The following is a 56724-nucleotide window of genomic DNA, read 5'->3' on the forward strand; positions in this document are numbered from 1 at the left end:
GCGGTAGGTGTCTGAGTGGTGAGTTTTATCGCGCCCGGCCGGGCGCGCGATTTTGTTGCGTTCACCGAAGCGTGCATCGTTTATATCCAGATGCACCGCGTGCATCAGGCTGCTAGGGAACAGCGGCTGCAAAAGATGAAAACCGGCGTCGTCCGCCGGGTCGCCGGAGACACTCCAGTACACCTGCTTGGCCATCTCATGGGTGCTGATGCGCTCGCCGGGCCGGATCAGATTTTTGAAGGCGTCGGCCCACTCGTTGGCGGTCTCGGCATTCTCGTGCAGGGCCGTAAGCAGGTCGGGGTCGTTTTCGCGGAACCACTCCAGCAATTGCCGGCCTTCCACTTCGACCTTGAGAAACTTGTAGACGTCCAGCGCGGCGGCGTTGCCGACGATGTCGGTCGCGTAGTGGTTGCCCAGTTCGTGGCTGCCGACCTCTGCATGCTGAACCAGCGATGAGGGTTCGACATGCAAACTGGTGCCGCGGGCGTCGGGGTGAGTGGCCTTGAGGACATGAGTGACCGCCTGGATCTGCGAAACCCGCCGCGCGGCATCCGCGAGCCAGGTGACGTAGTCATATTTGGCGGCGACGGGGGTGTCGTCGTCGGTTTCCGCACCCTTGAGCTTGGCTTCCTTACGTTCCGTGATGAAGCTGGCGATGGTGGTGCGGAAGAGGGTAGTGCGGGGTATTGATTCGGGTCCTTCTTTCATCTCATCAGTCCATTTAAGTAGCCGCGAAGCGTCGTATTAACGACGTGCTTTCAGTGATGACATTTACTCAGGCAGTGTTTCCTTTCTTTGCGAATCCCAGTGCCGGGTGATACCGCCATCCGAGCGCGTTCTCGTAAACCCGCACCGAAGTAAACCGCTCAGCACAGGTATCCAGCGGCAACTCCAATTCGTCGGCCAGTTCTTCCAGCAACCCCATCATGTTCTGCTGTTTTCCCCATGGTGCGATTCGTGGTCCCAGGTTCCTTTCCAGATCAACCTCATCGAGTTTTTCCGGACACGCCAGGTAGGCCTTGTCCCGATGGTGCCGATTGGGCTCATGAATGCGGTGCAGCACGAGCCGGTCTTGGTCTTCATCCGGAAGAAACAGCAAATCCTCTTCCGGCGCGCCGCTCTCACGAAAAGGCTGCTGTTGGGGCAACGCCCAGGTCAGAGCGGCCTGAGGAAATTGCCAGGCGCAGGCGGCATCGAGATCGAGGCGCGGCGGTGATCGGCGCGACAGCGGTGCGCAGGGGACACGGTCCTTCGGCAGCATCAGGTCGGCCAGCCGCGCGTGTTCCAGATCCGCCAGGCGTTCCTTGGGTTTCCACTCCGTTCGAGAGGGCGCCTGGATACGTGCGCGAGCACTGATGACGTCAATGTCATCGTCTTCCAGCAGTTTGTTGAGGAAATGGGTGGTCAGCCGAAACGGATGCCCTTTGTCCGAACTCGGATGCTCGAACCCCGGTTTGATAAAGGCCGGATTGCCCTGTCGGCCATTCTCGAGCCGGTTGCTGAAATGCCGCAGGTTGGTATCAAAGACCAGAACATTGGGCGTTTCGCAGGGCTCGTCACGATGCCGCCGCACCCGACCTGCGAGCTGGATGAGCGAGCGCATGGAAGACGGTTCGACAACGGCCCAGTCGTAATCATGATCGCGGCCTACCTCGGTGACCGGTGAACCAAGCACTACAAACAGGTGGTCTTGCTCGGGATGAGCTGCCAGTGCGTCACGGACTTCCGGTTGGGCAAAGATCGCGTTTTCGCGTCGGCGGTTGAGGGTGCGGTCGAGCCGTGCCTCGATGGCCGAACGCAGCAGTTGTGGAAAACGCGAGTGATAAACGCACAGGTGGATCCGCTGGTTCTCCGCCGCACCCAACTGGAACAGGGCAAGTGCAACGTCGAACAAGGGCTCGATATTGGCCATGCGCACCAAGCCGAAACTGACGCGCTTGCCGCTATACGGACACCGGCTCGCATGCCTGGCGTGGGCCCGTTGCATCGCTTCGCGAACCTGTGCGGCGAACTCGCCGGGAAGCTGGTCTTTGCGCTTGGACGACAGGCTCAGCGGGAGGATCTCACCGCGTCGCCGTGGTGGAGTGGCTTTCAGCGCAGTCACGCGCTTGTCGACGAAGCGGTTGTGCTGCTCGATGAGATCCGTAGCGTCAGCGCAATCGACTTGATGCGTGCCGAACTCGTCCAACCACAGGCAGGGAATGGGCTCCGCGACGGCGTCGGTGCCGAACGGTTTGCCTCGATTGCGCCGGTAGTGTTGTCGTCCGGCGCGATACGCCTGGAACATGCCATCCAGAAGCGCTGGCGGGAGGGTCGCCGACGAGATCAGCACGCGGGTTCCCAGCAGGCCGCTCCAGTGCACCAGCCGGGTGAGCGCGGGTAAGTCCGGCAGGTCGAAATCATCCAGTTCATCCAGCACCAGGTCGCTGCTCATCAGCCGCAGCATCGGCGCAATCTGGCGCCCGGCGCGCTGTGCCTCAGTGGCGGGCATCAGGTGATCGAGGGTGCACACCAGCAGGGGAGCGCTCAGCAGTCGGCGAATCTCCGGGTTATCCATCGCTTTGCCCAGCAATCCGTGCTGGCTGGTGTTGCCTTCGTACAGCACATGACCGTCTTCCTCCAGCAGGGCTTGGGTAGAGGCTGAGCCGGTGGCTTCCGCCTGGGCCTGATAAAAGTTGAATAGCTCCTGACTGGCGGAGCCGCCGACCTGAAGTGCCAGATCGTCCTCATTCAGGTGCAGGTCCTTGCGGTAGCTTTCCCCGGTCTGTCGGGTCAGGGTGCGCAGACCGAGTGCGAAGGTGCAACGCAGTCCCAGTTCCGGCTCGGCCAAGGCGTTCATGATGCGGGCGTTGGCGAGTGTTTTGCCGCAACCGGTCGAAGCCATGTTGATGATGAAGGCGCCCTGTTCGGCGGAGTTTCCGCGCAAGCTGGCTGCTGCATCCGCGGCTTTGTCCTGCCAGCGAAAGCGCGTGTCCTCGCTACGTTTACGCAGGCCCCGATGACCCACGAGGCGGGGCAGGTGGCGTTCGAACCCTGGCAGGCCGTGGACAATGCTGGCGCTCATTCGCGCCACGCCCAGCAGGTGCTCATCCAGCGGCTGTTTGAGGGCACCGTCGGAATGAGTGTTGGCAAAGACCGAGTACCCCTGGTCGCCTTTTATCCGACGACCATCGCCCGGGCCGAGGCTCGAATAGTGATGGTCTGCGAGCATCAGGCTGAGCCGCGACAGATGCATGACATAAGGATTGGCCAGCCACTCGCCTTTTCCCGGTTTGCGCTGAAGCTCTAGCAGGCGCTCAGCAACTTTGGCCGCTTGGGTGCGCCACTTGGGCAGTACCACCGGCAGTGGCTGATCGAATTGCCAGTAAGGCGTGATCTCCGCACTCGTCGCGGTGTTGTCGAGTTCGTTCCACTGGTGGGTGATGCCTTCCAGAATATTGACCAGCATGCCCGGATTGAAGGTCTTCAAGCGCTGCCCGAACCTGAGTTTGCCGCCTGACCGGCCCCCGTCTTCGGCGGGGAGCGTTGGTAAGCGGTGATGGCTGACCACCAGCCAGGCGATGGCCGCTGCCAGTGGCGGAAGTTGTTTGAAGGGGGGCGGAACATCGCTATCCAGACCGTCTCGCTTGAAGCGTTCGGCCGCCAGCCAGAGCGCGTCGTGTTGCGCGTTTGCCGCGGCCAGGCGATGTAGCCAGCCCGCATCATCGTCCTGCCCGACGAACGCCAGGAATAAACGCAGCGACACCCATTCGTGGCGGTAGAGATTTCGTTCAACCGGGCCCGGTTTCAGCCGGGCTTGAAAAGCCACGCTGGCTTTGCCCAGGTCATGGAGCAGTGCAGCCATTTGTGTCAGCAGGCGAATGTCTTCAGCGGTATGCCAGTCGTTTTCATCGTTTTTTCGCAAGACGTCGCGTCGGCTACTGTTGGTCGGCACTGCGCCTTGTTGATTGAAGCGGCTGGCATCGCCAACGATCCACAGCAGCTCACTGTGGTCCAGGCCCCTGATCCAATGACAAGCGACGGCGGTGTTGCGTCGCGCGGTCTTTTTCAGCAGACGGCGCAGAGTGTCCAGGCCTGCCTGGGTGATTGGCGTTTGCCAGGTGCGTTCACCGCGTCGTTCGGCGAACTGGTCGAGGATACGACGGGTTTCCACCAGTGCGCGTTTGTCGCACTGGCAAATCAAGAGGATGTTCAAGCGATCGAAGTCCCCAGTTGCTCCGCGATGTCCTTGAGGCTGTCGATCATGAAATCCAGTGCTTCGCTTCGCGTCAGGTTCTCGATGCAGGCCTGACGAAACGCTTGCTCGTCATCGCCGCGCATGGCCGAGATAAAGGCTTGCGGCAAGATAAGTCCATCCTTGACCAGATCAGCGACATCGAACACCAGCCCGCCACGGCGGGCCTTGCCGTGGAGGACCGCCAGCCCGTGAGGCAAGCCGAGCACCCAGGTTGCCGTGGCCGCGAGACCGTAGGCGAGGTAATTACCGTGGTCGAGAAAGCGGTTGGCTGGATCGCCGCCGCTGCCGCGCTTTGCCCTGCCGAAATCTCCGTAACCGGTTGCGGTGGCGGCCAGTTTGAACAAGCGCTTGGTGAGGCGGGCTTCTTCGGTCAGCAGATGCTCATGATTGGGGGCATGTTCCAGGTTGGAAAGCGATTGCTCAAGGACATCGTTCAGGGTCGAACTGTCGATCTGGAACTTGCCTTTCTCAAGCGATGCCCTTTTCAGCCATTGTTGGCGTATATGCGCCAGGCGCAATCGCTGGACGGCTTTGGCGGCCGCGAGGCGTTGTCCTTCGTCGAACCAGAAAGACACCCAGCGTTGTAGATATTCGGTAGGGCGGTATTCGCTTTGCGGGGAGAACCAGGCGATATCGATATCCACTTCATTGGCACTGAACAACGGCGTCCCGCCACCACCGCAAAACCCTACCAGCACTCCGGCCCTCGCCAGTTCACGCATGGCCGCCTGGGTCACCGAGGTTCCGGTACCAAGCAGGATGGTGGTGGTGTTGGCGATGGGAATATTCCAGTACAGCGACTGCTTGCCTGCGTCGGTGACGTACTCGACCCGACCGCCGTTGACCAGCACGCGGCAGTGCTGGAGGTAATAGAGGTTGGCTCGCTTGGAGTGCAGGATGGTCTTGAGGTCGGATGAATTGATGCCTTCCATGGTGAAACCGGTTTCCTCATCGGCTCATTGGCAAAGCGCAGTTATAGCCCAGTGGATGGCTAAATGCCGGTATTTTTGTTGCGGTATGTTTGGGTGGCTGTGGGGGCGGGGAAGGAGCAAACTTCGGCTGCCTTGAGAGGCTGAAGGCGACCCTTTTTTTGACGTTGGTTTGAGGTGCTTGTAAATCAAGGTGTTACAAAAGGCGTGGGAAATAGGGTCAGAAGGGGTTTTTTGAGTCTTTTGTGTTTTGGATCATAAGGCTGGGTGGTTTTCTTTCTAGTTCACTGCCGTGTAGGCAGCTCAGAAATGGATGTGCTGACGCCGGCCGCCACAACGTCGGTTCACTGCCGTGTAGGCAGCTCAGAAAGGTACCAGGCGATGGAAGCGTGGCCAGCGAACGTTCACTGCCGTGTAGGCAGCTCAGAAACGAAGGCCGAGTGATCGGTGAAGCCGACAAGCGTTCACTGCCGTGTAGGCAGCTCAGAAAGGCGGCGTGCTCAACGTCACGAACCTGGGTAGGTTCACTGCCGTGTAGGCAGCTCAGAAAACCTGGAATTGCTGGCCGCTGGGTCGGCGGGTGTTCACTGCCGTGTAGGCAGCTCAGAAAAGGACCGGCACTTGCTGACTGACCTCTCCTACGTTCACTGCCGTGTAGGCAGCTCAGAAAAGATCCGCAGCGGCGCCGGTGATATCACTGATGTTCACTGCCGTGTAGGCAGCTCAGAAAATAAGGAGTCCGCGCTGGAAGAACAGGATTTGGTTCACTGCCGTGTAGGCAGCTCAGAAACTTTTGTTTTTGGAGGTGACGCATGGGCGGATGTTCACTGCCGTGTAGGCAGCTCAGAAAGTTACCGTAACGGCCGCTCGGGGAGTCAACCGGTTTACTGCCGTGTAGGCAGCTCAGAAAAGAACAGTCAGCAGCCCGCAGATGAACGCGGAGTTCACTGCCGTGTAGGCAGCTCAGAAAATCCAGTCTTTCCACGTCCAGGCTTTGCACATGTTCACTGCCGTGTAGGCAGTTCAGAAACGGCCGACCTGGTCGAGATCGGCACTAAGGTGGTTCACTGCCGTGTAGGCAGCTCAGAAAGGCAAGAAAAAAATGGAGGCCGGCCTGGGCAAGTTCACTACCGTGTAGGCAGCTCAGAAAAACTCCGGTGACGGGGATGGAGAGGGGGGCGAGTTCACTGCCGTGTAGGCAGCTCAGAAAAAGGTGGCTCGCGGGGACGCCTTTGCCCACGGGTTCACTGCCGTGTAGGCAGCTCAGAAATGAGCGGCAAGGTTAGTGACCTAGATCGCCTGGCTCACCGCCGTAGGCAGTTATACATAAAGCATTCGAGTTCAAACGCCGGGACCGCTCCGCGCTCCATCGCAGGCAAGCCAGCTCCTACAGAAAACGCGGCGCGATCCTTTTCTTCCAGGCACAAAAAAACCGACTAAAAAGTCGGTTTTTTCTGGATTTTGGTGCCCCGAGGGAGACTCGAACTCCCACTCCTTTCGAAAACGGATTTTGAATCCGCCGCGTCTACCAATTCCGCCATCAGGGCTTGTGGCGGCGAAGTATAGAGATGGGCCTACCGTTGGTCAATCACGTTTCATGGTCAATTTTTCCGCTTTCGGCTAAACTTCCCGGCCCTGTCGATCCCGTACCCCCACTGCCATGCGCGTTGCCGATTTTTCCTTCGAACTCCCCGATTCCCTGATCGCCCGCCATCCCCTGGCCGAACGGCGCGGTAGCCGGCTGCTGGTCCTCGATGGGCCGAGCGGCGCGCTGGCGCACAAGCAGTTCACCGATCTGCTCGATTATTTGCGCCCCGGCGACCTGATGGTGTTCAACAACACTCGGGTGATCCCGGCGCGGCTGTTCGGGCAGAAGGCGTCCGGCGGCAAGCTGGAGATTCTGGTGGAGCGGGTGCTGGACAGCCACCGCGTGCTGGCCCACGTGCGCTCGAGCAAGTCGCCCAAGCCGGGCACGCGGATTCTGGTAGACGGCGGCGGCGAAGCCGAGATGGTGGCGCGCCACGATACGCTGTTCGAGCTGCGTTTCGCCGAGGAGGTGCTGCCGCTGCTCGACCGGGTCGGGCACATGCCGTTGCCTCCTTATATAGATCGCCCCGACGAGGGCGCCGACCGCGAGCGCTATCAGACGGTCTACGCCGAGCGCGCCGGTGCGGTGGCCGCGCCGACCGCGGGTCTGCATTTCGATGAAGAGCTGCTGGCGAAGATCGCCGAGAAGGGCGTCGACACGGCCTTCGTCACCCTGCACGTCGGCGCTGGCACCTTCCAGCCGGTGCGAGTCGAGCGCATCGAAGACCACCACATGCATAAAGAGTGGCTGGAAGTCGGCCAGGATGTGGTCGATGCCGTGGCCGCCTGCCGCGCACGCGGTGGGCGGGTGGTGGCGGTGGGCACCACCAGCGTGCGGTCGCTGGAAAGCGCGGCGCGCGATGGCGTGCTCAAGCCGTTCAGCGGCGACACCGATATCTTTATCTTCCCGGGCCGGCCGTTCCATGTGGTCGATGCCCTGGTCACCAACTTCCATTTGCCCGAGTCCACGCTGCTGATGCTGGTTTCGGCCTTCGCCGGTTACCCGGAAACCATGGCGGCCTACGCGGCGGCGGTGGAAAACGGCTACCGCTTCTTCAGTTACGGTGATGCGATGTTCATCACCCGCAATCCGGCGCCACGCGGGCCCGAGGATCAAGCATGAGTCGCACCTGTCGTATGTCCTTCGAGTTGCTGGCCACCGACGGCAAGGCCCGTCGCGGCCGCCTGACTTTCCCCCGTGGCACCGTGGAAACCCCGGCGTTCATGCCGGTGGGCACCTATGGCACGGTCAAGGGCATGCTGCCGCGGGACATCGAGGCCATCGGCGCCGAGATGATCCTCGGCAACACCTTCCACCTGTGGTTGCGCCCGGGCACCGAGGTGATCAAGGCCCACGGCGACCTGCACGATTTCATGCAGTGGAAAGGCCCGATCCTCACCGACTCCGGCGGTTTCCAGGTGTTCAGCCTGGGCGCGATGCGCAAGATCAAGGAGGAGGGCGTGACCTTCGCCTCGCCGGTGGACGGCTCCAAGGTGTTCATGGGCCCGGAAGAGTCGATGCAGGTCCAGCGCGACCTGGGCTCTGACGTGGTGATGATTTTCGACGAATGCACTCCGTACCCGGCCGACGAAGACGTGGCGCGGGTGTCGATGGAGCTGTCGCTGCGCTGGGCCCAGCGCTCGAAGAACGCCCACGGCGACAACACCGCGGCACTGTTCGGCATCGTCCAGGGCGGCATGCACCAGAACCTGCGCATGCGCTCGCTGGAAGGCCTGGACAAGATCGGCTTCGACGGCCTGGCCATCGGCGGCCTGTCGGTGGGCGAGCCGAAGCACGAAATGATCAAGGTGCTGGACTATCTGCCAGGCCTGATGCCCGCTGACAAACCTCGTTACCTTATGGGGGTTGGCAAGCCGGAAGATCTTGTTGAGGGTGTGCGCCGCGGTGTCGACATGTTCGATTGCGTGATGCCCACTCGCAATGCGCGAAATGGTCATCTGTTCATCGATACCGGCGTCCTGAAAATCCGCAACGCGTTCCATCGTCATGATGATTCGCCGCTGGACCCGACCTGCGATTGCTATACCTGCCAGAACTTCTCCCGCGCTTATCTGCATCACCTGGATAAATGCGGCGAAATGTTGGGCAGCATGTTGAATACGATCCATAACTTGCGTCATTACCAGCGCCTGATGGCTGGTTTGCGCGAGGCTATTCAACAAGGTACATTGGCCGCCTTTGTCGATGCCTTTTACGCCAAGCGCGGGCTGCCTGTGCCGCCCTTGGACTGATGTTCCGTCGATCCTGACAAATACAATTTTGCAACTTGGAGTGCCTCATGAGCTTTCTGATTCCTGCCGCTTACGCGGACGCCGCAGCCCCTGCTGTCGCCGGCCCGGCCGGTACCGGTTTCGAATGGATTTTCCTGGTGGGTTTCCTGGTCATCTTCTATCTGATGATCTGGCGTCCACAGGCCAAACGTGCAAAAGAGCAGAAGAACCTGCTGGGCAATCTGCAAAAGGGTGATGAAGTTGTCACCAACGGCGGTATCGCCGGCAAGATCGTCAAAGTCAGTGATGACTTCATCGTTCTGGAAGTGTCCGACACGGTTGAACTGAAGTTCCAGAAAGGCGCTGTAGCGGCCACCCTGCCGAAGGGTACGCTCAAAGCGATCTAAGTTAAGTTTTTTACCAATCGACGGGGCGCGCAAGGCGCCCCGCGTCTTGAACGGGCGGCGTGATGCTGAACAAAACTCCTCTATGGAAATGCGCACTGATCCTGGTGGTACTGGTGATCGGTTTTATTTATTCCGCTCCCAATCTCTACCCTGACGATCCGGCTATCCAGGTCAGCGGCGCCAGCACTGCGCTGCAGGTCAATCAGGCCGATCTGGACCGTGTCAGCAAGGCGCTGGTCGATGCCGGGATCGCGGTCAAGGGCGCAAGTTTGGGTGAAAGTGGCCGTGGCGCACTGCTGCGTCTGACCAAACAGGAAGACCAACTTCCCGCCAAGGATGTCGTGCGCAAGGCACTGGGCGATGATTACGTGGTGGCGCTGAACCTGGCCCCGACCACGCCAAAATGGCTGCGCAGCGTCGGTGCTCATCCGATGAAGCTGGGCCTGGACCTTTCCGGTGGTGTGCACTTCCTGCTCGAAGTGGACATGGAAAAGGCCATGCAAGCGCGCCTGAAAGTCTACGAAGGTGAAGTGAAGAGCCTGCTGCGCAAGGAGCGTGTGCGCTACCGCAGCCTGCCGCAACAGGATGGTGGCATCCAGTTGGGCTTCTCCGACGATGCCTCCCGCGAACAGGCTCGCAGCCTGATCCGCAAGAATTTCAACGATTTCGACCTGACCACCAACGAGCGTAACGACCTGTTCGTGCTGCGCCTGGCGATCACGCCGGCGAAGGTCACGGAAATCCGTGAATACTCGATCAAGCAGAACCTGACTACGGTACGTAACCGCGTCAACGAACTGGGCGTCGCCGAGCCGCTGGTTCAGCGCCAGGGTGCCAACCGCATCGTGGTCGAGCTGCCGGGTGTGCAGGACACCGCCGAAGCCAAGCGTATCCTCGGCAAGACCGCCAACCTGGAATTCCGCCTGGGCGCCGAGCCTGGTGCGTCGAAAGCCACGACCGAGGTCTTCGAGTTCCGTGAAGGCGGTCGTTCCGCGCCGGTCGAGCGTGGTCTGATCATCACTGGTGACCAGGTTACCGATGCCCAGGCCAGCTATGACGAGCACGGCCGTCCGCAGGTGAATATCCGTCTCGACGGCCACGGTGGCGAGCTGATGAGCCGCGCGACCCGCAGCAACGTCGGTCGCAGCATGGCGGTGATCTTCATCGAGCAGCGTCCGACGACCCGCTACGAGAAGCAGGTGGTCGACGGCGTCGAGAAAGACGTGGCGATCCAGACCTTCAAGGAAGAGAAGAAGATCATCAGCCTGGCGACCATCCAGTCGCCGCTGGGCAGCCAGTTCCGCATCACCGGCCTGAACGGCCAGGGTGAGTCGTCCGAGCTGGCCCTGCTGCTGCGTGCCGGTGGCCTGGCCGCGCCGATGTACTTCGCTGAAGAGCGCACCATCGGTCCGAGCCTGGGTGCCGACAACATCACCAAGGGTATCGATGCGTCGCTGTGGGGCATGCTGTTCGTCTCGCTGTTCATCATGGCCATCTACCGCTTCTTCGGTCTGATCGCCACTGTCGCCCTGGCGGGCAACATGGTCCTGCTGCTGGCACTGATGTCGGTGCTTGGCGCGACCCTGACGCTGCCTGGTATCGCCGGTATCGTGTTGACCATGGGTATGGCGGTGGACGCCAACGTGCTGATCTTCTCGCGTATCCGCGAGGAGCTGGCCAACGGGATGTCCGTGCAGCGCGCCATCAACGAAGGTTTCGACCGTGCCTACACGGCGATTCTCGACGCCAACCTCACGACCCTGCTGGTCGGCGGCATCCTTTTCGCAATGGGCACCGGCCCGGTCAAGGGCTTCGCGGTCACCATGTCGCTGGGTATCTTCACCTCGATGTTCACTGCCATCATGGTTACCCGTGCGATCGTCAACGGGATCTATGGCGGGCGTGACTTCAAGAAGCTGTGGATTTAAGGGGCTGCCATGCTACGTACGATCAACTTCATGGGCGTGCGCAATGTTGCGTTCGCCGTCACCATGCTCCTTACCGTTCTGGCGTTGTTCAGCTGGTTCCACAAAGGGCTGAACTTCGGCCTGGACTTCACCGGCGGTACGCTCATCGAGCTGACCTACGAGCGTCCGGCTGATCTGACCCAGGTCCGCGAAGAGCTGGTCAAGTCCGGCTTCCACGACGCCGTGGTGCAGAGCTTCGGTGCGACCACCGACCTGCTGGTGCGTATGCCGGGCGATGACCCGCTGCTGGGCAACCGCGTTTCCGAGGCGCTGCAGAAGGCCGGCGGCGACAACCCGGCGACCGTCAAGCGCGTCGAGTTCGTCGGTCCGCAGGTCGGCGAAGAGCTGCGTGACCAGGGCGGCCTCGGCATGCTCCTGGCGCTGGGCGGGATCATGATCTACCTGGCCTTCCGCTTTCAGTGGAAGTTCGCGGTCGGCGCGATCATCTCGCTGATCCACGACGTGGTCGTGACCATGGGTATCCTGTCGTTCTTCCAGATCACCTTCGACCTGACGGTGCTGGCGGCGGTGCTGGCGATCATCGGTTACTCGCTCAACGACACCATCGTCGTGTTCGACCGGGTTCGCGAGAACTTCCGCGTGCTGCGCAAGGCGTCGCTGATCGAGAACATCAACATCTCGACCACCCAGACCCTGCTGCGTACCGTGGCGACTTCGGTGTCGACCTTGCTGGCCATCGCTGCGCTGCTGTTCTTCGGCGGCGACAACCTGTACGGCTTCTCCCTGGCGCTGCTGGTGGGTGTTCTGGCGGGTACCTACTCGTCCATCTACATCGCCAACGTGGTGCTGATCTGGCTGAACCTGAACAGCGAAGACCTGATTCCTCCGGTTAAAACTGAAGGTGTGGACGAGCGTCCATAAGGCTTTTTCCTACGCCTCAGGCGGAAGAGGAAGGCGCGAGTATTGAACTCGCGCCTTTTTTTTTGCTCCAAGGTTGGGAGAAGCGCGGGTCAAACCCGCAGGTAAATCAGGAGGTTCACGTGAATAAGTCGATGCTGGTGGGTGCGGTACTGGGTGCTGTCGGTGTGACTGCCGGAGGTGCTGTCGCGACCTACAGCCTGGTCAACAGCGAGCCGGAATACGCCCAGGTGCTGGGTGTGCAGCCGGTCAAGCAGACTGTGAAGACGCCACGGGAAGTCTGTAAGGATGTGACCGTTACGCGGCAGAAGCCCGTGCAGGATCAGCACCAGATCGCCGGTACCGTGCTCGGTGCGGTAGCGGGTGGGCTGCTCGGCAATCAGATCGGTGGCGGCACCGGCAAGAAGATCGCCACGGTGGCCGGTGCGGTCGGCGGCGGTTATGCCGGCAACAAGGTTCAGGAAAACATGCAGAACAACGACACCTACTCCACGACACAGACCCGTTGCAACACGGTCAATGACGTAAGCGAGAAGGTGATTGGCTATGACGTGAAGTATTCGGTCGGCGAGAAGGTCGGTCAGGTGCGCATGGACCGTGATCCTGGGTCGCAGATTCCGCTGGATAAGCAGGGCAATCTGGTTTTGGGGCAGGCGCAGCCGGCTCAGTAATGAGGCCCTGAAATTCGACCAAAAAAAAGCACCTCGAAAGGTGCTTTTTTCATGCCCGGCTAAAAGCTCAGCGCTTTACCGAAGGCGGCAGGTGCGGCTGGATAGCCGTCAGCACAGCCTTGAAGCACTTGATGTTGCCGGCAACGACGTGGCCTTTCTCAAGGAAGTCGTGACCACCGGTGAAGTCGCTCACCAGGCCGCCCGCTTCCTGGATCAGCAGCGCGCCCGCAGCCATGTCCCATTCGGACAGGCCCGACTCCCAGAAGGCGTCGAAACGACCAGCGGCAACGTAGGCCAGGTCCAGGCTGGCGGAACCGGCGCGGCGGATGCCGGCGGTCTGGCCGACCAGGGCGCGGAACATGCCCAGGTAGTTGTCCAGGTATTCCATCTGGTTGTCGCGGAACGGGAAGCCGGTGCCGAGCAGGGCGCCTTCCAGGCTGGTGCGCGAGCTGACGCGCAGGCGACGGCCGTTCAGCTGGGCGCCACGGCCACGGCTAGCGGTGAATTCTTCTTGGCGAACCGGGTCCAGTACGACGGCGTGCTCGAGGCGGCCGCGGTATTTGCAGGCGATGCTGACAGCAAAGTGAGGAACGCCACGCAGGAAGTTGGTAGTGCCATCCAGCGGATCGATGATCCACAGGTAGTCTTCGCCTTCACCGCTGCCGGCGTGCAGGCCGGTCTCTTCGCCTTGGATGGCGTGGGTCGGGTAGGCTTTGCGCAGCGCGTCGATGATGACTTTCTCGGCGGCGCGATCAACTTCGGACACGTAATCCTTGGCGTCCTTCTCATCAACCTTGATGGTATCCAGGCGCTCGATTGAGCGGAAAATCAGTTCGCTGGCGCTGCGGGCGGCGCGCAGCGCGATATTCAGCATGGGCTGCATGGACGTTTCACCTGAGTGTTAAAGAAAGCCGCACATTCTATCAGAAAACTTTCCGGGCAGAAGGGCAACATTTGCTTACGTAGCTTAATGGCGGTCGCTTCTGTAAGATTTGCTCCCCTCTTTTTAGTGTCTGAGAGCGCCTGCCGTGCTGGAAAATATACGTGTCGTTCTGGTTTGTACCAGCCACCCCGGCAATATCGGAGGCGCTGCGCGTGCCATGAAGAACATGGGTCTGTCGCGGCTGGTGCTGGTGAGTCCTGCGGATTTCCCGTCTCCAGAGGCCAGCGCGCGCGCTTCCGGCGCCGACGATGTGCTGGCGGGTGCCCAGGTGGTTTCCACCCTTGAAGACGCGCTGGTCGGCTGCACTCTGGTGATCGGCACCAGTGCGCGCAGTCGCAGCCTGCCCTGGCCGATGCTCGAGCCGCGCGAGTGCGGCACCGAAGTTACCGGACGAGCGGCGCAGGGCGAGCAGGTCGCCCTGGTCTTTGGTCGTGAGCACGCCGGCCTGACCAATGAAGAGCTGCAGCGCTGCCATTACCACGTGCACATCCCGTCCAATCCGGATTTCAGCTCGCTGAACCTGGCGGCGGCGGTGCAGGTGCTGAGCTACGAGGTCCGCACGGCCTGGCTGGCGCAGGCGTCGCAGCCTGAAAAAACGGAAAAGGATGAGCCGGTCGAAGAACTGGCCACCATGGACGAAATGGAGCGGTTCTACGGGCACCTGGAAGACACGCTGGTGCAGATCGGTTTCCTCGATCCGTCCCGGCCCAAGCACCTGATGCCGCGTTTGCGTCGCCTGTTCGGGCGCAGCGCGGTGAATCGTTCGGAAATGAGTATTTTGCGCGGCATCCTCACCGAAACCCAGAAAGCGGCCCGGGGCGATGCACACAAGCGGAAGGATCAATAATGTTCGAGCGTCTGCGTGAAGATATCCAAAGCGTATTCCACCGTGACCCGGCGGCACGCAATGCCTTTGAGGTGCTGACCTGCTATCCGGGCATGCACGCGATCTGGCTGCACCGCGCGGCGCATTGTCTGTGGAAGAAGGACTGGAAGTGGCTGGCCCGGCTGGTGTCGAACTTCGGCCGCTGGATGACCGGGATCGAAATCCATCCGGGTGCCAAGGTTGGCCGGCGCTTCTTCATCGACCATGGCATGGGCATCGTGATCGGTGAGACGGCGGAGATCGGCGACGATGTCACCCTGTACCAGGGCGTGACCCTCGGCGGCACCAGCTGGAACAAGGGCAAGCGCCATCCGACCCTGGAAGACGGCGTGGTGGTCGGCGCCGGGGCCAAGGTGCTTGGTCCGTTCACGGTGGGTGCCGGTGCCAAGATCGGCTCCAACGCAGTGGTCACCAAGGCCGTGCCGGCCGGCGCCACGGCGGTGGGAATTCCGGGGCGGATCATCGTCAAGTCCGATGTCGAGCAGGAAGCCCGGCGCAAGGCCATGGCCGAGAAGATCGGCTTTGATGCCTACGGCGTCAGCGAAGACATGCCCGACCCGGTGGCCCGCGCCATTGGTCAGTTGCTCGATCACCTGCAAGCGGTGGACGGGCGCTTGGAAGACATGTGCGGTGCGCTGAAAAACCTCGGCAGCGACTACTGCGCCAAGGAGCTTCCGGCCTTGCATGAAGAAGATTTCGCCTGCGTCAAAGGCGAGGTTCGCAGCGACGCGCCGACGCATTGACAGGCCGTTCGTTACAAGGGGCGTGTGCTCACGCCCTGATCTTGCTATCATCGCGCCCGCCGTTCAGGCGCAATCCCGACTAAAGCAGTAGGTCTTATAGTTGACTTAAATGCTCGGGAATCGCATACTCGCACACATCCTGTAACTCCCGTGGTATCAAATAGCCATGCGACTGACTACTAAAGGCCGATACGCCGTGACTGCCATGCTCGACCTGGCACTGCACGCGCAAAATGGGCCGGTGTCCCTGGCCGACATCTCTGAGCGCCAAGGCATTTCCCTCTCTTATCTGGAGCAGTTGTTCGCCAAACTGCGCCGCGCCAACCTGGTATCCAGTGTGCGTGGTCCAGGCGGTGGCTATCAGCTCTCGCGAGTCATGGAAAGCATCCAGGTGGCCCAGGTTATCGATGCGGTCAATGAATCGGTCGACGCAACCCGTTGCCAAGGCCTCGGCGATTGCCATGCCGGTGACACCTGCCTGACCCACCACCTGTGGTGCGACCTCAGTGCACGAATTCACGAATTCCTCAGCGGAATCAGCCTGGCCGACCTAGTGACCCGCCGAGAGGTCCAGGAAGTGGCCCAGCGCCAGGACCTTCGCCGCATTGCCGGCCGAGCCCCGCATCTGGACAAGATTGAAACGTCCGCCGTCGAATAACCGTTTCGAACGAGCGACGCGCCTGCCTGATAGGAGAGATTCAATGAAGTTGCCGATCTACCTCGATTACTCCGCGACCACTCCGGTCGACCCACGTGTCGCCCAGAAGATGAGCGAATGCCTGCTGGTCGACGGGAACTTCGGTAACCCGGCGTCGCGCTCCCACGTCTTCGGCTGGAAAGCTGAAGAGTCGGTCGAAAACGCCCGCCGCCAGGTCGCTGACCTGGTCAATGCCGACCCACGCGAAATCGTCTGGACCAGCGGTGCCACCGAGTCCGACAACCTGGCGTTGAAAGGTGTCGCGCACTTCTACAGCACCAAGGGCAAGCACATCATCACCTCCAAGATCGAGCACAAAGCGGTCCTGGACAGCACTCGCCAACTCGAGCGCGAAGGCTTCGAAGTCACCTACCTCGAGCCTGGCAGCGACGGCCTGATCACTCCGGCCATGATCGAAGCGGCCCTGCGCGACGACACCATCCTCGTGTCGATCATGCATGTGAACAACGAGATCGGCACCATCAACGACATCGCCGCCATCGGTGAACTGACCCGCTCCCGCGGTGTGATGTTCCACGTCGATGCGGCTCAGTCCACTGGCAAGGTCGAGATCGACCTGCAGAAGCTGAAAGTCGACCTGATGTCCTTCTCCGCTCACAAAACCTACGGCCCGAAAGGCATTGGCGCGCTGTATGTCAGCCGCAAGCCGCGGGTTCGCCTGGAAGCTGCCATGCACGGCGGTGGTCATGAACGCGGCATGCGTTCGGGCACCCTGGCGACCCACCAGATCGTCGGCATGGGCGAAGCCTTCGCTGTCGCCAAAGAGCTGATGGCCAGCGAGAACGTACGGATCAAGGCCCTGAGCGATCGCTTCTTCAAACAGGTCGAAGGCCTGGAAGAGCTGTACGTCAACGGCAGCCTGACCGCACGTATTCCGCACAACCTGAACCTGAGCTTCAACTACGTCGAAGGCGAGTCGCTGATCATGGCGCTCAAGGACCTGGCCGTATCGTCCGGTTCTGCATGCACTTCGGCATCCCTCGAGCCGTCCTATGTCCTGCGCGCCCTGGGCCGCAACGACGAACTGGCGCACAGCTCGATCCGCTTCACCTTCGGCCGCTTCACCACCGAAGAAGAAATCGACTACGCCGCGCAGAAGGTCTGCGAGGCCGTTACCAAGCTGCGCGAATTGTCGCCGCTGTGGGATATGTACAAAGACGGCGTCGACATCTCCAAGATCGAGTGGGCTGCGCACTAAGTAGTCGCCGGCAAGAGCGGCTCTCTGATGAGGAAGGAATTGCACCATGGCATACAGTGAAAAGGTCATCGACCACTACGAAAACCCGCGCAACGTCGGCAAGATGAATGCCGAAGACCCGGATGTTGGCACCGGCATGGTCGGCGCTCCGGCGTGCGGCGACGTGATGCGCCTGCAGATCAAGGTCAACGAGCAGGGCGTCATCGAAGACGCCAAGTTCAAGACCTACGGCTGTGGTTCGGCCATCGCTTCCAGCTCCCTCGCCACCGAGTGGATGAAGGGCAAGACCCTGGACGAAGCCGAGACCATCAAGAACACGCAGCTGGCCGAAGAACTGGCCCTGCCGCCGGTCAAGATCCACTGCTCGGTACTCGCCGAAGACGCCATCAAGGCGGCCGTTCGCGACTACAAGCAGAAGAAAGGTCTGATCTGAACCACCTTCAGCAGGTTTAAGGAGTCTCGATGGCTATCAGCATGACAGAAGCCGCCGCCAACCACGTGCGGCGCTCCCTCGAAGGACGCGGCAAGGGTGACGGTGTTCGCCTGGGTGTCCGTACTACCGGCTGCTCCGGTCTGGCCTACGTGCTGGAGTTCGTTGACGAGCCGAACGGCGAAGACGAAGTGTTCGAAAGTCACGGTGTGAAAGTGATCATCGACCCGAAAAGTCTGGTGTACCTCGACGGTACCGAGCTGGACTTCGTTAAGGAAGGGTTGAACGAAGGCTTCAAGTTCAACAACCCCAACGTGCGCGGTGAGTGTGGCTGCGGCGAAAGCTTCAACGTCTGAGGCTGCGCGTGGGTACTCCTTGTCATTTCGCCCTGTTTGAACTGCAGCCGGACTTCCGTCTGGACCTCGAGCAACTGGCCGCCCGCTACCGCGAGCTGGCCCGTGCCGTGCATCCAGACCGGTTCGCCGATGCGTCCGAGCGCGAACAGCGCCTGGCGCTGGAACGGTCCGCTGGTCTCAACGATGCCTATCAGACCCTCAAGAGCGCGCCCCGTCGGGCGCGTTACCTGTTGGCGCTCGGCGGCCATGAAGTGCCGCAGGAAGTCACCGTCCACGATCCCGAGTTTCTCTTCCAGCAGATGCAGTGGCGCGAAGAGCTCGAAGACCTTCAGGACAGTGCCGACCTTGATGGCGTGGCCGCGTTCAAGCGCCGCCTGAAAGCCGCCTCCGAAGCCCTCAACGAGGAGTTCGCCGCTTGCTGGAACGACGCCGCGCAGCGTGAACAGGCCGAGCGCCTGATGCGCCGCATGCAGTTCCTCGACAAGCTCGCCTACGAAGTGCGCCAGCTGGAAGAGCGCCTCGACGATTAACCCGGTGCCGCCCCTGGCGACACCCCTGGTATTCAGATAAGCATGGCCCTACTGCAGATCGCCGAACCCGGTCAGACTCCTCAACCCCACCAGCGCCGACTGGCCGTGGGTATCGACCTGGGTACTACCAATTCGCTGGTCGCTGCCCTGCGCAGTGGTCTTTCCGCTCCGTTGCCCGATGCCGAAGGCCGGGTCATCCTGCCGTCCGCGGTGCGCTACCACGCTGACCACGTCGATGTCGGTCACGTTGCGCGCGAGTCGGCCTCTGCCGATCCGCTGAACACCATCCTCTCGGTCAAGCGCCTGATGGGGCGTGGCCTCGCGGACGTCAAGCAACTGGGGGAGCAACTGCCTTACCGCTTCGTCGGCGGCGAGTCGCACATGCCGTTCATCGAGACGATCCAGGGGCCGAAGAGTCCGGTGGAAGTTTCCGCCGATATCCTCAAGGTGCTGCGCCAGCGCGCTGAAGAAACCCTCGGTGGCGAGCTGGTTGGCGCGGTGATCACCGTGCCGGCCTATTTCGACGATGCTCAGCGCCAGGCCACCAAGGACGCCGCGCGTCTGGCCGGCCTCAACGTGCTGCGCCTGCTCAACGAGCCGACCGCGGCGGCTGTCGCCTACGGCCTGGACCAGAACGCCGAAGGCGTCGTGGCTATCTACGACCTGGGCGGCGGTACCTTCGATATTTCCATCCTGCGCCTGACCGGCGGTGTCTTCGAAGTGCTGGCCACCGGTGGCGATACCGCCCTGGGCGGCGATGATTTCGACCACGCCATTGCCAGTTGGATCGTACAGTCCGCCGGCTTGTCTTCCGACCTCGATCCCGGCGCGCAGCGTCGCCTGCTGGAAACCGCCTGCGCCGCCAAGGAAGCCCTGACCGACGCCGATTCCGTGGCCGTGCGCTACGACGGCTGGCAAGCCGAGCTAACCCGTGACGCCTTCGACGCGCTGATCGAGCCGATGATCGCCCGCAGCCTGAAAGCCTGCCGTCGCGCCGTGCGTGACAGCGGTATCGAGCTGGAAGAAGTCGAGGCGGTGGTCATGGTCGGCGGCTCGACCCGTGTTCCTCGCGTGCGCAGTGCCGTGGGCGAGTTGTTCGGGCGTCAGCCGTTGACCGATATCGACCCGGATCAGGTGGTGGCCATTGGTGCTGCGATCCAGGCCGATACCCTGGCCGGCAACCGCCGCGAAGGTGGCGAATTGCTGCTGCTTGACGTGATTCCGCTGTCCCTGGGGCTGGAGACGATGGGCGGGCTGATGGAAAAGGTGATTCCGCGCAACACTACCATTCCGGTCGCCCGAGCCCAGGAGTTCACCACCTACAAGGATGGCCAGACGGCCATGATGATCCACGTGCTCCAGGGTGAGCGCGAGTTGATCAGCGATTGCCGTTCCCTCGCCCGTTTCGAGCTGCGTGGCATTCCCGCCATGGTGGCCGGTGCCGCGAAGATCCGCGTGACCTTCCAGGTCGATGCTGACGGCCTGCTCAGCGTTTCCGCGCGGGAGCTGGGTTCGGGCGTCGAATCGAGCATTCAGGTCAAGCCGTCCTACGGCCTGACCGACGGCGAAATCGCCCGCATGCTCAAGGACTCCTTCGAGCACGCAGGCAATGACAAGGCGGCGCGCCAGTTGCGCGAACACCAGGTCGACGCCGAGCGCCTGCTAGAAGCAGTGCAGGGCGCGCTGGATGCCGACGGCGAGCGTCTGCTGGACGCCGAAGAGCGCCTGGCGATCGAGCAACAGATGCAAGATTTGCGTGATTTGATGAGCGGCACCGATGGCTCGGCCATCGAGCAGCAGACCAAGCGTCTGTCGCAGGTGACCGATGCCTTTGCTGCCCGACGCCTTGATTCGACGGTCAAAGCCGCACTGGCCGGGCGCAACCTGAATGAGATCGAGGACAACTGATGCCGCAGGTTACATTTCTGCCCCACGAGAAGTTCTGTCCGGACGGCTTGACCGTCGAGGCAGCACCGGGGACTTCCATTCTCGAACTGGCCCATGACCATCACATCGAGATCGAAAGCGCCTGTGGCGGCGTGTGTGCCTGCACCACGTGTCACTGCATCGTCCGCCAGGGTTTCGACTCGGTCGAGGAAGCGGACGAGCTGGAAGAAGACATGCTGGACAAGGCCTGGGGCCTGGAAGCGCAGTCTCGTCTGGCGTGCCAGGTGGTCGTTGGTGAAGAAGACCTGACCATCGAGATTCCGAAGTACTCGCTCAACCACGCCGCCGAAGCGCCGCATTGATCCTGGAGCCGACATGAGCCTGAAATGGGTTGATGTACTTGAAATTGCTATCCAGCTTGCCGAAAGCAAGCCGGAAGTCGATCCTCGCTACGTGAATTTCGTCGATCTGCATCGCTGGGTGCTGGCATTGCCAGACTTCAGTGACGATCCGGCCCGCGGCGGCGAGAAGGTCCTGGAAGCCATTCAGGGCGCCTGGATCGAAGAAGCCGACTGAGCGCACTCGGCAGGTTAGGCAATCCCCCGGAACCCGCGTATAATTCGCGGGTTTAATTTTTCGCATCACTTACTGTTTCTGGAGTTACACCATGGCTGTTCAACGTACTTTCTCCATCATCAAGCCTGACGCCGTTGCCAAGAACGTCATCGGCAAAATCACCACCCGTTTCGAAGACGCCGGCCTGAAAATCGTTGCGTCGAAAATCAAGCAACTGTCCAAGGCCGAAGCCGAAGGCTTCTACGCCGAGCACGCAGAGCGCGGTTTCTTCGGTGACCTGGTTGCCTTCATGACCTCCGGTCCAGTTGTCGTTCAGGTTCTGGAAGGCGAAAACGCCATCGCTCGCAACCGTGAGCTGATGGGCGCTACCAACCCTAAAGAAGCTGCTGCCGGCACCATCCGTGCTGACTTCGCCGAGTCCATCGACGCCAACGCCGTTCACGGTTCGGACTCCGAAGCCGCTGCCGCTCGCGAAATCGCTTACTTCTTCGCAGCTACCGAGGTAACCACTCGCTAAGCCACGGCTTTCGAGTGAGGGTGAATCCATGACTACATCGACTGGCAAAACTAACCTGTTGGGACTTACCCAGCCGGAAATGGAAAAATTCTTCGACTCGATAGGGGAGAAGCGCTTCCGTGCCGGTCAGGTAATGAAATGGATTCACCACTTTGGCGTCGATGATTTCGACGCCATGACCAACGTCGGCAAGGCGCTGCGCGAAAAGCTCAAATCGTGCGCCGAGATTCGCGGCCCGGAAGTGGTCAGCGAGGACATCTCCAGCGACGGCACCCGTAAATGGGTGGTGCGCGTGGCCTCTGGCAGTTGCGTCGAAACCGTCTACATCCCCCAGGGCAAGCGCGGTACGTTGTGCGTATCGTCCCAGGCCGGTTGTGCTCTGGACTGCAGTTTCTGCTCCACCGGCAAGCAAGGATTCAACAGCAACCTCACCGCCGCCGAAGTCATCGGCCAGGTGTGGATTGCCAACAAGTCGTTCGGCAGCGTGCCGGCCACCATCGACCGCGCCATCACCAACGTGGTGATGATGGGCATGGGTGAGCCACTGCTGAACTTCGACAACGTGGTCGCCGCCATGCACCTGATGATGGACGACCTCGGCTATGGCATTTCCAAGCGCCGGGTGACCCTGTCCACCTCCGGCGTGGTGCCGATGATCGATGAGCTGGCCAAGCACATCGACGTCTCCCTGGCCCTGTCGCTGCACGCGCCGAACGACGCGCTGCGCAACGAACTGGTGCCGATCAACAAGAAGTACCCGCTCAAGGTTCTGCTTGAGTCTTGCATGCGCTACATGTCCGAACTGGGCGAGAAGCGCGTACTGACCATCGAGTACACCCTGCTCAAGGACGTCAACGACAAGCTCGAACACGCCCAGGAAATGGCCGAGTTGCTGAAGAACGTGCCGTGCAAGATCAACCTGATCCCGTTCAACCCGTTCCCGCACTCCGGCTACGAGCGTCCGAGCAACAACGCGATCCGCCGTTTCCAGGACTGCCTGCACCACGCCGGTTACAACGTGACCGTGCGCACCACGCGTGGTGAAGACATCGATGCCGCGTGCGGGCAACTGGTCGGCCAGGTCATGGACCGTACCCGTCGCAGTGAGCGCTATATCGCTGTGCGGCAATTGAACGCCGACGCCGATTCCAGCGGCGCGGCGGGCAACTGAGACGAGGATCGCCATGACCTTGCGCGTCGCGCTGCCGCTTCTCCTGCTGACGCTGCTTTACGGCTGCGCCACGCCCGGTGGCAAGGCGCGCGACGAGTCCCGCAGGGCTTATGTGCAATTGGGTCTGGGGTATCTGCAACAAGGCCAGAGCGAAAGGGCGAAGATTCCCTTGAAGAAGGCCCTGGCGCTCGGCGCCGATGATGCCGAGGTCAACGCGGCGCTGGCACTGGTTTTCCAGCGTGAGGACGAGCCGGCACTGGCCCGGATGCACTTCCAGAAGGCCTTGTCTGCCCAACCCCATGACCCACGCATTCGCAACAACTACGGTGGTTTTCTCTACAGCCAGGGGCAATATGCCGAGGCGCAGCAGATGTTTCGCCAAGCGTCGGCCGATACCCTGTATCCTGAGCGGTCCCGGGTGTTCGAGAACCTCGGATTGACGGCCATCAGGCTGGGTCAGCGCGACCAGGCGCGGGAATACCTGGAAAAAGCTTTGCGTCTTAACCAGCAGCAGCCTCGGGCCTTGCTGGAAATGGCTGAGATGTCTTACGAAGACAGGCATTATGTGCCAGCTCGCGCGTTCTACGACCGGCACAGCCGCTTGAGTGAACCGAGTGCACGCAGCCTGTTGCTGGGCAACCGCCTGGCGACCGTCTTCGAAGAACGGACCGCGGCCGCCGAACTGGGCCTGCAATTACAACGACTTTATCCCGGTACGCCGGAATATCAGCAATACCTGTCGGAGCAATGATGAAAGCGGCGCATCCCGAAGTAGCACCAGCGACTCGCGAAAATCCCGGTGAGATTCTGCGTCAGGCTCGTGAGAGCCGGGACTGGTCGCAGGCCGACGTGGCCCGCAAGCTCAACCTGACCGTGAGTTCCCTGAACAACCTCGAATCCGGCGCGTTCGACAAGCTGCCGGGGCACACCTTCGCCCGCGGCTATATCCGCGCCTACGCCAAGCTGTTCGAGATGGACCAGGCCGCACTGGTCCAGGCCTTCGACCATTACACCGGTACGCATGCCCAGGGCAGTGACGTACACGCGCTGGGTCGTATCGAAGAGCCGGTTCGTCTTTCGCACAACATCATGCGCATCGTCAGCCTGCTGCTGCTGGTCCTGGTGGTCGGTGGCGGCTTCGTCTGGTGGCAAGACCAGAGCAGCCTGCGCGGCAAGGACCAGGCAAACATTGCCCTGGAACATGTCGAAGTCGAAAGCGCCGACGGCACCACGCAGATTCATCAGCTGGACGAACCTGAAGATCAGGCCGTGACCGCTGGCCAGGAACCGGAAGCCACCCCGCCCGCCACCGAGCAGGCCCCTGCGGCTACCGCCGAAGCGCCGGCCCCGGTCCAGGCTCCCGCTGCTGCGGCAACACATCCTGCTGCGCCAGTGACGCCGGCTGTTCCGGCTGCCGCTGCACCTGCACCGGCAGTGCCCGCAGCACCAGTGGCCAGCGCCCCGGCTGTCGCGGCCGCGACGCCAGCGCCCGCCGCTCAGCCTGCCGCGGTCTCCGCGGGCAGTGGCCAAGTGCACATGCTGTTCGTTGCCGATTGCTGGACCTCGGTGACCGACGGTAACGGCAAGGTGCTGTTCAGCGCGGTCAAGCGCAAGGGCGATACCCTGGAACTGACCGGCAAACCACCTTTCTCGGTACGCCTGGGCTTTGCCCGCGGCGCGCAGATCACCTACAACGGTCAGGCTGTCGATGTCGCTCCGTTCACCAGTGGCGAAACCGCTCGCCTGAAGTTGGGGCAATAAGTCATGCACGGCGAATCTCCTATCAAACGTCGCGAATCCAGAAAGATCTGGGTCGGTAACGTGCCTGTTGGCGGCGATGCTCCCATCGCTGTCCAGAGCATGACCAACACCGACACCAACGACGTTGCTGCCACCGTGGCGCAGATCAACCGTCTGGTAGACGCCGGCGTCGACATCGTCCGGGTTTCCGTCCCGGACATGGATGCCGCCGAAGCCTTCGGTCGCATCAAGCAACGGGTCAGCGTGCCGCTGGTCGCCGATATCCATTTCGATTACCGCATTGCCCTGCGCGTCGCCGAGCTGGGCGTTGACTGCCTGCGTATCAACCCGGGCAACATTGGTCGCGAAGACCGTGTGCGTGCCGTGGTCGATGCTGCTCGCGACCGGGGCATCCCGATCCGCATCGGCGTCAACGCAGGTTCCCTGGAAAAGGACCTGCAGAAGAAGTACGGCGAACCGACCCCGGCCGCGCTGGTCGAGTCGGCGTTGCGCCATGTCGAGCACCTCGATCGCCTGAATTTTCAGGACTTCAAGGTCAGCGTGAAGGCTTCCGACGTGTTCATGGCCGTTGAAGCCTACCGTCTGCTGGCCAAGCAGATCGTCCAGCCGCTGCACCTGGGCATCACCGAAGCCGGTGGCCTGCGTTCGGGCACGGTGAAATCGGCGGTCGGCCTCGGTATGCTGCTCGCCGACGGGATTGGCGATACTATTCGCATTTCGCTTGCGGCCGACCCGGTCGAAGAAGTGAAAGTCGGCTACGACATCCTCAAATCGCTGCACCTGCGTTCCCGTGGCATCAACTTCATCGCCTGCCCGAGCTGCTCGCGGCAGAACTTCGATGTGGTCAAGACCATGAACGAGCTTGAAGGCCGTCTGGAAGACCTGCTGGTGCCGATGGACGTCGCGGTGATCGGTTGTGTGGTCAACGGACCCGGCGAAGCCAAGGAAGCCCATGTCGGGCTGACCGGTGGCACGCCGAACCTGATCTACATCGACGGCAAGCCGGCGCAGAAGCTGACCAATGACAACCTGGTCGAGGAGCTTGAAAAGCTCATTCGCCAGAAAGCGGCCGAGAAGGCCGAGGCCGACGCGGCAGTGATTGCCCGCGGTTGACCGCTACAGATTTCGTTAAGGATTTTCCGTGAGCAAATCGCTGCAAGCCATCCGTGGCATGAACGACATCCTGCCCGAGCAGACGCCGCTGTGGCGCTACTTCGAGAGCACCGTTGCAGGTCTGCTGGATACCTACGGCTATCGCCAGATCCGCATGCCGATCGTCGAGTTCACCGAGCTGTTCAAGCGCTCCATCGGTGAAGTGACCGACATCGTCGAAAAAGAGATGTACACCTTCAACGACCGCAACGGCGACTCCCTGACCCTGCGCCCCGAAGGCACCGCGTCCTGCGTGCGTGCGGTGCTGGAGCACGGCATCAGCGGCGGCGGCCAGGTGCAGAAACTCTGGTACATCGGCCAGATGTTCCGTCACGAGCGTCCGCAGAAAGGCCGTTATCGCCAGTTCAACCAGATCGGTATCGAGGTCTTCAACCTCGACGGCCCGGACATCGACGCCGAGCTGATCGTCCTGACCTGGCGCCTGTGGGGCCTGCTGGGTCTGCGCGATGCGGTGAAACTGGAGCTCAACAGCCTGGGCACCAGCGAAGCGCGTTCCCGCTACCGTGATGCGCTGGTGGAATTCCTGTCCGCCCGCCTCGAGCAACTGGACGAAGACAGCCAGCGCCGCCTGAAGACCAACCCGCTGCGCATTCTCGACAGCAAGGACGCCAATACCCAGGCGGCCCTGGTCGGCGCACCGAAGCTGGAAGAGTATCTGGACGAAGAGTCGCGGATTCACTTCGAAGGCCTGAAGTCGCGCCTGGATGCCGCCGGCATTCCTTACGTGATCAACACCAAGCTGGTGCGTGGTCTCGACTACTACAGCAAGACCGTGTTCGAGTGGGTCACCGACAAGCTCGGTTCCCAGGGCACCGTCTGTGCCGGCGGCCGTTACGACGGTCTGGTCGAGCAGATGGGCGGCAAGCCGACCCCGGGCGTCGGTTTCGCCATGGGCATCGAGCGTCTGATCCTGCTGCTGGAAACCCTGGAGCTGGTGCCTGAGTCGATTTCCCGTCAGGTCGACGTCTACCTCTGCGCCTTCGGCGAGCAAGCCGAACTGGCTGGCCTGCAACTGAGCGAGCGTCTGCGTGACCGTCTGCCGAACCTGCGCCTGCAGGTCAACGCTGGTGGCGGCAGCTTCAAGAGCCAGTTCAAGAAGGCCGACAAGAGCGCGGCGCTGTATGCGCTGATCCTCGGGGACGACGAACTGGCCCAACAAGTGGTAGGTTTCAAACCCCTGCGTGGTCAGGGCGAACAACAAAACATTGCCTGGGATGCTCTGGCTGAGCACCTGGAAGCTTCCCTCGCGCAGGCGTGAAGCGCCCATCAGCGGATTTGGTGAAAAGGAGTATTGGGGTGTCGAGTACCGATGATGAACAACTGGCCGCATTCAAGGACTGGTGGGAGCGCAACGGCAAGCCACTGGTAACTGGCGGTCTGCTCGCACTGGTTGTGGTGTTCGGCTGGCAAGCCTGGCACAAGTACCAGAACAACCAGTCGCAAGGCGCCTCGAACCTCTATCAGGCCCTGCTGGAAACCACGCTGACGCCGACCGGTGAGCCGGACAAGGCCAAGGTCGCGGAGCTTTCCGGGAAACTCAAAAACGAGTTCCCGGGTTCGGCCTACGCCCAGTACGCCAGCCTGTTCGTCGCCAAGGTTGCGGTGGAAAGCGGCAAGCTGGACGACGCCGCCGCCGAGCTGAAAAGCGTTACCGACAAGCCTGCCGACGCGACCCTGGGTGAAATCGCCCGTCAGCGTCTGGCCCGCGTGCTGGCTGCACAGAACAAGGCCGATGAGGCACTGAAACTGCTCGACGGCGACACTGACAAGGCGTTCGTTGCCACCCGCGAAGAGCTCAAGGGCGACCTGCTGGTGCAACTGGGCCGTAGCGATGACGCACATGCTGCATACGAAAAGGCCAAGGCCGCACTGTCTGACGACGATGCGGTAGGTGGCTTGCAACTCAAGCTCGACGACCTGGCCAAAGGGGATGCCTGACGTGATTGGTTGGAAACATGCAGCAGTGCTGAGCCTGGCCATTCTGGCCGCGGGTTGCAGCAGCAACAGCAAGAAGGAATTGCCTCCGGCCGAACTGACCAAGTTCACCGAAGAGGTGGTACTCAAGAAGCAGTGGAGCCGTTCGATCGGCGATGGCCAGGGCGACAGCTTCAACATGCTGGTGCCGGCGATCGAGAATGACCGCATCTACGCCTCGGACGTCACCGGTGTGGTGATGGCCCTGGACCGTCTGAACGGCGACGTGGTCTGGAAGAAAGACCTCGACCTGCCGGTCTCCGGCGCTGTCGGCGTTGGTTATGGCCTGGTCACGCTCGGTACCCTCAAGGGTGAAGTGATTGCCCTGGACTCCAGCACCGGCGAAGAGAAGTGGCGTTCCCGGGTGACCAGCGAAGTGCTGGCTCCGCCTGCGAACAACGGTGACATCGTTGTCGTCCAGACTCAGGACGACCGCGTGATCGGCCTTGATGCCAACACGGGTGATCGTCGCTGGATCTACGAAAGTACTCCAGCGGTGCTGACCCTGCGCGGTACCGGTGCTCCGATCGTTACCAACAGCCTGGCAGTCGCCGGCCTGTCCAGTGGCAAGGTTGTTGCCCTGGATACCCGCAACGGCGTGCCGGTGTGGGAACAACGGGTCGCCGTTCCGCAAGGTCGTTCGGAACTGGAGCGCGTGGTGGACATCGACGGCGGCCTGCTGCTGTCGGGTGGCACCCTGTACGTCGCCAGCTATCAGGGCCGCGTCGCGGGCCTGGACCTGGAGTCCGGCCGTGTGCTCTGGCAGCGTGATGCTTCCAGCTACACCGGTGTGGCTCAGGGCTTCGGCAACGTTTACGTGAGCGAAGCGTCGGGCACTGTCGAAGGTATCGACGAGCGTTCTTCGTCGGCCTTGTGGAGCAACGACCAACTGGCTCGTCGCCAGCTGTCGGCGCCGGAAGTGTTCTCCAGCTACGTGGCAGTCGGTGACCTGGAAGGTTACCTGCACCTGCTGAGCCAGGTGGACGGCCGTTTCGTCGGCCGTGAGCGCATCGACAGCGACGGCCTGCGCGCCCGTCCGCTGGTGGTGGGCGACACGATTTATGTGTATGGCAACAGCGGCACCCTTGAGGCGCTGAGCATACGCTGAGTCTATGCTTGGGGCCTGAGTGCCCCGGGCCGCGACGTCGCGAGACGTTGCCCGAAACTCCGGCCGCTGCCTCGCAGCGGCCTTTGTATTTTTTGAATTTACGCAAATGGAGAGCCGCATGGTTCCCGTAATCGCCCTGGTAGGTCGGCCGAACGTCGGCAAATCCACCATGTTCAACCGCCTGACCAAGACCCGCGACGCCATCGTCGGCGACCTCTCGGGTCTGACCCGCGACCGCCAGTACGGCGAAGCGCGCTGGCAGGGACGCAGCTACATCCTGATCGACACCGGTGGTATCACCGGCGACGAAGCAGGCATGGACGAAAAGATGGCCGAGCAATCGCTGATGGCCATCGAAGAAGCCGATCACGTGCTGTTCCTGGTCGACGCCCGCGCCGGCATGACCGCCGCCGACCAGATGATCGCCGAGCACCTGCGCAAGCGGAACAAGCGCTCGTACCTGGTGGCCAACAAGATCGACCACATCGATCCTGACACCGCCGTCGCCGAGTTCGCGCCGATGGGCATGGGCAACGCGATTCCGGTCGCCGGCTCCCAGGGCCGTGGCATCAATACGTTGATGGAACTCGTGCTGGGCGATGCGCCGCGCGAGGAAGAAGAAGACGCACTGGCTGAAGACGTCGCCGAAGGCCAGGAAGCCGTACGGATTCCCGGCCCGAGCGAGAAAGATGGCATCAAGATCGCCATCATCGGTCGTCCCAACGTCGGCAAGTCGACCCTGGTCAACCGCATGCTCGGCGAAGAGCGCGTGGTGGTCTACGACGAGCCGGGCACGACCCGCGACAGTATCTACATTCCCTTCGAGCGCAACGAAGAGAAGTACACCCTGATCGACACGGCCGGTGTGCGCAAGCGCGGCAAGATCCACGAGGAAGTTGAAAAGTTCTCGGTGGTGAAGACCCTGCAGGCGATCAAGGACGCCAACGTGGTGATCTTCGTCATGGATGCCCGCGAAGGCGTGGTGGACCATGACCTGAACCTGCTGGGCTTCGCCCTGGAAGCCGGCCGCGCCATCGTCATCGCCCTGAACAAGTGGGATGGCATGCAGCCGGGCGAGCGCGACTACGTGAAGACCGAGCTGGAGCGCCGGCTGTTCTTCGTCGACTTCGCCGACATTCACTTCATCTCGGCACTGCATGGCACTGGCGTCGGCAACCTGTACCAGTCGGTGCAGAACTCGTTCAAGTCGGCGGTCACCCGCTGGCCGACCAGCCGCCTGACCCAGATCCTCGAAGACGCGGTCAGCGAGCACCAGCCGCCGATGGTCAACAGCCGCCGGATCAAGCTGCGTTATGCCCACCTGGGTGGCGCCAACCCGCCGATCATCGTGATCCACGGCAACCAGGTGGAGAAGGTCCCGCGTTCGTACTCGCGTTACCTGGAAAACACCTATCGCCGCGTGCTGAAGCTGGTCGGTACGCCGATTCGCATCGAGTACAAGGGCAGCGACAACCCTTATGAGGGCAACAAGAACACCCTCACCGACCGCCAGGTCAACAAGAAGCGCCGGCTGATGACGCACCACAAGAAAGCCGAGAAGAAGCGCAAGGACAAGCGCAAGTAAAACCGCTGCGGCGCACCGAGGGCTATTCGCCCACGGCGCGCCGCACGCGTTTTTGACCCGGATCAGCGCCTCGCGCCGGGAGTTTGTTTCAACCTTTTTCCTGACCATCCAATCCGCTATGCTCGGGGCCTGTCCGCGCCTCCCGGGGGCGGGTCCGCAGGAAAGAGGGCTCCATGATCAGCAGCAAGCTGCCGAATGTCGGCACGACCATCTTCACCACCATGTCCCAGCTCGCCGTGCAGACCGGCGCGTTGAACCTGTCCCAGGGTTTCCCCGATTTCAATGGCCCGCAAGCCTTGCTCGACGCCGTCGGGCGGCATGTCAGTGCCGGACACAACCAGTATTCGCCGATGACCGGCCTGCCCGCGTTGCGCCAGCAGGTGGCGGCCAAGGTTGCGCGGCACTACGGCGTCAACGTCGATGCCGACCACGAGATCACCATCGTTCCGGGTGCCACCGAAGGGATCTTCTGCGCCATTCATGCGGTGATCCGCGCCGGTGATGAAGTCATCGTCTTCGACCCGAGCTACGACAGCTACGAGCCCGCCGTCGAACTGGCCGGCGGTCGCTGCGTGCACGTGCAACTGGACGCCACGGACTTCTCCATCGACTGGCAGAAATTCAGCGATGCCCTGAGCCCGCGCACGCGCATGGTCATCATCAACTCGCCGCACAACCCCAGTGGCGCGCTGATTACCCGGGCGGACCTGGACCAGTTGGCGGCGTTGATCGCTGACCGCGACATCTACCTGATCAGCGACGAGGTGTACGAGCATCTGGTGTTCGACGGTGTCGCCCACGCCAGCGTGCTGGCCCATGAGGCGCTGTATCAGCGCGCGTTCGTGGTCAGCTCGTTCGGCAAGACCTACCACGTCACCGGCTGGAAGACCGGCTATGTGGTCGCTCCTCCCGCCTTGAGCGCGGAACTGCGCAAGGTCCATCAGTACGTCAATTTCTGTGGCGTGACCCCGCTGCAATGGGCTCTGGCGGATTTCATGGCCGAGCACCCGGAGCATGTAGACGAGCTGCCGGCCTTCTACCAGGCCAAGCGCGATCTGTTCTGCGACCTGCTGACGCCGTCGCGTTTCAGCTTCCGACGTGCCGCAGGCACCTACTTCCAGTTGGTGGATTATTCGCAGATTCGCCCCGACCTCAACGATGTCGACATGGCCCTGTGGCTGACCCGTGAACACGGTGTGGCGACCATTCCGGTGTCGGTGTTCTACCAGCAGCCCATTGCGCAGCAGCGCCTCGTGCGCCTGTGTTTTGCCAAACGCGAGGAGACGCTGCGCGAGGCAGCGGAAAAACTATGCGCGATCTGAGCAGCCTGCCCAACCTGACCGTTGCCCTGATCCAGACCAGCCTGCTGTGGCAGGACCGCCAGGGTAACTACGCCCATTTCGAAACCTTGCTGGATCAGGCTCGTGGCGCTGATCTGGTGATCCTGCCGGAAATGTTCACCACCGGGTTTTCCATGGAATCCGAGCGCCTGGCCGAGCCGGAAAACGGCCCGACCTACAGGTGGCTCAAGGCCCAGGCAGCACGTATCGATGCGGTGATCACTGGCAGCGTGATCATCCAGGCCGCCGACGGCAGCCACCGCAACCGCTTGCTCTGGGCGCGGCCGGACGGCGAGATCCTGCACTACGACAAGCGCCATCTGTTCCGCATGGCCGGCGAGCACAAGCACTACACCCCCGGCGAGCGTCAGGTGCAGTTCGAACTCAAGGGCTGGCGGGTGCGTCCGCTGATCTGTTACGACCTGCGCTTCCCGGTGTGGAGCCGCGATGCTCAGGACACGGACCTGCTGCTGTACACCGCCAATTGGCCGGCGGCGCGACGCCTGCATTGGAACCGGTTGCTGCCGGCGCGGGGGATCGAGAACCTGTGCTATGTGGCCGCGGTGAATCGGGTGGGGACGGATGGCAAGGGCTTCGCTTATACCGGCGACAGCCAGGTGCTGGACTTCCAGGGCGAGAGCCTGCTCAGCGCTGGCGAGGCGGACGGGGTGTTTACGGCGGTGTTGAGCGCGGCTGATTTGGCGGCGTACCGCACACGATTCCCGGCGAACCTGGATGCCGATACCTTCGAGCTTCATTGAACATTCTGGGGCCGCAAAGCGGCCCCAGAATCATCCTCAATAAACGTCCCGGCGATACCGCCCCAGTTCGATCAGCTCTTCCACCGCCGACTCACCCAGCAACCCGTTCAACGCCGCATCCACTCCGCCAGCCATGCCATTCAGGCTGCCGCAGATGTAGATCGCCGCGCCGTCATCCAGCCAGCGCTTCAGCTCTTCACCGCGCTGCAGTAACAGGTCCTGCACGTAGACTTTCTCCGCCTGATCGCGGGAGAAGGCCAGATCAAGGCGCGTCAGGTCGCCGCTTTCCACCCAACCCTGCAGTTCTTCACGGCAATGGAAGTCGTGCGCCCGGTTGCGTTCGCCGAACAGCAGCCAGTTGCGTTGCTCGCCGCTGGCGATGCGTGCCTTGAGCAGGCTGCGCAGGCCCGCCAGGCCAGTGCCGTTGCCGATCAGGATCATCGGTGCCGGAGCGCCCGGCAGGTGGAAGCCGCTGTTGCGGCGCAGGCGCAGGCTGACGCCGTCGCCCAGGGCCATATGTTCGGTCAGCCAGCCGGAACCCAGACCGAGGCTGCCGTCCGCGTGGCGCTCCTGGCGCACGATCAGTTCCAGCACGCCGTCGCTGGCGATGGAGGCGATGGAATATTCCCGTGCGTCGATGGGGATCAGCGCATCCACCAGTGCCTGGGCGTGCAGGCCCACCAGATGCTCGCGGCTCACCGGCAGTTGCCGGCTGGCGAGGGCCACGGACAGCGGCTCCTGCAAGCCGTCAATCTGCACCGGCGTGTTGGCGTCCAGGCCAAGCCCTTGCAGGAAGCGCTCGATGGCGGCGGGGGCTAGGCGCGGGAGGATTTCCACCAGGTCGCCAGCGTCCCATTGCGCGGGTGCCGGTGGGTTCAAGCCCAGCAGGAATACCGGCAAGCCCTGGCTGCCGGGATTGAGCAGCGTGCGCTGAGTCAGGGTCCAAGGCGCGAACTCCGGCGCCTGCCAGACCGGAACAGTACTGCTGCCGCTCATCTGCGCGAGTTGCTGCTGCCAATGTTGCAGCGCCAGTGGGTCGGCGCTGTCGACTTCCACCGGGGCGAAGCGGGCCTTGGCACCACGCTCGTCCAGCCAGGCATTCAGGCGCCGGGCGAAGCCGCAGAAGTGCGGGTACTGGCGATCGCCGAGGGCGAGCAGGGCGTAGTTCAGGCCGTCGAGGGACCACGGCTGGCCAAGCACCTTGCGTTCGAAACCGCGGGCGCTGTCTGGCGCTTCACCGTCACCGAAGGTGCTGACCACGAACAGCGCACGCTGGGCCTGGCGCAGGTCGTCTTCGCTGATGCTCGCCAGCGGCTGCACCCGCACCGGCAGGCCGGCAGCCTGCAGTTGCCCGGCGCTCTGCCAGGCCAGTTGTTCGGCGAAGCCGCTCTGGCTGGCGAAGCCCACCAGCCAGCCGTTCTTCTGGTCGTCGCCCGGGGTCAGGCCGCTACGCGCGGCGCGGACCTGGCGTTTCTTGCGCCGACGATCGAGGTACAGCAACCAGCCGGTAACGAAGAACAGCGGCATGGTCAGGCTGGCGATCATCGCCAGGATGCGCCCGGTCAGGCCGAAGTAGCTGCCGACGTGCAGGGCGTAGATGCTGGTCAGCAGTTGCGCCTTGAACGATTTGTCGGTGTACACCTCCTGGCGCCGAACCTGGCCGCTGGCCGGGTCGATGGTCAGGGTGTTGAAGGCGCGCTCATGGGCGGCATCGTCGAGCAGGTAGAACAGCGTGGCCGGCTGGCCACCCACTGGCGGCAGGCGCAGATTATAGGCGGCAAGACCGGGGCCGGCGGCTTTTTGCAGGCTGGCCCAGATGGCGTCGTAGTCGACCACCAGCGCGGGAGCATTGGCGTCAGGCTGTTGCGGGCCGCCATGGCCACCGCGGTTGCCGCGGCCTTCTCCGCGTTTCTGTTCCTGGCCGGCCGGTGGCGGGTCCGCCAGCAGTTTGTTCAGGCCTTCGCGGTACCACTCGTAGGACCAGAACAGTCCGGTCAGGGCAAACAGCAAATAGAACAGCAGGCACCAGGTGCCGGCCACCGCGTGCAGGTCCCAGTTGAACGCGCGACCTTTCTTCGCCCAGTCCAGCGTCAGCCAGGCACGCCAGTTCAGCGCCTTGCGCGGCCAGCGCAGGTACAGCCCGGACAGGCAGAAAAACACCAGCATCAAGGTGCAGGCGCCGGTGATCTGCCGGCCGGTGTCGCCGATGGCGAGGAAGCGGTGCAGGTTGAGCATCAGGTTGAAGAAGTCCTGGCCGACCACGTCGCCCTGGAACGCTCCGGTGTAGGGATCGACGTAGCGCAACTGGCCACGGCGCTCGCCCGGCGGCGGGGTGAAGAACACCCGGGCGGCGGCATCGCTATGGGTTTCGACCCAGAGCATGGCGACTTTTTTGCCCTCGGTCGCTTCGACCCGGCGAACCAGCTCGGCCGGCGCCAGCACGCCTTCTTCGCGGACCTTCACCTTGAGCACCTGGGGGTTGATTACCCGGAGGATTTCATCCTGGAACGAATACGTCGCGCCGGTGATGCCCATCAGCGCGAGCACCAGGCCGGCGGTGATGCCGAAGAACCAGTGCAGTTGGAACAGCGTCTTTTTCAGCACATCAACCACCTTGTCTTGCCGGGAATGCGAATTACTCGCGCATTATGCCTTGATACACAAAAGCCCCGTTCATCGAAATGAACGGGGCTTTGCCAATCAGCGACCTTAGAAGTGGACGCTGGTGCTCAGCAGGGCGGTACGCCCGGCGGCCTGGTTGGCGAAGTGCGTGGAGAACGCCTTGTCGTAGTAGACCTCGTTGGTCAGGTTCTGCACGTTCAGTTGCAGGTCGACGTTTTTGGTCAGCTTGTAGGCGGCCATGGCGTCGTAGCGCACGTAGCTGTCGACCATGGTGGTGTTGGCCACGCTGCCGAAGACGTCGTCGGTGTAGAACGCGCCGCCACCGATGGTCAGCTTCGGCGTCACCTGGTAGGTGGTCCACAGGCTGGCCGCGTTGTTCGGCAGGTTCGGCAACTGGTTGCCGTCGTTGGCCTTGCCCAGCGGGCCGCCGTCGATCTGGCGACCTTCCATGTAGGTGTAGCCGGCGAAGACCTGCCATTTATCGGTGAGCTTGCCGCTGGCGCCCAACTCGATACCGTCGACGCGGGTGGTGCCGACGTTTTCGTAGGCGGTGGTGTTGACCTGGACGCGGGCGTTGTCTTTCTCGGTGCGGAAGATCGCACCGGTCAGCGACAGGCGGCTGTCGAGGAAGTCCCACTTGGTGCCGATTTCGTAGTTGGTGGTTTCTTCAGGTTCCAGGTCGCTGGTCAGCAGGTTGCCGCTACGGTCGGTCGAGCCCGGCAGTGGGTTGCCTTCCATACCTTCGCCGAGTTGCGCACCCGGTGGAGTGGCCGAGGTGGCGTAGGACACGTAGACGCTGCCGTTCTCGGCCGGCTTCCACACCAGGCCCAGTTGGCCGGTGAAGAATTCGCTGGTGTCGCTGCCCTTGGCGGTGGTGGCGCCCGCGGCGCTGTAGGTGCGGTAGTCGGTCTCGAAGTGGTCGTAGCGCAGGCCCATGTTGAGCAGCCATTGCGGGCTCAGCTCAAGGGTGTCGAACACGTAGATCGCGCGGGTCTTGCTCTCGGTGTCGGTGCCGGCGTAGTTGCGGGTGATCGAACCGTTCCACGGATCATCCGGGTTCGGGTTGCTCAGCGAGGTGCAGTTGTAGCCGCTGGAGACGATCATCGCCGGGGTGCAGTTGGTGCTGGACGCCCCCGGCGACGCCGGGGTGGTGTCGCTGTTGACGGTGTAGCTGGTGCGGTCGCTTTCTTCGCGGCTCAGTTCGATACCGGTGGAGAAGCTGTTCTTGAAGCCGGCCACGTAGAAGTCGCCGAACAGGTCGGTCTGGTTGGTGGTGGTGGCGGTGTTGCCCACGCGGCTGTTGGGACGACGCCAGACGCTGCCGGTGTTGACGTTGCCCTTGCTGTCGTCCGGCTGGGTCAGGATGTAGTCCTGCATCGAGTTGCCGTGGCGCAGGGTGTTCTTGATGGTCAGCGCTTCGGTCAGGTCGTGCTCGACGGCGATGGTCGCGATGTCGGTGCGGGTTTTGCGGAAATCGCGGTCGGTCAGGCCGTAGAAGTTGCTGTCGTCACCACCGGCGTAGGGTTTGTCCGGGTTGGCCGACGTACGGTTGGCGCCGCTGTAGGTGTAAGGAACGCCCGAGTCCGGCAGGTCGTTGCTTTCCATGTGGTAGTAATCGAGGTTGACGCGGGTGTCGGTGCCCAGGCCGAAGGCCAGGGACGGGGCGATGCCCCAGCGGTCGAAATCGACTTTGTCGCGGCCGGCGACGTTGCTTTCGTGGCTCATCAGGTTCAGGCGGCCGGCAACGGTGTCGCTGAACTGGTAGTTGCCGTCGAGGGTGTAGCGCTGGGTCTGGTCGGAGCCCCAGGTGAAGCCGCCGTCGAAGGAATTGCCCAGGTGCGCTTTTTTGCTCACCAGGTTGATGCTGCCGCCCGCCGCGCCACGACCGCCAACGGCGGAGTTCGGGCCCTTGCTGACTTCGATGGATTCCACGGCGAAGATTTCGCGGGTCTGCGCGCCGGTGTCGCGCACGCCGTCGAGGTAGGTGTCGCTCTGCGAGTCGAAGCCGCGGATGAACGGACGGTCGCCTTGCGGGTTGCCGCCTTCACCGGCGCCGAAGGTAATCCCCGGAACGGTGCGCAGGGCGTCCTGCATGGTCAGGGCGTTGGTGTCCTTGAGGACTTGTTGCGGAATCACCGTCACCGAGCGCGGGGTGTCGATCAGCGGCGCGGTGTATTTCGGCGAAGAAGCTTTCTCCACCTTGTAGTCGGTGCTGGCCTGGTTGCCTTCGGCGTTGATGCTGGTGGCATCCAGGGCGATCGAACCTTCCTTGCGGGCAGGGGCCGGCTCGTCGGCGTACGCCATATGTGCGGCGGACGTTGCGGTGATGGCTACACCAATGGCGGATGCGAGCAAGCGCGGTGAGCTGACAGCGGTTGGTACGAATTGACGCGACATCAGGTGGACCCCCTCCCAAGGTTTCGAGGGGGCGGAATATAAGAGCAAGTGATTGCTACTCACAATTGAGAAACGTTGGCATTTACATTCTTTACACCTTTTTCACGAAATTTTGCCAAGGATCAATGTCCGCCCCTCGGATGAGGCTTGTGGCGGATAGATAAGAATCAATACCATTGACAACTTTTTCCGTTCAGGTGCCAACCGCCATGCTTTTACACATTCCCGGCTTGTTCAACCGTGAGGAAGTCGTGCGTATTCGCGAGGCGCTGGAGAGCACCGATTGGGCGGATGGCAAGATCACCGCTGGCTATCAGTCGGCCAAGGCCAAGCACAATTTGCAGTTGCCCGAGTCCCATCCACTGGCCAAGGAAATCGGCGCCGCGATGATCGAGCGCCTGTGGAAAAACCCGCGTTTCATGTCGGCCGCATTGCCGCACAAGGTGTTTCCGCCGCTGGTCAACTGCTACCGCGAAGGCGGCAATTTCGGTTTCCACATTGATAACGCGGTGCGCCAGCCCCGCGGCAGCATCGAGCGGGTGCGCACCGACCTGTCCTCGACGCTGTTCTTCAGCGACCCCGAGGACTACGACGGCGGCGAGCTGGAGATCCAGGACACTTACGGTCTGCAGCAGGTCAAGCTGGCGGCCGGGGACATGGTCTTGTATCCCGGCACCAGCCTGCACAAGGTCAACCCGGTCACCCGCGGCGCCCGTTACGCGGCGTTCTTCTGGACCCAGAGCATGATTCGCGAGGACAGCCAGCGGACCCTGTTGTTCGAGATGGACAACGCCATCCAGCAGCTCACCGCCGACGTGCCTGATCACCCGTCGCTGATCCAGCTCACCGGCACCTACCACAACCTGTTGCGCCGCTGGGCCGAGGTCTGACATGGCGTTCCAGTTGCGCCGTGAGGAAGTGGTCGGCACTGACGAGTTCGGGCAGATGCTCGAACAGAGCCCGGCCAAGGCGGCCCAGGCCTTGTTGATGGCGTCGGCAGAGGGCGTGGTCGAAGCCCAGGCGTTGCTCGGGCAGATCCTGCTGGACGGGCGCGGCATCGAGCAGGACGCGGTCCTGGCCCGGCGCTGGTTCGGCATCGCCGCGCAGCAGGGCAGTGTGATGGCGCACAACATGCTCGGGCGCTGCCTGGAACATGGCTGGGGTGGTGAGGTGGACGTGGCGCAAGCCGCGCGACATTACCGCGAGGCGGCCAATGGCGGGCTGGACTGGGGGCTTTACAACCTGGCCAACCTGCTTGCGACCGGGCGCGGTGTAGCGCTGGACCATGGCGTGGCGCTGGCCTGTTATCGCCGGGCGGCGGACTTGGGGCATGCCAAGTCGATGAACCTGTTGGGGCGTTACCTGGAGGAGGGCCTGCATTGTCAGGCGGACCTGTCGGCGGCGCGGGAGTGGTATCGGCGCTCGGCCGAGGGCGGGGATTTTCGCGGGCAGTTCAGCCATGCGGCGATCCTGGCCGGGCAGGGCTTGCTCGATGAAGCGCTGGGCTGGTTGCAGCGGGCGCTGGAAGGCGGCAATGCCAATTTCCTGCGGGTAGCGGGCCCGGCGCTGGAGCAGGCGGCGCAGGCGGAGATTCGGGCGATGGCAGGGGCTTACAAGGCGCGCTTGGCTGAGCTGGTGTAAGGGCTTTGAGATAAAAAAGGGGGCTGATCACTCAGCCCCCTTTTTGCATTACAGGTAGAACGCTTTCAGCGGCGGGAAGCCGTTGAATTCGACGGCGCTGTAGCTGGTGGTGTAGGCACCGGTCGACAGCCAGTACAGACGGTCACCGATCGCCAGGTTCAGCGGCAGGCCGTACTTGTAGTGCTCGTACATGATGTCGGCGCTGTCGCAGGTCGGGCCGGCGATGACCACTTCTTCCATCTCGCCTTTCTTCTCGGTCCAGATCGGGAACTTGATGGACTCGTCCATGGTTTCGATCAGGCCGGAGAATTTGCCCACGTCGGTGTAGACCCAACGCTCGACGGCGGTACGCGATTTACGCGCAACCAGCACCACTTCACTGACCAGGATGCCTGCGTTGGCGATCAGCGAGCGGCCCGGCTCCAGAATGATTTCCGGCAGGTCGTCGCCGAAGTCTTCCTTGAGGAAGCGGATGATTTCCTCGGCGTAGGTTTCCAGGCTGTTGGTCCGGGTGATGTAGTTGGCCGGGAAGCCGCCACCCATGTTGATCAGTTTCAGTTCGATGCCGTCTTCTTCTTTCAGGCGCTCGAAGATCACTTTGACCTTGGCGATCGCCGCGTCCCAGACGCTGATGTCGCGCTGCTGCGAACCGACGTGGAACGACACGCCGTAAGGCACTAGGCCCAGGTCACGGGCGAGGATCAGCAGGTCCATGGCCATGTCGGTCTGGCAGCCGAATTTGCGCGACAGCGGCCAGTCGGCGGTGGTGGAGCCTTCGGTGAGGATACGCACGTAGACTTTCGAGCCCGGCGCGGCCTTGGCGATGTTGCGCAGGTCGGCTTCGGAGTCGGTGGCATACAGACGCACGCCCTTCTCGTAGAAGTAGCGGATGTCCTTGGATTTCTTGATGGTGTTGCCGTAGCTGATACGGTCGGCGCTGACGCCGCGGTCCATCACTTTGTCCAGTTCGTAGATCGAGGCGATGTCGAAGCTCGAACCTTTCTCTTTCAGCAGGTCGATGATTTCGACCGCCGGGTTGGCCTTGACCGCGTAGTAGACCTTGGCGAACTCGAAGCCCGCGCGCAGGTCGTCGTAGGCCTGGCTGATCATCTGGGTGTCGATGAGTACGAACGGGGTTTCTTGCTTGTCGGCGAATGCCTTCATTTTCTGGAAGGTTTCGCGCGCGAAGTAGTCTTCGACTTGAATCGACATGCTTGGGGACTCCATGGGCAAACTGAAAAAATAAGTGGCTGCAAACTGAACGCCCTCCGTATCCCCACTTTGGTTCGCCTACTTCCCAAGGCATGTCGCCGAAAGCAAAAAGGTCATCCGCGCGATTGAAAGCTGCTGCGGGTGACCTTGCTGTCTCGTCGTCAGTACTTGAGCCGGATGGATCGTTTCCAGCATGGACGTTCGGCGCGAACTTTAGGACCTGAGGGGTTCAAGATCAACAAAAAATGTCGCGTTTTCGTACTGATCAGCCGCTCGTTATCGACTTGTTTCCTTCATAACCGACTCAGGTGACAGCCAGATGTTCCGCTGGATCGTCCTTGCGTAAAAAATTGTGGAATAGGTGGCGATTTGCTGACTTCTCGGTAACTTCGTCATCTGGCGTTTCGATCGGCGAGTTTCGCTTCGAAATCAGCTTTAAATGGAAAAACGACCGTTTGTCGTGTCGCTTCGATCGTGTTTATTCAGCGCCGCACTGTTCATATTTATGGCCACCTGAACCGTGGGTATTTCCGACAAAAAAAATTCCTGAATCACCGACAAAAAGCGCTTGGTCGGAAGCCCTTACACAGGATTTGCCGGGCTTAATAAGAAACATTACTATTCGCGCACCTTTCCAACTGCCTGACGACGACCTTCCTATCGTGTCTCGAAACAAAGGCTTCCTCGACCACTACCACGAGCTGATCGGCACCTGGACGCGCAAGTTGCGCAGTCGCCAGCAAGCCGAGGACCTCGCGCACGATGCATTTGTGCGGGTGCTGGAAAGCGAACAGGATGCAGTGGCGCAGCCGCGCGCCTATCTGCACCAGACGGCGCGCAATATCGCGGTGGACGGTTACCGTCGCGAGGACCGCCGCCAATCCCTCGAACAGCAGGCTCTGGACCTGACCCCGCTGCTGACGGACGACCCGGAGGCGTATATGAATGCGCTGCAACTGGCCGACAGCGTCGAGCGCGCCCTGGCGGAGTTGCCGCTGAACTGCCGCAAGGTCTTCGTCTGGCAGAAGCTCGAAGGGCTGACCCAGGCGGAGATCGCCGAGCGCATGGGATTGACCAAGAACATGGTCGAAAAGTATATGATCCGCACGCTTCGCCATCTGCGCGAGCACTTGGATGTGTCGAAGAGATGAGTCAGGCGAATGTATTCATGAATCAGGGCCACAGCCCACAAGAGGCCGCCCGCGAGCAGGCGGCCGAATGGTTCGCCCGCGTCCAGGACGCGCCGCTGCCCCCTGAGCAGCAGGCCTGTTTCGACGCCTGGCTGGCGCAGGATCCCCTTCACCGCGACGAATACGACCAGCTCGGCCAGCTCTGGCAGGCGGCTGACCTGTTGCCGCGTGCGCGCCTCGAAGCGCTGTGTGTCGAAGATCGGGTCAGCACCTTGCCGCGGCGGCGTTTCGTCCAGCAGGCGCTGGCCGCCAGTGTGCTGGCGGCGGCGGTGGGTCTCGGCTGGTTCGGTTGGCAGCAGCACACTCTCAACTACCACGAACACTTGCAGACCGGTCTCGGTGAGCGCCGCCAGGTAGAACTGCCGGACGGCTCGCACCTGGAGATCAACGGTCGCACCCGCCTGGACGTGCGCTTCAGCGCCGGGCAGCGCGACATTCGCCTGGAACAGGGCGAGGTGATGTTCAGCGTCGCCCACGACAGCAGCCGGCCCTTTGTGGTCGATGCCGGCCATGGCACGGTGACTGTCACCGGGACCCGCTTCGATGTGCGCCGCGATCCCGGGCAAACCCGCGTCGCGGTAGAGCAGGGCTCGGTGCGGGTGCAGGGCCAGGGCGAGTCGAAGGCGCTGCTCAGCGCCGGGCTCGGCGCGCATATCGATGCCGCTGGCGCGGTGGCCGCGCCTTATAAGGTGGATGCCGCGGCGCTCACTGCCTGGCGGTCCGGCAAGCTGGTGTTCACCGATGCGTCGCTGGCGCAGGTGGCCGAAGAGGTTTCGCGTTACCGCGATCAGCCACTGACCGTGGCGCCGAAAGTCGCCGCTTTGCGCCTGAGCAGCACCTTCCGCCTTGACGACACGGACGCTCTGCTGCGGGCTTTGCCGAGCATCCTGCCGGTCGCCGTGGTGGCCCATGCCGACGGCTCTCACGAAATAATTTCAAAATAGATTCAGGTATTTTCCGAGTTGTTCGTCTTCCTGCCCGACTTGTAACTGCCAAGCATTTCCATTCGCAACGGCGGTCGATCCCGATCCTCCCTCAGGACTTCTCGAAGACGTGAACAACCACAAGCTTTCTCCGCGTTCCGCCAGCCGTTCGCGCTGGTTGCCTCTGGCCCTGGCGTTGGCGGTCAGTGCCGGTATCGGCAACAGCTACGCCGATTCGACGCCCACCAGCATCCAGATCCAGGCCCAGTCGCTGGCCACGGCGCTGAACCAGTTGGGCCAGCAGACGTCGCTGCAGTTGTTCTTCAGCCCCGCGCTGGTCGCTGGCAAGCAGGCCCCGGCGGTGTCCGGCAATCTGTCGCCGGAGCAGGCATTGCAAGCTTTGCTGCAAGGCAGCGGGCTGACCTACGAGATTTCCCAGGGCACCGTGGTGCTGCATCCGGCACAGGGCGACAGCCAGGCCGCCAACGGTAAGCTGGAACTGGCGCCCACCGACATCACCATGGTCGGCGACTGGCTCGGCGATGCGCAGGAAACCGTGGTGCAGAATCATCCCGGCGCGCGCACCGTGGTGCGCCGCGAAGCGATGGTCGAGCAGGGCGCGATGAACGTGCGTGACGTGCTCAAGGGCATCCCCGGCGTACAAGTGCAGGACTCCAACGGCACCGGCGGCAGCGACCTGTCGCTCAACGTCGGCGTGCGTGGCCTGACCTCGCGCCTGTCGCCACGCTCCACGGTGCTGATCGACGGCATTCCGGCGGCGTTCGCGCCCTATGGCCAACCGCAACTGTCGATGGCGCCGATTTCCTCCGGCAACCTCGACAGCATCGACGTGGTGCGCGGCGCCGGTTCCGTGCGCTACGGGCCGCAGAACGTCGGCGGGGTGATCAACTTCGTGACCCGCGCGATTCCCGAGAAGGCCACCGGCGAAATCGGCACCACCCTGGAAACCTCCCGCCATGGCGGCTGGAAGCACATCGAGTCGGCGTTCATCGGCGGCACCGCCGACAACGGCCTGGGCGCGGCGCTGCTGTATTCCGGGGTCAACGGCAATGGCTACCGCAGCAGCAACAACGCCAACGATATCGACGACGTGCTGCTCAAGACCCACTGGGCCCTGACCGATCAGGACGAACTGTCGCTGAACTTCCACTACTACGACGGCAAGGCCGACATGCCTGGCGGCCTGACCCAGGCCCAGTTCGACGCCGACCCGTACCAGTCCGACCGCGACTACGACAACTTCAGCGGCCGGCGCAAAGACGTCTCGCTCAAGTACCTGCGGCAGATCGACGACGTCACCCAGTTCGAAGTGCTGACCTACTACACCGATAGCTTCCGCGGCAGCACCATCGCCGCCCGCGATCAGAAAACCCTCAGTTCCTACCCGCGCAGCTACCGCACCTTCGCGGTCGAGCCACGGGTTTCGCGGATCTTCTTCAGCGGCCCGGCCACCCAGGAAGTCAGCGTCGGCTATCGCTACCTGAAAGAAGCCATGCACGAGCAGTCCAGCCGCCTGGCGCTGATCAACAACGTCCCGACCGTGACGCCGACCTCCGACGGCCACGTGTTCCAGGACCGCACCGGCGGCACCGAGGCCAGCGCTTACTACATCGACGACAAGATCGATATCGGCAACTGGACCATCACTCCGGGCGTGCGCTTCGAGCACATCAATACCGACTGGAACGACCGCGCGGTGCGTGGCACCAACGGCGTGCCGGTGCAGGCCAAGAGCCGCAGCGTGACCAGCAACGAACCGTTGCCGGCGCTGAGCGTGATGTATCACCTGTCCGATGCCTGGAAGCTGTTCGCCAACTACGAAACCTCGTTCGGCAGCCTGCAGTACTTCCAGCTCGGCCAGGGCGGCAACGGCGACCAGACCGCCAACGGCCTGGAAGCGGAAAAGGCCAAGACCTACGAGATCGGCACCCGCTATGACAATGGCGACTGGGGCGGTGAGCTGACGGCGTTCTACATCGACTTCGACGACGAGCTGCAATACATCAGCAACGACATCGGCTGGACCAACCTCGGCGCCACCAAGCACCAGGGGATCGAGGCGTCGATGCACTACGATCTGTCGGGGCTCGATCCACGGCTGGATGGCCTGAGCGCCAATGCCGGGTTCACCTACACCCGCGCCACTTATGAAGGCGAGATTCCCGGCTTCAAGGGCCGTGACCTGCCGTTCTACTCGCGTCAGGTGGTCAATGCCGGCCTGCGTTACCAGGTGGACCGCTGGACCTGGAACCTGGACGCCTTCGCCCAATCGAAACAGCGCGCACCGGGCACCGGCATGAACGCCGACGGCAGCTTCAACGGCAACTACATCACCGAGCCGAGCGCCGATGGTCAGTACGGCAACATTCCGGGTTACGTGACCTGGAGCGCGCGAGGTGGGTATGACTTCGGCAAGGAACTGTCGAACCTGAAACTGGGGGCGGGGGTGAAAAACATCTTCGACAAGCAGTACTACACCCGGTCCAGCGACAACAACTCAGGCATCTACCTGGGTGAGCCGCGCACGTTCTATGTGCAGGCCAGTGTAGGGTTCTGATTTTTCGGTTGTCCTAGAGGGCCTCATCGCTGGCGAGCCAACTCCCACACAGTAGCGGTGGGCGCTGCCTTGCCAGCGATGAGGCGCTCAAGCGTTAAACCGCCGCTTCAGCCGGCGACACAATGCTGGTCTTGCCACCCCGCGACCGCCCCGAACTCAGGTACGCCGCAATCGATTCCTGGGTCACTTCCCCCAAAAACACCTGATCGGCATCCAGCACCGGCAGCCAGGCCCGGTTGAACTCGTACATCCGCGACAACAGGATGCGCAAATGCTCGTCATGCGCCGCCGTGGCGTTGAACGGGCGCAGGAAGTCGGCGCAGGTGCCCTGCTGGCGATGCAGGTCACGCCGGCGCACATAACCCAGCGCACGGTTGTCCTGGTCGGTGACCACCACGTACTTGCGGTCATGCTCATCCATCAGTTCCAGCGCATCGGCGACCACCATCTCCGGGCTGGCCGACGGGGCGTTGTCCGCCGCGTCTTCGGCGCGCACCAGCAGCAGGCGCTTGAGGGTGCTGTCCTGGCCGACGAAGTTGCTGACGAACTCGTCCGCCGGGTGCGCCAGCAGGGTGTCCGGGTGGTCCAGTTGCACCAGCTTGCCGGCGCGGAAGATCGCGATCTTGTCACCCAGCTTGATCGCTTCGTCGATGTCGTGGCTGACCATGATCACGGTCTTGTTCAGCGCCCGCTGCATCTCGAAGAATTCGTTCTGGATCATCTCGCGGTTGATCGGGTCGACCGCGCCGAACGGCTCGTCCATCAGCAGCAGCGGTGCCTCGGCCGCCAGCGCGCGGATCACGCCGATGCGCTGTTGCTGGCCGCCGGACAGCTCGCGCGGGTAGCGCTGCAAATACTGCTTGGGCTCCAGGCGGATCATGCTCATCAGTTCGCGGGCGCGGTCGTGGCATTTCTGCTTGTCCCAGCCGAGCAGGCGCGGGACCACGGTGATGTTCTCTTCGATGGTCATGTTGGGGAACAGACCGATCTGCTGGATCACGTAGCCGATGCGCCGGCGCAGGGTCACTTCGTCGAGGCCGGTGGTGTCTTCGCCGTTGATCAGCACCTTGCCCGAGGTGGGCTCGATCAGGCGGTTGATCATTTTCAGCGTGGTGCTCTTGCCGCAACCGGAAGGGCCGAGGAAGACGCAGATCTCGCCTTCGTTGACGGTCAGGCTGACCGAGTCGACCGCCTTGACCTCCTTGCCGTTGCTTTGGAAGGTTTTCGAGAGGTTCTGGAGTTCGATCATTTGAGCAGTCCTTCTGGAGTCAGCGAGCGTTGCAGGGCTTGCAGCAGCAGGTCGGCGGCGATGGCCAGGAGGCTCACCAGCACGGCGCCGACCAGCAGCATCGACATGTCGCTGCGGCTGATGGAGGTCAGGATAAGTACGCCAAGGCCACCGGCGCCGATGGTCGCGGCGATGGTCATGACGCCGATGTTCATCACCACGGCGGTACGCACGCCGGCGAGGATCACCGGCACCGCGATCGGCAGTTCGACCATGCGCAAGCGCTGGCCGAAGGTCATGCCGATGCCGCGGGCGGCTTCACGGATGCCCGGCTCGACGCTGGTCAGGGCCAGGTAGGTGTTGCGCATGATCGGCAGCAGTGAATAAAGGAACACCGCGGTGATCGCCGGCAGCGGGCCGAGGCCCTGGCCGAACTTCGAGTAGAACGGCAGCAGCAGGCCGAACAGGGCGATCGACGGCACGGTCAGCAGCACCGTGGCGCTGGCTTGCAGCGGGCCGGCGAGGCTCGGGAAGCGGGTCATCAGAATGCCCAGCGGCACGCCCACGACAATCGCGAGGGTGACGGCGATGCCCACGAGGGTGATGTGCTGGCCGGTCAGTTGCAGCACTTGCGCCCAGTCCAGGTGAGTGAAGGTATCCAGCAGGCTCATTGCGCACCTCCTTGCAGTGGATGCTGGCTGAGGAACTCGTCAGCGACCTTGCCCGGGCTCTGGTGCTCGACATCGACCTTGGCGTTGAGCTGGCGCATGGTCTCGTCGTCCAGTTGTTCCGCCAGCGGCTTGAGCAGTTCGGCCAGTTGCGGGTGCGCGTCGAGCAGTTCTTTGCGCACCACGGGCGCGGCGGTGTAGTCGGGGAAGTAGTGGCGATCGTCTTCCAGCAGCTTGAGGTCGAAGGCGCTCAGGCGACCGTCGGTGGTGTAGACCAGGCCGGTGAACACCTGGCCGTTGCGCAGGGCGGTGTAGACCAGGCCGGCATCCATCTGGCGGATGTCCTTGCGGGTGAATTGCAGGTCGTAGGTTTCGGTCAGGCCGGCGAGGCCATCGGGACGGTTGGCGAACTCGGTGTCGAGCGCCAGCACGTGGGTCTGCTTCGGTTCATCGCGCAGCACCTGGTTCAACTGGCTGATGCTGTTCACCTGCGGGTATTGCTCGGCAATGTTGCGCGGCAGGGCCAGGGCGTAGGTGTTGCTGAAGCGCGACGGTGCGAGCCAGATCAGGCCCTTCTTCGCGTCCAGTTCCTTGACCCGGGCGTAGGTGGCCTCGGCGTTCGGCATGCGTTCGTCGATGTGGTTGTAGGACACCAGCGACACGCCGGTGTATTCCCAGACCATGTCCAGTTGGCCGCTTTCCTGGGCGCTGCGCGCCAGGTTGCTGCCCAGCCCGCCGGTGATGCGCACGTCGAAGCCGTGCTGGCGCAGGTAGCGGGCGGTGAGTTCGGCGAGCACGGTCTGCTCGGTGAAGACCCGCGCGCCGATGCGGATCAGGGGTTTTTCGGCGGCCTGGGCAAATCCTGCGAACAGCAGGACCGCGCCCAGCAGCAAGGCGATTCTTTTCATCGGGGTCCCTCGGTCAGTGAGTCAGGCCGCGTTCCAGCCAGCGGCGGCTGCACTGGCTGACCAGCGCGTCGAGCAGCAGTGCCAGGGCCGCGGTACAGGCCGCGCCGAGTAGCAATTGCGGCTGATTGTTCAGGGCGATGCCGGGGAAGATCAGGCTGCCCAGGCTGTTGGCGCCGATCAGGAACGACAGCGGTGCGGTGCCGACGTTGATCGCCAGGGCCACCCGCACACCGCCGACGATGATCGGCACGGCATTCGGCAGCTCGACCTTCCACAGCGACTGACGCGGGGTCATACCGATGCCGGTGGCGGCTTCCTTGAGCGAGGCGGGAACGTTTTTCAGGCCTTCGTAGGTGTTGCGCACGATGGGCAGCAACGAGGCGAGGAACAGCGCGAAGATCGCGGGGCCGGCGCCGATGCCGAGGATACTCAGGGCAATGGCGAGAACGGCGAGGGGCGGAACGGTGTTGCCAATGTTGAAGATCTGCATGAAGCGTTCGGCGCGGTCGACCCGGTGTGGTCGACTCAGGGCAATGCCGGCGGGGATACCCACGGCCAGCGCCGCCACCATCGACAGCAACACCAGCATCAGGTGCGCCTGCAGGTAGAACCAGAGATCGGCGCGGTAGTGCGCGATCGTATCGATGCCGATCCAGTGGATCAGCAGGGCCAGGATGACGAGCGCGGCGGCCCATCCCATCAGCCCCTTGCCATAGCGTACAGCCATAGGCGGACTCCTTTTTATAGTCGGCGCGCAGACGCCGTCGTGTGTCGCCATTCCAGGCGACGGGCAGTCTGTGCGCGAAAAGCGGCGGGCAAAAATGCGCGCCATGAGCGAAGCCCCGTCAGGCTTGTGTTGCCGGTGAAACCCACCCCGACCAACGGTCATTGCAGGGGAATGGACGCCTCCATTGCTTTAAAGGTTCCCATCTGAGGCGGCATTTGGCCAGTGTTGATCCCTGAGGTGTGCGAAATTTCGCACGAGAAAGCAGCGTGATTCAGGCGTTGAGGCGTTGAATTACCTGCTGTTGGGCCGTTAGTCGCGAGAGGCAGCATTACCTTCGAACTTCTTGCGAATAGTCGCTTGAGGGAATATTCCGTTGAAGGTATTTTATGCCGTGGTCGATCAATTTCTGTTCGGAGTTCGCTGGGGAGGTCATGCAGTTCGATCAGCTATTCAAAGAGCAGTTAGCGCTGCATTTGGGACTGCTGAGAGAGATTGGCCCCTTGTTGGGCCGTCCCAGGGTGGACACCTTGAAAGGTTCTCGCCATCAGAACCTGAAAGAGCTGAGGTTTTCTGCCAACGGATGCGTTTGGCGCGTGGTGTTTGCATTTGATCCCTCTCGCTGCGCGGTAGTTTTGATCGCCGGAGACAAGGCGGGTGTCGATCAGCAACGGTTTTATAAGCGCTTGATCGCTTGCGCGGATGAGCGATTCGACAGGTATCTGGCAGGAGGTGCCGGGAAATGACAATGACGCTCGATGATTTGATGGACAGTTTTTCTCCTGAGCGCAGGGCCTGGGTGGAGGAAAAAACCCGTGAACTGGTCCGCGAAGAGCTGACCCTGCAGGCGTTGCGCCGACAGTTGGAAGTGACGCAGGAAAGCCTTGCCGAGCGAATGGAGATGGGACAGGCCAATGTGTCCAAGGTTGAGAAACGCAGTGACATGCTGATTTCGACCTTGCGCGGTTATGTCGAGGCATTGGGAGGAACGCTGGAGCTGGTTGCCTGCATGCCCGGCCGTGGCCCGGTAAAACTGCAGGGTTTCAGTGATAGCCCGCCGAACGCCGAATAGATGCTGCACCCTATCAGGGGACCAGATTTTGGTCCCCGCCCGACTTCAGGTATGATACCGCCCCTTTTTTCAATCCCCAGTCAGGCGATTTCCCATGACCAACCAGGCCGCCGAAGTCGCGAAGCGCCGCACTTTCGCAATCATTTCCCACCCCGACGCCGGTAAGACCACCATCACCGAGAAGCTCCTGCTGATGGGCAAGGCGATCGCTGTCGCCGGTACGGTGAAGTCGCGCAAGTCCGACCGCCATGCCACTTCCGACTGGATGGAAATGGAGAAGCAACGTGGTATCTCCATCACCACGTCGGTGATGCAGTTCCCCTATCGCGAGCACATGATCAACCTGCTCGACACCCCGGGCCACGAAGACTTCTCGGAAGATACCTACCGCACCCTGACCGCCGTGGACTCGGCGCTGATGGTGCTCGACGGCGGTAAAGGCGTCGAGCCGCGGACCATCGCCCTGATGGATGTCTGCCGCCTGCGCGATACGCCGATCGTCAGCTTCATCAACAAACTCGACCGCGATATCCGCGACCCGATCGAGCTGCTCGACGAGATCGAGGCGGTCCTGAAGATCAAGGCCGCGCCGATCACCTGGCCGATCGGTTGCTACAAGGATTTCAAAGGCGTCTATCACCTCGCCGATGACTACATCATCGTTTACACCCCGGGCCACGGCCACGAGCGTACCGAGGTGAAGATCATCGAGAAGCTCGATTCCGACGAAGCACGCGCACACCTGGGCGACGAGTACGATCGCTTCATCGAGCAACTGGAACTGGTGCAGGGCGCCTGCCATGAATTCAATCAGGAAGAGTTCATCAACGGCCAACTGACTCCGGTGTTCTTTGGTACCGCGCTGGGCAACTTCGGTGTCGACCACGTGCTCGACGCCGTTGTCGACTGGGCGCCGCGCCCGCTGGCCCGCGTTGCCCACGAACGCACCGTGGAGCCGGTGGAAGAGAAGTTCTCCGGTTTCGTGTTCAAGATCCAGGCGAACATGGACCCGAAGCACCGCGACCGTATCGCCTTCATGCGCATTTGCTCGGGCAAGTACGAGAAAGGCATGAAGATGCGCCACGTGCGCACCGGCAAGGACGTGCGCATCGGCGATGCGCTGACCTTCTTCTCCTCCGAGCGTGAGCAACTGGAAGAAGCCTTCGCGGGCGACATCATCGGTTTGCACAACCACGGCACCATTCAGATCGGCGACACCTTCACCGAAGGCGAGAGCCTGGGCTTCACCGGTATCCCGCACTTCGCCCCGGAACTGTTCCGCCGCGTGCGCTTGAAGGACCCGCTGAAATCCAAGCAACTGCGTCAGGGCCTGCAACAGTTGGCCGAAGAGGGCGCGACCCAGGTGTTCTTCCCGGAGCGCAGCAACGACATCATCCTCGGCGCCGTGGGTGTGCTGCAGTTCGATGTGGTCGCCAGCCGCCTGAAAGAGGAATACAAGGTCGAATGCGCTTACGAGCCGATCACCGTCTGGTCGGCTCGCTGGATCGCCTGCGATGACAAGAAGAAGCTCGAAGAATTCAAGGTCAAGGCCGTGGAAAACCTGGCGGTGGACGGCGGCGGTCACCTGACCTACCTGGCGCCGACCCGGGTCAACCTGGCGCTGATGGAAGAGCGCTGGCCGGACGTGAAATTCCGCGCGACCCGCGAGCACCATTGATTCAGCGGCAAGCTTGAAGCTGCAAGCTACAAGAAGAAGCGGTCCATGCACTGGCCCGCTTTTTCTTGAGGCTTGCAGCTTGTAGCTTGCACCTGGCCGAAGGTCAGTTACCTGCCTTTATGCCAGTCCAGATCCGCGTCCTGATCCGGTCGATCTTCGCCGGCATCGCCTCCAGGGCATACAGCTTGCCCATCATGTCTTCGCTCGGATAAATCATGTTGTTGGCCTTGAGCTGCGGGTCTACCAATCCGTCCGCCTTGAGGTTGCCGTTGGCGTACTGCACGAAGTTGCTGATGTTGGCCATCACGTCCGGCTGCAGCAGGTAGTTCATGTAGGCGTAACCGGCTTTTTCGTCAGGCGCGTCCGCCGGCATGCCCACCATGTCGAACCACATCGGCGCGCCTTCCTTGGGAATCGAATAGCCCACCTTCACGCCATTCTTTGCTTCCAGCGCCCGGTTCTTCGCTTGCAGGACGTCGCCGGAGAAGCCCACCACTACGCACACGTCGCCATTGGCCAGGTCGCCGGTGTACTTCGATGAGTGGAAGTAGCTGATGTACGGCCGCACCTTCATCAGCAACGCCTTGGCTTTCTCGTAGTCCGCCGGGTCCTGGCTGTGGTGCGGCAGGCCGAGGTAGTGCAGGGCGATCGGCAGCAGTTCGGGGCCGTTATCCAGCACCGCGACACCGCAGCTTTTCAGCTTGCTGATGTACTCGGGCTTGAAGATAAGGTCCCACGAATCCACCGGCGCGTTGTCGCCGAGCACCGCCTTGACCTTGTCGATGTTGTAGCCGATGCCGGTGCTGCCCCACAGGTAGGGGAAGCCGTACTGGTTGCCGGGGTCGTTCACTTCCAGCGCCTTCATCAGCACTGGGTTGAGGTTCTGCCAGTTGGGCAGTTGGCTCTTGTCCAGCTTCTTCAGGGCCTTGCCCTGGATCTGCCGGGCCATGAAGTGGTTGGACGGGAAGACCACGTCGTAACCGGAGTTGCCGGTCATCAGTTTGCCGTCGAGGGTTTCGTTGCTGTCGAAGACGTCGTAGGTGGGCACGATGCCGCTGGCCTGCTGGAAGTTCTTCAACGTGTCGGGCGCGATGTAGCTGGACCAGTTGTAGATTTTCACCGAGTCGGCGGCGTTGGCCACGCCGGCGGTCAGCATCAGGGGGGCGAGAAGAAGAGGTGCGAGAAGAAGGGTGCGCATGTCCGGGTTACCTTGCTTTGTCTGTTGTTATCGAAGGCAGGCGATCAGCGGATCAAAAGATCAAAAAATCAGTACGTAGGTTTTGCGCACGGTCTCCTGGATATCCCAGATGCCGGTGCTGTTGGCCGGTAGCATCAGTGCGTCTCCGGCTTCTATGGACAGCGGCTCGCCGCCGTCGGGGGTGAAGGTGCAGCGGCCTTTGACGAAGTGGCAGAACTCCTGTTGCACGATCTGCCGCCGCCAGCGCCCCGGCGTGCACTCCCAGATGCCGGTTTCGACGCCGTCGCTGCGTTCGACGCAGGTGACCGAGGTCACCGCGACGGGCTCGCCGAGGGGCACGGCGACCGGGTTGGAACTGTCCAGCGGGACAGTCTCGGTGTGTTTGAACTGGGTGATGCTCATGGCCGGTGAACCTCTGTGGTGAAAAGTCAGTGCATGAAGCCTTGCATGAGATCGGCCAGGCCACCGGCCAGGCGCCGGCGCCACGGCGGGCTGGCGGGGCTGGCGAGGGTGCGGTCCTCGAACACGAAACTCTGGATGATCGCGTTGTAGCCCAGCCAGCGGCAGGGTTCCGGCGGCCAGCTGGCGAGGCTCGACAGCGGACGGTTGTCGTGGACCCATGGCTGCGCGGTGAGTGCGTTGTGCTGGTCGAGGATCAGCGCGGCGAGGGTGCGCCCGCCGAGGTTGGTGGCGCCCACCCCTTCGCCGCCGTAGCCGCCGGCCAGGGCGATGCCGCGCTGGCGGTCGCAGAGCATGTGCGGGCGGAAGCGCCGCGCCATGCCCAGGTTGCCGCCCCAGGAATGGGTGATGCGAGTGTTCTTCAGGTGCGGGAACAGCTCGCCGAACAAGTAGCGGCGCAGTTCGATTTCGTTGTGGGTCAGGCTGAAGTCTTCACGCAGGCGACCGCCGAAGCGGTAGCCGCCGCGGGCGCCGAACACCAGGCGGTCATCGCGGGTGCGCTGGCCGTAGGTGACCTGGCGGCTGCTTTCGCTGAACGCCTGGCCTTGGGCAAGGCCGATCTGTTCCCAGGCGGATTCGGGCAGCGGCTCGGTCGCCACCAGCAGGCTTTGCACTGGCAGTTGATGCTTGCCCAGCGGCGGCAGGCTAGCCGCGTAGCCTTCCACCGCCGGCACCGCCCACTGGCAGCGGATCGACGCCAGTGGCGTGCGTACCTGGCCGGGGTTCCAGTCGATGGCCGGGGTGTTTTCGTAGATCGTCACGCCGAGGTTTTCGACGGCGCGGGCCAGGCCGCGAACGAGTTTCGCCGGCTGAATGGTGGCGGTGTGCGGGCTGAAGATCGCGCCGTAGGCGTTGCTGACCCGCAGTTGCCCTTCCAGTTCTTCGGGGCGCAGCCAGCGGTAGTCGTCTTCGCGCATGCCCTGGCGGTACAGGTCGTCGAGCCAGGCCCGCAGGCTGCGTTCCTGTTCCGGGTAGCGGGCGGCGCAGTAGAGGACGCCGCCTTTGCGGTAGTCGCAATCGATGGCTTCGCGCTGCAACACGCTGTGCACTTCATCGGGGATGCCGTGGAGCAGGTCGATGCTGTCGCGCCGTTGTTGCGGCGAGAGTGTGGCGAGCAGGCGGTCTTCGCCGAGCAGGTTGCCCATCAGCCAGCCACCGTTGCGCCCGGAGGCGCCGAAGCCGGCGATATTGGCTTCGATGATGGCGATGTTCAGGTGCGGGGCTTGCTGCTTGAGGTAGTAGGCGGTCCACAGGCCGGTGTAGCCAGCGCCGATGATGCAGACGTCGAGGTCGAGGTCCTGGCGCAGGGCCGGGCGCGCGCAGAGCGGCTCTTCGAGCTGGTCCATCCAGAGGCTGATCGTGCGCCAGGGTTGCATCGGGTTCCGCTCCACATCATCAGGGTGTGGGGCCGATCCTAGTGGCGGGCGGGACGTGCTGTCTTACGTGCGTGCACGCAGGGAAATCTGCTTCACATAGGCCTTGGGCGACAGCCCGGTGTGCTCGCGGAAGCACTTGTAGAACGCCGACAGCGAATTGAAGCCGGCATCGAAAGCCAGTTCGTCGACGGGCGCGCTGGCGCTGGCTTCGCCCAGGCCGGCCAGCAGGTGGTGCAGGCGGGCCTGGTTGACGTAGCGGTAGAAGCTCTGGCCGAGGACCTGGTTGAGCAGGTAGGAAATCTGGTTGCGGCTGTAGCCGCTCTCTTTGGCGACGCGTTGCAGGTCCAGTTCGGGGTCGAGATAGGGGCGCTGGCGCTGGAAGTAGTGCTCGAGGTCCTGGGCCATGGTGCTCAACTGCCGTGGCGACAGGCCCAGGCGACTGGTGGCGGGGCGCGGGCCGGCGCGGCTGGCGCGTGTGGCGTCCCGGCGCACCAGGGTGGCGTATTCGTTGACCCGCCAGATCAGCCCGTCCCTGACGGTGATGGCTTCGCTGGACTGGAACGCAACCAGGCCCTCGCCGCCCTGCACCGTCACCTGGTACTGGATGAAGGCGGTGCAGCCATCGACGCGGATGCGGTCGCTGTGAACGATGTCTTCGCCGGCCTCATGGGGCAGGCAGGCGCGCACGTAGTCGCGTAGTTCCCGGTAGCCGAGCGCGCGGTTCTGGAAGAAGTCGTGGTACTCGACATCCGGGTGGTAGAGCGCCATTACCCCGTCCAGGTCACGGTGCTTCCAGCACAGGTGATAGCGCAGCACGGTGTCGGCGGTGAGCGGGGTTTGGGCGGGGCCGTCGGGGAAGGTCTGGGTCATGGCGGAAATAGTGCCGAGGGGGCTGAGTGTTGTGCAAGTCCCGGGGACTCATGGTCGATCCGTGGCGGTGAAACGGAAACATCTTGCATAAAACCCACCACCGCTTCGCCAATCCGGCATTTTGCACGGTCCTAAGACGCCCACCTGCCGGCAAACCCCCGGATTCATTGGGGTTCATCATTTGAAACATTTGGCATGCCGGGTGCACCGTTGTTGAGCGTAGGGACATTTCGCTCACCGGAGAGGCGCACATGATCACGACTAACGATTACTCACCCACGCTCGATGCAGGCCCGAATCGCTCGGGTGTGTCCTGGGCGGCCATATTCGCTGGCGCTGCGGCGGCGGCGGCCTTGTCACTGATTCTGGTGGTCTTGGGCGCCGGGCTTGGCTTCGCCGCGACCTCGCCCTGGGCCAGCGAAGGGGCCAGTGCCAAGGCGCTGGGGATTTCGACCATCATCTGGTTGCTGTTGACCCAGATCCTCGCGTCCGGCCTGGGTGGCTACCTCGCCGGTCGGCTGCGGGTGAAATGGGCCAACCTGCATGGCGATGAGGTGTACTTCCGCGACACCGCGCATGGCTTCCTGTCGTGGGCAGTCGCCACGCTGGTAGCGGCCGTGCTGGTCGTCGGCACGGTCGGCAGCATGGCCGGTGCCGGTGTTCAGGCGGGTGCCGTCGCGGCAGCCAACAGCGATGCGTCGATGGGCTACTTCGTTGACAGCCTGTTCCGTGGCGAAGGCCCCGCGCCGGTAAGCGACGATGCCGCCAATGGCGTGGCTGCGCGCATTCTGGCCCGCACCGTAACCCAAGACCGCGCCCTGGCGCCGGAAGACCATGCCTACCTGGCACAACTGGTGGCGCAACGCACTCGCCTGACCCAGGCGGAAGCCGAGGCGCGGGTGGATCAGGTGGTCGGTCAGGTGCAACAGGCGAAAGTCGAGGCTAAACAAGCGGCTGACACCGCGGCCAAGGTAGCGGCATGGACGGCGCTGTGGACCTTTGTTGCCCTGCTGTGTGGCGCGTTCTTCGCCAGTTTCGCGGCACTGTTCGGCGGTCGTCAGCGTGATCATGCGCGCTGGCTCGAAAGTGACACCGTGGGCTATGCCGACCGGCATGTAGCGCACAACCCTGCTGCCCCGATTCGTTAATTGAAATGAACTAGAAGGAGAACAATCATGCGTTCATTACTGCTGTGGATGTTGGGTGTGCCGATTCCGGTGATCATTCTGATTGCGCTGTTCATGCACTGATTATTTGAGAGTGCTTCGCGAGCAAGCTCGCTCCTACAGGTAGGTTTAGCGTCAGGATGACGCCGAACGAATCCTGTAGGAGCGAGCTTGCTCGCGATTGGGCTTTAAAGAAACTGCTCCGCGTAATGACACGCCACCTGCCGCGTCCCCACCTGGCGGAACGC

General features: G+C 62.4%; 52 protein-coding genes, 1 tRNA gene and 1 CRISPR repeat array (1 of these 54 only partly in view). Of the genes, 36 read left to right on the plus strand and 17 right to left on the minus strand.

Annotated elements, in window-relative coordinates:
• The 4 genes from csy1 to NTD88_RS27650 form a co-directional block, all read right to left on the minus strand.
• Window positions 1–708: type I-F CRISPR-associated protein Csy1 (gene csy1 / locus NTD88_RS27635; protein ID WP_262191781.1), on the minus strand; the 708-nt coding region annotated here is incomplete at its 3' end.
• A 67-nt stretch (window positions 709–775) separates the two neighbouring features.
• Window positions 776–4195 carry a type I-F CRISPR-associated helicase Cas3f gene (cas3f, locus tag NTD88_RS27640; RefSeq protein WP_262153696.1) on the minus strand — a complete coding sequence of 1140 codons (3420 nt, stop codon included), beginning with the start codon at window positions 4193–4195 and terminating at the stop codon, window positions 776–778.
• Window positions 4192–5169: a type I-F CRISPR-associated endonuclease Cas1f gene (gene cas1f, locus NTD88_RS27645; RefSeq protein WP_262153697.1), complete on the minus strand. Its 978-nt coding sequence runs from the start codon at window positions 5167–5169 to the stop codon at window positions 4192–4194. Before cas1f ends, cas3f begins: the two co-directional genes overlap by 4 nt.
• Window positions 5170–5448: 279 nt before the next feature.
• A CRISPR array of direct repeats spans window positions 5449–6436; the repeat unit is 28 nt; unit sequence GTTCACTGCCGTGTAGGCAGCTCAGAAA.
• Between the two features lie 192 nt (window positions 6437–6628).
• Window positions 6629–6713: transfer RNA gene (locus NTD88_RS27650), tRNA-Leu, on the minus strand.
• Between the two features lie 113 nt (window positions 6714–6826).
• Here NTD88_RS27650 and queA point away from each other — a divergent pair.
• From queA to NTD88_RS27680, 6 genes are all read left to right on the plus strand, one after another.
• Window positions 6827–7876 (plus strand): tRNA preQ1(34) S-adenosylmethionine ribosyltransferase-isomerase QueA, encoded by a 1050-nt coding sequence (queA, locus tag NTD88_RS27655; protein ID WP_262153698.1) that lies wholly within the window; start codon window positions 6827–6829, stop codon window positions 7874–7876.
• Between the two features lie 14 nt (window positions 7877–7890).
• On the plus strand, window positions 7891–9006 hold the full coding sequence (gene tgt, locus NTD88_RS27660) for a tRNA guanosine(34) transglycosylase Tgt (protein WP_175651912.1): 1116 nt from the start codon (window positions 7891–7893) through the stop codon (window positions 9004–9006).
• A gap of 47 nt (window positions 9007–9053) precedes the next feature.
• Complete coding sequence (yajC, locus tag NTD88_RS27665; RefSeq protein ID WP_095159529.1) at window positions 9054–9392, plus strand: preprotein translocase subunit YajC; 339 nt, start codon at window positions 9054–9056, stop codon at window positions 9390–9392.
• Window positions 9393–9454: 62 nt separating this feature from the next.
• The gene (gene secD / locus NTD88_RS27670; protein WP_262153699.1) at window positions 9455–11320 is read left to right on the plus strand and encodes a protein translocase subunit SecD; all 1866 of its coding nucleotides are present in this window, start codon (window positions 9455–9457) and stop codon (window positions 11318–11320) included.
• A 9-nt stretch (window positions 11321–11329) separates the two neighbouring features.
• Window positions 11330–12241, plus strand: a complete 912-nt coding sequence (gene secF / locus NTD88_RS27675; protein WP_262128640.1) for a protein translocase subunit SecF — start codon at window positions 11330–11332, stop codon at window positions 12239–12241.
• A 119-nt stretch (window positions 12242–12360) separates the two neighbouring features.
• Window positions 12361–12909, plus strand: a complete 549-nt coding sequence (locus NTD88_RS27680; protein WP_262153700.1) for a glycine zipper 2TM domain-containing protein — start codon at window positions 12361–12363, stop codon at window positions 12907–12909.
• Between the two features lie 67 nt (window positions 12910–12976).
• On the opposite strand, the gene suhB is transcribed toward NTD88_RS27680, so the two are convergent.
• On the minus strand, window positions 12977–13792 hold the full coding sequence (suhB, locus tag NTD88_RS27685; RefSeq protein WP_042120846.1) for an inositol-phosphate phosphatase: 816 nt from the start codon (window positions 13790–13792) through the stop codon (window positions 12977–12979).
• Window positions 13793–13937: 145 nt separating this feature from the next.
• Between suhB and trmJ the strand changes: the two genes are divergently transcribed.
• The 21 genes from trmJ (at window position 13938) to NTD88_RS27790 (ending at window position 32566) form a co-directional block, all read left to right on the plus strand.
• Complete coding sequence (gene trmJ / locus NTD88_RS27690; RefSeq protein WP_095159533.1) at window positions 13938–14699, plus strand: tRNA (cytosine(32)/uridine(32)-2'-O)-methyltransferase TrmJ; 762 nt, start codon at window positions 13938–13940, stop codon at window positions 14697–14699.
• Complete coding sequence (gene cysE, locus NTD88_RS27695) at window positions 14699–15481, plus strand: serine O-acetyltransferase (protein ID WP_095159534.1); 783 nt, start codon at window positions 14699–14701, stop codon at window positions 15479–15481. Before trmJ ends, cysE begins: the two co-directional genes overlap by 1 nt.
• Window positions 15482–15647: 166 nt before the next feature.
• Window positions 15648–16139: a Fe-S cluster assembly transcriptional regulator IscR gene (iscR, locus tag NTD88_RS27700; protein ID WP_095159535.1), complete on the plus strand. Its 492-nt coding sequence runs from the start codon at window positions 15648–15650 to the stop codon at window positions 16137–16139.
• Window positions 16140–16182: 43 nt separating this feature from the next.
• Entirely contained in the window at window positions 16183–17397 is a 1215-nt protein-coding gene (locus NTD88_RS27705) for an IscS subfamily cysteine desulfurase (RefSeq protein ID WP_095159536.1), read from the plus strand.
• Between the two features lie 46 nt (window positions 17398–17443).
• Complete coding sequence (iscU, locus tag NTD88_RS27710; protein ID WP_003248539.1) at window positions 17444–17830, plus strand: Fe-S cluster assembly scaffold IscU; 387 nt, start codon at window positions 17444–17446, stop codon at window positions 17828–17830.
• A gap of 29 nt (window positions 17831–17859) precedes the next feature.
• Entirely contained in the window at window positions 17860–18183 is a 324-nt protein-coding gene (gene iscA / locus NTD88_RS27715) for an iron-sulfur cluster assembly protein IscA (RefSeq protein ID WP_095159537.1), read from the plus strand.
• A gap of 8 nt (window positions 18184–18191) precedes the next feature.
• Window positions 18192–18713: a co-chaperone HscB gene (hscB, locus tag NTD88_RS27720; RefSeq protein ID WP_095159538.1), complete on the plus strand. Its 522-nt coding sequence runs from the start codon at window positions 18192–18194 to the stop codon at window positions 18711–18713.
• Between the two features lie 42 nt (window positions 18714–18755).
• Window positions 18756–20621 (plus strand): Fe-S protein assembly chaperone HscA, encoded by a 1866-nt coding sequence (gene hscA / locus NTD88_RS27725; RefSeq protein WP_110968047.1) that lies wholly within the window; start codon window positions 18756–18758, stop codon window positions 20619–20621.
• The gene (gene fdx / locus NTD88_RS27730; protein WP_095159540.1) at window positions 20621–20962 is read left to right on the plus strand and encodes an ISC system 2Fe-2S type ferredoxin; all 342 of its coding nucleotides are present in this window, start codon (window positions 20621–20623) and stop codon (window positions 20960–20962) included. Before hscA ends, fdx begins: the two co-directional genes overlap by 1 nt.
• Before the next feature lie 13 nt (window positions 20963–20975).
• Entirely contained in the window at window positions 20976–21176 is a 201-nt protein-coding gene (iscX, locus tag NTD88_RS27735) for a Fe-S cluster assembly protein IscX (RefSeq protein WP_095159541.1), read from the plus strand.
• Between the two features lie 91 nt (window positions 21177–21267).
• Window positions 21268–21693 (plus strand): nucleoside-diphosphate kinase, encoded by a 426-nt coding sequence (gene ndk / locus NTD88_RS27740; RefSeq protein WP_095159542.1) that lies wholly within the window; start codon window positions 21268–21270, stop codon window positions 21691–21693.
• Window positions 21694–21721: 28 nt separating this feature from the next.
• Entirely contained in the window at window positions 21722–22864 is a 1143-nt protein-coding gene (rlmN, locus tag NTD88_RS27745; protein ID WP_095159543.1) for a 23S rRNA (adenine(2503)-C(2))-methyltransferase RlmN, read from the plus strand.
• 13 nt (window positions 22865–22877) lie between these two features.
• Window positions 22878–23615 (plus strand): type IV pilus biogenesis/stability protein PilW, encoded by a 738-nt coding sequence (pilW, locus tag NTD88_RS27750; protein ID WP_262153701.1) that lies wholly within the window; start codon window positions 22878–22880, stop codon window positions 23613–23615.
• Window positions 23615–24625, plus strand: coding sequence for a helix-turn-helix domain-containing protein (locus NTD88_RS27755; protein WP_262153702.1), 1011 nt, complete (start codon window positions 23615–23617; stop codon window positions 24623–24625). The genes pilW and NTD88_RS27755 overlap by 1 nt, the downstream gene beginning before the upstream one ends.
• Window positions 24626–24628: 3 nt before the next feature.
• A complete protein-coding gene (ispG, locus tag NTD88_RS27760) occupies window positions 24629–25738 on the plus strand; it encodes a flavodoxin-dependent (E)-4-hydroxy-3-methylbut-2-enyl-diphosphate synthase (protein WP_262153703.1) in 1110 nt (369 codons plus the stop codon).
• A 28-nt stretch (window positions 25739–25766) separates the two neighbouring features.
• The gene (gene hisS / locus NTD88_RS27765; protein WP_262153704.1) at window positions 25767–27056 is read left to right on the plus strand and encodes a histidine--tRNA ligase; all 1290 of its coding nucleotides are present in this window, start codon (window positions 25767–25769) and stop codon (window positions 27054–27056) included.
• A 38-nt stretch (window positions 27057–27094) separates the two neighbouring features.
• Window positions 27095–27736, plus strand: coding sequence for a YfgM family protein (locus NTD88_RS27770; protein ID WP_095159548.1), 642 nt, complete (start codon window positions 27095–27097; stop codon window positions 27734–27736).
• Entirely contained in the window at window positions 27729–28880 is a 1152-nt protein-coding gene (bamB, locus tag NTD88_RS27775) for an outer membrane protein assembly factor BamB (RefSeq protein ID WP_095159549.1), read from the plus strand. Before NTD88_RS27770 ends, bamB begins: the two co-directional genes overlap by 8 nt.
• A 118-nt stretch (window positions 28881–28998) precedes the next feature.
• A complete protein-coding gene (gene der / locus NTD88_RS27780; RefSeq protein ID WP_262153705.1) occupies window positions 28999–30465 on the plus strand; it encodes a ribosome biogenesis GTPase Der in 1467 nt (488 codons plus the stop codon).
• Window positions 30466–30638: 173 nt separating this feature from the next.
• On the plus strand, window positions 30639–31787 hold the full coding sequence (locus NTD88_RS27785) for a pyridoxal phosphate-dependent aminotransferase (protein WP_262153706.1): 1149 nt from the start codon (window positions 30639–30641) through the stop codon (window positions 31785–31787).
• Complete coding sequence (locus tag NTD88_RS27790) at window positions 31775–32566, plus strand: amidohydrolase (protein WP_262153707.1); 792 nt, start codon at window positions 31775–31777, stop codon at window positions 32564–32566. Before NTD88_RS27785 ends, NTD88_RS27790 begins: the two co-directional genes overlap by 13 nt.
• A gap of 36 nt (window positions 32567–32602) precedes the next feature.
• On the opposite strand, the gene NTD88_RS27795 is transcribed toward NTD88_RS27790, so the two are convergent.
• The gene (locus NTD88_RS27795; RefSeq protein WP_262153708.1) at window positions 32603–35170 is read right to left on the minus strand and encodes a sulfite reductase flavoprotein subunit alpha; all 2568 of its coding nucleotides are present in this window, start codon (window positions 35168–35170) and stop codon (window positions 32603–32605) included.
• A gap of 105 nt (window positions 35171–35275) precedes the next feature.
• Window positions 35276–37585: a TonB-dependent receptor gene (locus NTD88_RS27800; protein WP_262128648.1), complete on the minus strand. Its 2310-nt coding sequence runs from the start codon at window positions 37583–37585 to the stop codon at window positions 35276–35278.
• Between the two features lie 209 nt (window positions 37586–37794).
• Here NTD88_RS27800 and NTD88_RS27805 point away from each other — a divergent pair, with 209 nt between their 5' ends.
• Window positions 37795–38475: a Fe2+-dependent dioxygenase gene (locus NTD88_RS27805; protein ID WP_262128649.1), complete on the plus strand. Its 681-nt coding sequence runs from the start codon at window positions 37795–37797 to the stop codon at window positions 38473–38475.
• A gap of 1 nt (window position 38476) precedes the next feature.
• Entirely contained in the window at window positions 38477–39226 is a 750-nt protein-coding gene (locus NTD88_RS27810) for a tetratricopeptide repeat protein (protein WP_095159556.1), read from the plus strand.
• 48 nt (window positions 39227–39274) lie between these two features.
• On the opposite strand, the gene NTD88_RS27815 is transcribed toward NTD88_RS27810, so the two are convergent.
• Window positions 39275–40438, minus strand: coding sequence for a type III PLP-dependent enzyme (locus NTD88_RS27815; RefSeq protein WP_095159557.1), 1164 nt, complete (start codon window positions 40436–40438; stop codon window positions 39275–39277).
• Between the two features lie 662 nt (window positions 40439–41100).
• On the opposite strand from NTD88_RS27815, the gene NTD88_RS27820 reads away from it, so the two are divergent.
• From NTD88_RS27820 to NTD88_RS27830, 3 genes are all read left to right on the plus strand, one after another.
• The gene (locus NTD88_RS27820; RefSeq protein WP_262153764.1) at window positions 41101–41589 is read left to right on the plus strand and encodes a sigma-70 family RNA polymerase sigma factor; all 489 of its coding nucleotides are present in this window, start codon (window positions 41101–41103) and stop codon (window positions 41587–41589) included.
• Window positions 41586–42572, plus strand: coding sequence for a FecR family protein (locus NTD88_RS27825; RefSeq protein ID WP_410017315.1), 987 nt, complete (start codon window positions 41586–41588; stop codon window positions 42570–42572). Before NTD88_RS27820 ends, NTD88_RS27825 begins: the two co-directional genes overlap by 4 nt.
• A 109-nt stretch (window positions 42573–42681) precedes the next feature.
• The gene (locus NTD88_RS27830) at window positions 42682–45129 is read left to right on the plus strand and encodes a TonB-dependent siderophore receptor (protein ID WP_262153710.1); all 2448 of its coding nucleotides are present in this window, start codon (window positions 42682–42684) and stop codon (window positions 45127–45129) included.
• Window positions 45130–45223: 94 nt separating this feature from the next.
• On the opposite strand, the gene NTD88_RS27835 is transcribed toward NTD88_RS27830, so the two are convergent.
• From NTD88_RS27835 to NTD88_RS27850, 4 genes are read right to left on the minus strand one after another with little or no spacing between them, the layout of a single operon-like run.
• Window positions 45224–46378 (minus strand): betaine/proline/choline family ABC transporter ATP-binding protein, encoded by a 1155-nt coding sequence (locus NTD88_RS27835; protein WP_262153711.1) that lies wholly within the window; start codon window positions 46376–46378, stop codon window positions 45224–45226.
• A complete protein-coding gene (locus tag NTD88_RS27840; protein ID WP_262128653.1) occupies window positions 46375–47028 on the minus strand; it encodes an ABC transporter permease in 654 nt (217 codons plus the stop codon). Before NTD88_RS27840 ends, NTD88_RS27835 begins: the two co-directional genes overlap by 4 nt.
• Window positions 47025–47933, minus strand: coding sequence for a glycine betaine ABC transporter substrate-binding protein (locus tag NTD88_RS27845; protein ID WP_262153712.1), 909 nt, complete (start codon window positions 47931–47933; stop codon window positions 47025–47027). Before NTD88_RS27845 ends, NTD88_RS27840 begins: the two co-directional genes overlap by 4 nt.
• 13 nt (window positions 47934–47946) lie before the next feature.
• Entirely contained in the window at window positions 47947–48660 is a 714-nt protein-coding gene (locus tag NTD88_RS27850) for an ABC transporter permease (protein WP_095159564.1), read from the minus strand.
• Between the two features lie 431 nt (window positions 48661–49091).
• Between NTD88_RS27850 and NTD88_RS27855 the strand changes: the two genes are divergently transcribed.
• The 3 genes from NTD88_RS27855 (at window position 49092) to NTD88_RS27865 (ending at window position 51407) form a co-directional block, all read left to right on the plus strand.
• Entirely contained in the window at window positions 49092–49403 is a 312-nt protein-coding gene (locus tag NTD88_RS27855; protein WP_262128656.1) for a type II toxin-antitoxin system RelE/ParE family toxin, read from the plus strand.
• Window positions 49404–49405: 2 nt separating this feature from the next.
• The gene (locus NTD88_RS27860) at window positions 49406–49729 is read left to right on the plus strand and encodes a helix-turn-helix domain-containing protein (protein WP_262153713.1); all 324 of its coding nucleotides are present in this window, start codon (window positions 49406–49408) and stop codon (window positions 49727–49729) included.
• Between the two features lie 94 nt (window positions 49730–49823).
• Window positions 49824–51407 carry a peptide chain release factor 3 gene (locus NTD88_RS27865; RefSeq protein ID WP_262153715.1) on the plus strand — a complete coding sequence of 528 codons (1584 nt, stop codon included), beginning with the start codon at window positions 49824–49826 and terminating at the stop codon, window positions 51405–51407.
• Between the two features lie 103 nt (window positions 51408–51510).
• Here the strand turns inward: NTD88_RS27865 and NTD88_RS27870 are convergent, their stop codons facing one another.
• From NTD88_RS27870 to NTD88_RS27885, 4 genes are all read right to left on the minus strand, one after another.
• On the minus strand, window positions 51511–52605 hold the full coding sequence (locus NTD88_RS27870) for a polyamine ABC transporter substrate-binding protein (protein ID WP_262153716.1): 1095 nt from the start codon (window positions 52603–52605) through the stop codon (window positions 51511–51513).
• A 60-nt stretch (window positions 52606–52665) separates the two neighbouring features.
• Complete coding sequence (locus tag NTD88_RS27875; protein WP_262128659.1) at window positions 52666–53007, minus strand: cupin domain-containing protein; 342 nt, start codon at window positions 53005–53007, stop codon at window positions 52666–52668.
• Between the two features lie 26 nt (window positions 53008–53033).
• Window positions 53034–54440: an NAD(P)/FAD-dependent oxidoreductase gene (locus NTD88_RS27880; protein ID WP_262128660.1), complete on the minus strand. Its 1407-nt coding sequence runs from the start codon at window positions 54438–54440 to the stop codon at window positions 53034–53036.
• Between the two features lie 63 nt (window positions 54441–54503).
• The gene (locus tag NTD88_RS27885; RefSeq protein WP_262153717.1) at window positions 54504–55310 is read right to left on the minus strand and encodes an AraC family transcriptional regulator; all 807 of its coding nucleotides are present in this window, start codon (window positions 55308–55310) and stop codon (window positions 54504–54506) included.
• Window positions 55311–55561: 251 nt separating this feature from the next.
• Between NTD88_RS27885 and NTD88_RS27890 the strand changes: the two genes are divergently transcribed.
• A complete protein-coding gene (locus NTD88_RS27890; RefSeq protein ID WP_262153718.1) occupies window positions 55562–56458 on the plus strand; it encodes a hypothetical protein in 897 nt (298 codons plus the stop codon).
• Window positions 56459–56664: 206 nt separating this feature from the next.
• Here the strand turns inward: NTD88_RS27890 and NTD88_RS27895 are convergent, their stop codons facing one another.
• Window positions 56665–56724: the final stretch of a peptide ABC transporter ATP-binding protein gene (locus NTD88_RS27895; protein ID WP_262128662.1), read on the minus strand. Its footprint extends 912 nt past the window's final position; 60 of the gene's 972 nt are visible here — the last part of the coding sequence; its start codon lies beyond the right edge, outside the window; it ends in the stop codon at window positions 56665–56667.

This window comes from Pseudomonas sp. 20P_3.2_Bac5, assembly GCF_025466035.1.
In the GTDB taxonomy this organism is placed as follows: Bacteria; Pseudomonadota; Gammaproteobacteria; order Pseudomonadales; family Pseudomonadaceae; genus Aquipseudomonas.

What these genes read in the sequence shown, in the direction of transcription:
- cas1f (WP_262153697.1), bottom strand. Translation starts at nt 5,169, where the DNA reads ATGGAAGGCATCAATTCATCCGACCTCAAGACCATCCTGCACTCCAAG.
- queA (WP_262153698.1), top strand. Translation starts at nt 6,827, where the DNA reads ATGCGCGTTGCCGATTTTTCCTTCGAACTCCCCGATTCCCTGATCGCC.
- tgt (WP_175651912.1), top strand. Translation starts at nt 7,891, where the DNA reads ATGTCCTTCGAGTTGCTGGCCACCGACGGCAAGGCCCGTCGCGGCCGC.
- yajC (WP_095159529.1), top strand. Translation starts at nt 9,054, where the DNA reads ATGAGCTTTCTGATTCCTGCCGCTTACGCGGACGCCGCAGCCCCTGCT.
- secD (WP_262153699.1), top strand. Translation starts at nt 9,455, where the DNA reads ATGCTGAACAAAACTCCTCTATGGAAATGCGCACTGATCCTGGTGGTA.
- secF (WP_262128640.1), top strand. Translation starts at nt 11,330, where the DNA reads ATGCTACGTACGATCAACTTCATGGGCGTGCGCAATGTTGCGTTCGCC.
- suhB (WP_042120846.1), bottom strand. Translation starts at nt 13,792, where the DNA reads ATGCAGCCCATGCTGAATATCGCGCTGCGCGCCGCCCGCAGCGCCAGC.
- cysE (WP_095159534.1), top strand. Translation starts at nt 14,699, where the DNA reads ATGTTCGAGCGTCTGCGTGAAGATATCCAAAGCGTATTCCACCGTGAC.
- iscR (WP_095159535.1), top strand. Translation starts at nt 15,648, where the DNA reads ATGCGACTGACTACTAAAGGCCGATACGCCGTGACTGCCATGCTCGAC.
- NTD88_RS27705 (WP_095159536.1), top strand. Translation starts at nt 16,183, where the DNA reads ATGAAGTTGCCGATCTACCTCGATTACTCCGCGACCACTCCGGTCGAC.
- iscU (WP_003248539.1), top strand. Translation starts at nt 17,444, where the DNA reads ATGGCATACAGTGAAAAGGTCATCGACCACTACGAAAACCCGCGCAAC.
- iscA (WP_095159537.1), top strand. Translation starts at nt 17,860, where the DNA reads ATGGCTATCAGCATGACAGAAGCCGCCGCCAACCACGTGCGGCGCTCC.
- hscA (WP_110968047.1), top strand. Translation starts at nt 18,756, where the DNA reads ATGGCCCTACTGCAGATCGCCGAACCCGGTCAGACTCCTCAACCCCAC.
- fdx (WP_095159540.1), top strand. Translation starts at nt 20,621, where the DNA reads ATGCCGCAGGTTACATTTCTGCCCCACGAGAAGTTCTGTCCGGACGGC.
- iscX (WP_095159541.1), top strand. Translation starts at nt 20,976, where the DNA reads ATGAGCCTGAAATGGGTTGATGTACTTGAAATTGCTATCCAGCTTGCC.
- ndk (WP_095159542.1), top strand. Translation starts at nt 21,268, where the DNA reads ATGGCTGTTCAACGTACTTTCTCCATCATCAAGCCTGACGCCGTTGCC.
- rlmN (WP_095159543.1), top strand. Translation starts at nt 21,722, where the DNA reads ATGACTACATCGACTGGCAAAACTAACCTGTTGGGACTTACCCAGCCG.
- pilW (WP_262153701.1), top strand. Translation starts at nt 22,878, where the DNA reads ATGACCTTGCGCGTCGCGCTGCCGCTTCTCCTGCTGACGCTGCTTTAC.
- NTD88_RS27755 (WP_262153702.1), top strand. Translation starts at nt 23,615, where the DNA reads ATGAAAGCGGCGCATCCCGAAGTAGCACCAGCGACTCGCGAAAATCCC.
- ispG (WP_262153703.1), top strand. Translation starts at nt 24,629, where the DNA reads ATGCACGGCGAATCTCCTATCAAACGTCGCGAATCCAGAAAGATCTGG.
- bamB (WP_095159549.1), top strand. Translation starts at nt 27,729, where the DNA reads ATGCCTGACGTGATTGGTTGGAAACATGCAGCAGTGCTGAGCCTGGCC.
- der (WP_262153705.1), top strand. Translation starts at nt 28,999, where the DNA reads ATGGTTCCCGTAATCGCCCTGGTAGGTCGGCCGAACGTCGGCAAATCC.
- NTD88_RS27785 (WP_262153706.1), top strand. Translation starts at nt 30,639, where the DNA reads ATGATCAGCAGCAAGCTGCCGAATGTCGGCACGACCATCTTCACCACC.
- NTD88_RS27790 (WP_262153707.1), top strand. Translation starts at nt 31,775, where the DNA reads ATGCGCGATCTGAGCAGCCTGCCCAACCTGACCGTTGCCCTGATCCAG.
- NTD88_RS27800 (WP_262128648.1), bottom strand. Translation starts at nt 37,585, where the DNA reads ATGTCGCGTCAATTCGTACCAACCGCTGTCAGCTCACCGCGCTTGCTC.
- NTD88_RS27805 (WP_262128649.1), top strand. Translation starts at nt 37,795, where the DNA reads ATGCTTTTACACATTCCCGGCTTGTTCAACCGTGAGGAAGTCGTGCGT.
- NTD88_RS27810 (WP_095159556.1), top strand. Translation starts at nt 38,477, where the DNA reads ATGGCGTTCCAGTTGCGCCGTGAGGAAGTGGTCGGCACTGACGAGTTC.
- NTD88_RS27815 (WP_095159557.1), bottom strand. Translation starts at nt 40,438, where the DNA reads ATGTCGATTCAAGTCGAAGACTACTTCGCGCGCGAAACCTTCCAGAAA.
- NTD88_RS27825 (WP_410017315.1), top strand. Translation starts at nt 41,586, where the DNA reads ATGAGTCAGGCGAATGTATTCATGAATCAGGGCCACAGCCCACAAGAG.
- NTD88_RS27835 (WP_262153711.1), bottom strand. Translation starts at nt 46,378, where the DNA reads ATGATCGAACTCCAGAACCTCTCGAAAACCTTCCAAAGCAACGGCAAG.
- NTD88_RS27840 (WP_262128653.1), bottom strand. Translation starts at nt 47,028, where the DNA reads ATGAGCCTGCTGGATACCTTCACTCACCTGGACTGGGCGCAAGTGCTG.
- NTD88_RS27845 (WP_262153712.1), bottom strand. Translation starts at nt 47,933, where the DNA reads ATGAAAAGAATCGCCTTGCTGCTGGGCGCGGTCCTGCTGTTCGCAGGA.
- NTD88_RS27850 (WP_095159564.1), bottom strand. Translation starts at nt 48,660, where the DNA reads ATGGCTGTACGCTATGGCAAGGGGCTGATGGGATGGGCCGCCGCGCTC.
- NTD88_RS27855 (WP_262128656.1), top strand. Translation starts at nt 49,092, where the DNA reads ATGCAGTTCGATCAGCTATTCAAAGAGCAGTTAGCGCTGCATTTGGGA.
- NTD88_RS27860 (WP_262153713.1), top strand. Translation starts at nt 49,406, where the DNA reads ATGACGCTCGATGATTTGATGGACAGTTTTTCTCCTGAGCGCAGGGCC.
- NTD88_RS27865 (WP_262153715.1), top strand. Translation starts at nt 49,824, where the DNA reads ATGACCAACCAGGCCGCCGAAGTCGCGAAGCGCCGCACTTTCGCAATC.
- NTD88_RS27870 (WP_262153716.1), bottom strand. Translation starts at nt 52,605, where the DNA reads ATGCGCACCCTTCTTCTCGCACCTCTTCTTCTCGCCCCCCTGATGCTG.
- NTD88_RS27875 (WP_262128659.1), bottom strand. Translation starts at nt 53,007, where the DNA reads ATGAGCATCACCCAGTTCAAACACACCGAGACTGTCCCGCTGGACAGT.
- NTD88_RS27880 (WP_262128660.1), bottom strand. Translation starts at nt 54,440, where the DNA reads ATGCAACCCTGGCGCACGATCAGCCTCTGGATGGACCAGCTCGAAGAG.
- NTD88_RS27885 (WP_262153717.1), bottom strand. Translation starts at nt 55,310, where the DNA reads ATGACCCAGACCTTCCCCGACGGCCCCGCCCAAACCCCGCTCACCGCC.
- NTD88_RS27890 (WP_262153718.1), top strand. Translation starts at nt 55,562, where the DNA reads ATGATCACGACTAACGATTACTCACCCACGCTCGATGCAGGCCCGAAT.